This is a genomic window from Peptacetobacter sp., assembly GCF_029264495.1.
Classification (GTDB): Bacteria; Bacillota; Clostridia; order Peptostreptococcales; family Peptostreptococcaceae; genus Peptacetobacter.
This window is the reverse complement of the sequence record NZ_JARIBH010000022.1, coordinates 1-49,532: the sequence shown is the minus strand read 5'-3', so window position 1 is coordinate 49,532 and position 49,532 is coordinate 1. Positions and strand designations below refer to the sequence as shown.

40 protein-coding genes and 1 riboswitch are annotated in these 49,532 nt (G+C 27.9%); of the genes, 4 read left to right on the top strand and 36 right to left on the bottom strand.

Annotation, left to right across the window (positions count from 1 at the left end; all coding sequences use genetic code 11):
* Nucleotides 1-129 precede the first annotated feature (129 nt).
* The 4 genes from Q1J78_RS02300 to Q1J78_RS02285 all read right to left on the bottom strand — a co-directional run bounded on the left by Q1J78_RS02300 (nucleotide 130) and on the right by Q1J78_RS02285 (nucleotide 6,796).
* A complete protein-coding gene (locus Q1J78_RS02300) occupies nucleotides 130-1,371 on the bottom strand; it encodes a restriction endonuclease subunit S (RefSeq protein ID WP_300279586.1) in 1,242 nt (413 codons plus the stop codon).
* A 15-nt stretch (nucleotides 1,372-1,386) separates the two neighbouring features.
* The gene (locus Q1J78_RS02295) at nucleotides 1,387-2,931 is read right to left on the bottom strand and encodes a type I restriction-modification system subunit M (protein WP_300279583.1); all 1,545 of its coding nucleotides are present in this window, start codon (nucleotides 2,929-2,931) and stop codon (nucleotides 1,387-1,389) included.
* Nucleotides 2,932-3,020: 89 nt separating this feature from the next.
* Nucleotides 3,021-5,840 carry a type I restriction endonuclease subunit R gene (locus tag Q1J78_RS02290; RefSeq protein ID WP_300279580.1) on the bottom strand — a complete coding sequence of 940 codons (2,820 nt, stop codon included), beginning with the start codon at nucleotides 5,838-5,840 and terminating at the stop codon, nucleotides 3,021-3,023.
* Between the two features lie 374 nt (nucleotides 5,841-6,214).
* Nucleotides 6,215-6,796, bottom strand: coding sequence for a xanthine phosphoribosyltransferase (locus tag Q1J78_RS02285; RefSeq protein WP_300279577.1), 582 nt, complete (start codon nucleotides 6,794-6,796; stop codon nucleotides 6,215-6,217).
* Nucleotides 6,797-7,216: 420 nt separating this feature from the next.
* Here Q1J78_RS02285 and Q1J78_RS02280 point away from each other — a divergent pair, with 420 nt between their 5' ends.
* Nucleotides 7,217-8,719 carry an IMP dehydrogenase gene (locus tag Q1J78_RS02280; protein WP_300279574.1) on the top strand — a complete coding sequence of 501 codons (1,503 nt, stop codon included), beginning with the start codon at nucleotides 7,217-7,219 and terminating at the stop codon, nucleotides 8,717-8,719.
* 218 nt (nucleotides 8,720-8,937) lie between these two features.
* Here Q1J78_RS02280 and grdD read toward each other — a convergent pair whose 3' ends face one another.
* The 12 genes from grdD to nadA all read right to left on the bottom strand — a co-directional run bounded on the left by grdD (nucleotide 8,938) and on the right by nadA (nucleotide 22,520).
* A complete protein-coding gene (gene grdD / locus Q1J78_RS02275) occupies nucleotides 8,938-10,086 on the bottom strand; it encodes a glycine/sarcosine/betaine reductase complex component C subunit alpha (RefSeq protein WP_300279571.1) in 1,149 nt (382 codons plus the stop codon).
* Nucleotides 10,087-10,096: 10 nt separating this feature from the next.
* Complete coding sequence (gene grdC, locus Q1J78_RS02270) at nucleotides 10,097-11,629, bottom strand: glycine/sarcosine/betaine reductase complex component C subunit beta (protein ID WP_300279568.1); 1,533 nt, start codon at nucleotides 11,627-11,629, stop codon at nucleotides 10,097-10,099.
* 308 nt (nucleotides 11,630-11,937) lie between these two features.
* A complete protein-coding gene (gene grdB, locus Q1J78_RS02265) occupies nucleotides 11,938-13,245 on the bottom strand; it encodes a glycine reductase complex selenoprotein B (RefSeq protein WP_300279566.1) in 1,308 nt (435 codons plus the stop codon).
* An 18-nt stretch (nucleotides 13,246-13,263) separates the two neighbouring features.
* The gene (grdA, locus tag Q1J78_RS02260; RefSeq protein WP_300279563.1) at nucleotides 13,264-13,740 is read right to left on the bottom strand and encodes a glycine/sarcosine/betaine reductase complex selenoprotein A; all 477 of its coding nucleotides are present in this window, start codon (nucleotides 13,738-13,740) and stop codon (nucleotides 13,264-13,266) included.
* A gap of 109 nt (nucleotides 13,741-13,849) precedes the next feature.
* Nucleotides 13,850-15,136 (bottom strand): glycine/sarcosine/betaine reductase component B subunit, encoded by a 1,287-nt coding sequence (locus tag Q1J78_RS02255; RefSeq protein WP_300279560.1) that lies wholly within the window; start codon nucleotides 15,134-15,136, stop codon nucleotides 13,850-13,852.
* A 66-nt stretch (nucleotides 15,137-15,202) separates the two neighbouring features.
* Nucleotides 15,203-15,520 (bottom strand): thioredoxin TrxA, encoded by a 318-nt coding sequence (trxA, locus tag Q1J78_RS02250; protein ID WP_300279558.1) that lies wholly within the window; start codon nucleotides 15,518-15,520, stop codon nucleotides 15,203-15,205.
* Between the two features lie 81 nt (nucleotides 15,521-15,601).
* Complete coding sequence (gene trxB, locus Q1J78_RS02245) at nucleotides 15,602-16,555, bottom strand: thioredoxin-disulfide reductase (protein ID WP_300279555.1); 954 nt, start codon at nucleotides 16,553-16,555, stop codon at nucleotides 15,602-15,604.
* 192 nt (nucleotides 16,556-16,747) lie between these two features.
* Nucleotides 16,748-17,122 (bottom strand): GrdX family protein, encoded by a 375-nt coding sequence (locus Q1J78_RS02240; RefSeq protein WP_300279553.1) that lies wholly within the window; start codon nucleotides 17,120-17,122, stop codon nucleotides 16,748-16,750.
* Between the two features lie 97 nt (nucleotides 17,123-17,219).
* A riboswitch (glycine riboswitch) is annotated at nucleotides 17,220-17,324 on the bottom strand.
* A 366-nt stretch (nucleotides 17,325-17,690) separates the two neighbouring features.
* A complete protein-coding gene (locus Q1J78_RS02235; protein ID WP_300279550.1) occupies nucleotides 17,691-19,367 on the bottom strand; it encodes a M3 family oligoendopeptidase in 1,677 nt (558 codons plus the stop codon).
* A gap of 81 nt (nucleotides 19,368-19,448) precedes the next feature.
* Entirely contained in the window at nucleotides 19,449-20,285 is an 837-nt protein-coding gene (nadC, locus tag Q1J78_RS02230) for a carboxylating nicotinate-nucleotide diphosphorylase (protein WP_300279547.1), read from the bottom strand.
* Nucleotides 20,263-21,570 (bottom strand): L-aspartate oxidase, encoded by a 1,308-nt coding sequence (locus Q1J78_RS02225; protein WP_300279542.1) that lies wholly within the window; start codon nucleotides 21,568-21,570, stop codon nucleotides 20,263-20,265. Before Q1J78_RS02225 ends, nadC begins: the two co-directional genes overlap by 23 nt.
* 29 nt (nucleotides 21,571-21,599) lie before the next feature.
* Nucleotides 21,600-22,520, bottom strand: coding sequence for a quinolinate synthase NadA (gene nadA, locus Q1J78_RS02220; RefSeq protein WP_300279539.1), 921 nt, complete (start codon nucleotides 22,518-22,520; stop codon nucleotides 21,600-21,602).
* A 646-nt stretch (nucleotides 22,521-23,166) separates the two neighbouring features.
* Between nadA and Q1J78_RS02215 the strand changes: the two genes are divergently transcribed.
* Nucleotides 23,167-24,621 carry a carbon starvation CstA family protein gene (locus Q1J78_RS02215; RefSeq protein ID WP_300279536.1) on the top strand — a complete coding sequence of 485 codons (1,455 nt, stop codon included), beginning with the start codon at nucleotides 23,167-23,169 and terminating at the stop codon, nucleotides 24,619-24,621.
* 69 nt (nucleotides 24,622-24,690) lie between these two features.
* On the opposite strand, the gene buk is transcribed toward Q1J78_RS02215, so the two are convergent.
* The 20 genes from buk to Q1J78_RS02115 form a co-directional block, all read right to left on the bottom strand.
* Entirely contained in the window at nucleotides 24,691-25,755 is a 1,065-nt protein-coding gene (gene buk / locus Q1J78_RS02210; RefSeq protein WP_300279533.1) for a butyrate kinase, read from the bottom strand.
* A gap of 51 nt (nucleotides 25,756-25,806) precedes the next feature.
* The gene (locus tag Q1J78_RS02205) at nucleotides 25,807-26,223 is read right to left on the bottom strand and encodes a DUF3785 family protein (RefSeq protein WP_300279530.1); all 417 of its coding nucleotides are present in this window, start codon (nucleotides 26,221-26,223) and stop codon (nucleotides 25,807-25,809) included.
* 17 nt (nucleotides 26,224-26,240) lie between these two features.
* Nucleotides 26,241-27,377, bottom strand: coding sequence for a biosynthetic peptidoglycan transglycosylase (locus Q1J78_RS02200; RefSeq protein ID WP_300279527.1), 1,137 nt, complete (start codon nucleotides 27,375-27,377; stop codon nucleotides 26,241-26,243).
* A 41-nt stretch (nucleotides 27,378-27,418) separates the two neighbouring features.
* Nucleotides 27,419-27,952 (bottom strand): 3'-5' exonuclease, encoded by a 534-nt coding sequence (locus Q1J78_RS02195; RefSeq protein ID WP_300279522.1) that lies wholly within the window; start codon nucleotides 27,950-27,952, stop codon nucleotides 27,419-27,421.
* A gap of 85 nt (nucleotides 27,953-28,037) precedes the next feature.
* Nucleotides 28,038-28,880 carry a tRNA 2-thiocytidine biosynthesis TtcA family protein gene (locus tag Q1J78_RS02190; RefSeq protein WP_300279519.1) on the bottom strand — a complete coding sequence of 281 codons (843 nt, stop codon included), beginning with the start codon at nucleotides 28,878-28,880 and terminating at the stop codon, nucleotides 28,038-28,040.
* Nucleotides 28,881-29,117: 237 nt separating this feature from the next.
* Nucleotides 29,118-30,296, bottom strand: coding sequence for an NAD(P)-dependent malic enzyme (locus tag Q1J78_RS02185; RefSeq protein WP_300279516.1), 1,179 nt, complete (start codon nucleotides 30,294-30,296; stop codon nucleotides 29,118-29,120).
* 88 nt (nucleotides 30,297-30,384) lie between these two features.
* Nucleotides 30,385-30,936, bottom strand: a complete 552-nt coding sequence (locus tag Q1J78_RS02180) for a Fe-S-containing hydro-lyase (protein ID WP_300279513.1) — start codon at nucleotides 30,934-30,936, stop codon at nucleotides 30,385-30,387.
* 13 nt (nucleotides 30,937-30,949) lie between these two features.
* Complete coding sequence (locus tag Q1J78_RS02175) at nucleotides 30,950-31,789, bottom strand: fumarate hydratase (protein ID WP_300279510.1); 840 nt, start codon at nucleotides 31,787-31,789, stop codon at nucleotides 30,950-30,952.
* A 45-nt stretch (nucleotides 31,790-31,834) separates the two neighbouring features.
* Nucleotides 31,835-33,826 carry a YgiQ family radical SAM protein gene (locus tag Q1J78_RS02170; RefSeq protein ID WP_300279507.1) on the bottom strand — a complete coding sequence of 664 codons (1,992 nt, stop codon included), beginning with the start codon at nucleotides 33,824-33,826 and terminating at the stop codon, nucleotides 31,835-31,837.
* An 11-nt stretch (nucleotides 33,827-33,837) separates the two neighbouring features.
* Nucleotides 33,838-34,383, bottom strand: a complete 546-nt coding sequence (locus Q1J78_RS02165; RefSeq protein ID WP_300279504.1) for a PaaI family thioesterase — start codon at nucleotides 34,381-34,383, stop codon at nucleotides 33,838-33,840.
* Nucleotides 34,384-34,407: 24 nt separating this feature from the next.
* Nucleotides 34,408-35,148, bottom strand: a complete 741-nt coding sequence (locus Q1J78_RS02160; protein WP_300279501.1) for a hypothetical protein — start codon at nucleotides 35,146-35,148, stop codon at nucleotides 34,408-34,410.
* Nucleotides 35,149-35,192: 44 nt separating this feature from the next.
* On the bottom strand, nucleotides 35,193-35,912 hold the full coding sequence (locus Q1J78_RS02155; protein WP_300279498.1) for a phosphatase: 720 nt from the start codon (nucleotides 35,910-35,912) through the stop codon (nucleotides 35,193-35,195).
* A gap of 131 nt (nucleotides 35,913-36,043) precedes the next feature.
* The gene (locus Q1J78_RS02150) at nucleotides 36,044-37,315 is read right to left on the bottom strand and encodes a 30S ribosomal protein S1 (RefSeq protein WP_300279495.1); all 1,272 of its coding nucleotides are present in this window, start codon (nucleotides 37,313-37,315) and stop codon (nucleotides 36,044-36,046) included.
* Nucleotides 37,316-37,434: 119 nt separating this feature from the next.
* Complete coding sequence (locus Q1J78_RS02145; protein ID WP_300279492.1) at nucleotides 37,435-38,802, bottom strand: MATE family efflux transporter; 1,368 nt, start codon at nucleotides 38,800-38,802, stop codon at nucleotides 37,435-37,437.
* 103 nt (nucleotides 38,803-38,905) lie between these two features.
* Nucleotides 38,906-40,006 (bottom strand): DNA polymerase IV, encoded by a 1,101-nt coding sequence (gene dinB / locus Q1J78_RS02140; protein WP_330683183.1) that lies wholly within the window; start codon nucleotides 40,004-40,006, stop codon nucleotides 38,906-38,908.
* Between the two features lie 201 nt (nucleotides 40,007-40,207).
* Nucleotides 40,208-41,716, bottom strand: a complete 1,509-nt coding sequence (locus Q1J78_RS02135) for a DUF1846 domain-containing protein (protein WP_300279489.1) — start codon at nucleotides 41,714-41,716, stop codon at nucleotides 40,208-40,210.
* Between the two features lie 337 nt (nucleotides 41,717-42,053).
* Complete coding sequence (locus Q1J78_RS02130; RefSeq protein ID WP_300279486.1) at nucleotides 42,054-43,559, bottom strand: 4Fe-4S dicluster domain-containing protein; 1,506 nt, start codon at nucleotides 43,557-43,559, stop codon at nucleotides 42,054-42,056.
* 293 nt (nucleotides 43,560-43,852) lie between these two features.
* Nucleotides 43,853-44,857 carry an SPFH domain-containing protein gene (locus Q1J78_RS02125; protein WP_300279483.1) on the bottom strand — a complete coding sequence of 335 codons (1,005 nt, stop codon included), beginning with the start codon at nucleotides 44,855-44,857 and terminating at the stop codon, nucleotides 43,853-43,855.
* A gap of 93 nt (nucleotides 44,858-44,950) precedes the next feature.
* A complete protein-coding gene (locus tag Q1J78_RS02120) occupies nucleotides 44,951-45,394 on the bottom strand; it encodes an NfeD family protein (protein ID WP_300279480.1) in 444 nt (147 codons plus the stop codon).
* Nucleotides 45,395-45,557: 163 nt separating this feature from the next.
* Nucleotides 45,558-47,063, bottom strand: coding sequence for an NAD(P)H-hydrate dehydratase (locus Q1J78_RS02115; RefSeq protein ID WP_300279477.1), 1,506 nt, complete (start codon nucleotides 47,061-47,063; stop codon nucleotides 45,558-45,560).
* Nucleotides 47,064-47,915: 852 nt separating this feature from the next.
* On the opposite strand from Q1J78_RS02115, the gene Q1J78_RS02110 reads away from it, so the two are divergent.
* A complete protein-coding gene (locus tag Q1J78_RS02110; RefSeq protein WP_300279474.1) occupies nucleotides 47,916-48,746 on the top strand; it encodes an ABC transporter permease in 831 nt (276 codons plus the stop codon).
* A gap of 43 nt (nucleotides 48,747-48,789) precedes the next feature.
* The coding region (locus tag Q1J78_RS02105; RefSeq protein WP_300279471.1) for an ABC transporter ATP-binding protein at nucleotides 48,790-49,532 on the top strand (743 nt) is incomplete at its 3' end.

The window sequence follows — 49,532 nt, the reverse complement described above, 5'->3', positions numbered from 1 at the left end:
ATAATAAATTCTCCTACTAATATTTTAGTTATCATTATTAATTATAGAAATTTTTTAGTATATATGCAAGATTTAAAGAGAAAATTGATTTTAAAATTTAAAAGGACTGTATAACACAGTCCTTTTTTGTTAAACAAACATCTGTTGTAGTAGTCCTTTTTTGTATTCGTTTAAAGAGTCTAACTTCTCTTGTTCTTTTTCTATCTTAGAATCTAGCATCTTTAATAACTTACCTATTTTTATTTGTTCTTCTATATTAGGTAAATCAACCTTAAATCTCTTAAAGTCAGCAGTTGTAAAACTTGCTTGATTAACAGCAGGTTTTGTTATTGATCGAATGTAATCATTATATTTTTTTAATTGGAAATAATTGAATATATAATTTACATCTATATCATGTTCAAAGTTTAATCTCATTATATTTGTTGTAAATATAGTATTTCTTTTTAGCTCATCAGTATATATAGAGCACTTTCCAATCTGAGCTAAACTGTTTATAAAATTCACTAATAAATCATTCTCTCTTAAAAAATAATTTTCTAATTTTACACCTTGATCATCTATACTATGCCAGTATTTTATATCCGAAACATCTATTTTTCCATCTATAAGATTATTTGATCTTATTACTGGAATACCAATATCCTTGTTACTTAGTTTTCTTGACAACCCACTTTGCATTAATTTTGTAAAATCTCCAAGTTTCTTTTCTTCCCACTCAGGATAGTCTTTTCCATTATCATCTTTAAATCTTAATTCCTTGCTAAAAATCTTTTGCATTATACCCTTTTTATAATCTTTAAGAGCCTCAACCTTTTCACCTTGCAGAGAAATCTTATCATCAATTAAAGAAAAGAAAGAGGCTATTTTTTCTTGTTCTTCTTTTGAAGGAGTATTAAATGAATAACTAGCATATTCTTGAGAGTTTATACCTGGTTGTCCAGAACGCATAGACATTACCTTAACCCATTTATCATATACCTTAGTTTTAGTTTGTAAGAATATAAATTTAGCATTATTATCATTATTTACATTTGCTCTTATTAAGAATCCTGCAAAATACAATTTTCCATCTTTTTTATCATATAAATAAGTTTTTCCTGTGCTTGCTCCAGTTCTTGCAAATAATATATCATTTTCTTTTACTAAATATTTATCTTCTAATTCTCCTAATGGTGAAACTACATTTGTATTTATATACTTACTCGTAGTTTCATCTATATCTGTTATTCTTATATATTTATTTTCTCCATCAAATTCTGCTGATGCTGAGTTCATACCATACTCAAAGCTATCTGTAACATGTTTTAACGTAGTTTTTTCCCAATCTCCACTAAATTCTTTAAATCTAAGTTTCGGTGTATTACTCATTATATCCACCTCCCCTTAAAGTCCTAACTCTCTTAAATAAACTGCTAACTGTTCATCAATACTAGCAATCTCTTTATCAATATTAGATATTCTTTCACTAACCGCTTGTAAATCTATTGGCTCTTCTTCTTCAAAAGTATCTACATATCTTGGAATGTTTAAGTTATAATCATTTTCTTTTATCTCATCTATGCTTGCCACATAAGAGTATTTATCAATAGTTTCTCTTTTCATATATGTATCAACTATTTTATCTACATTTTCATCTGTTAAATTATTTTGGTTCTTTCCTTTTTCAAATTCATTTGATGCATCTATAAATAGTACATTATCTTTATTATCTCTATTCTTTTTAAACACTAGTATTACTGTTGGAATACTTGTTCCATAGAATATATTTACAGGAAGTCCTATAACAGTATCTAATAGGTTTCTTTTTTCTATTATATATTTTCTTATAATTCCCTCTGCTGCACCTCTAAATAGTACACCATGAGGTAATACTACTGCCATTGTTCCATTATCTTCTAATTGGTATATCATATGTTGTACAAAAGCAAAATCTGCTTTTGATTTTGGAGCAAGTTTTCCATATTCGCTAAATCTTTCATCATCTAAGAATTTATTATCTGCACTCCACTTTGATGAGTATGGTGGATTTGCAACAATGGCTTCAAATTTTTCATCTATATGTTCTGGATGCTCTAGTGTATCATTATTTTTTATATCGAATCTATCATAACTTACATCATGAAGTAGCATATTCATTCTCGCTAGGTTGTATGTTGTAGATGTAAGTTCTTGTCCATAGAATTTTCTAACATTTGCTTCTTTTGATACACGAAGAAGTAGTGAACCTGAACCACAAGTTGGATCGTATACATTTTTTAAATCTTTTTTATTTGCAGTTACAATTTTTGCAAGTATTTTACTTACTTGTTGTGGAGTATAAAATTCTCCTGCTTTTTTACCTGCATTTGCTGCAAATTGTGATATTAGATATTCATATGCATCTCCAAGTACGTCTATTTCTGAATCATCGTGTGAAAAGTCTATATTTGATATATTTCCCATTACTTTTGCTATTAGTTTTGAGCGACTTTTTACATCTTTTCCTAGTTTTGTAGATGTTAAGTCCATATCATCAAATAAATGGTCAAAATCGTCTTGACTATCTGTTCCTAATGTCGATTCTGTTATATTGTTTACTGCACTTTGAAGCATTTCTATATCAAATTTTCCTTCTTCTATTGCTTGAAGTAATGTTGAAAATAGATATTTAGGTTCTACAAAATATCCTATATCTTCAAGTAATTCCTCTTTTAATGCTTCTTTCATTTCTTCATCGTTCCAAGCCTCAATATAATTTATACCATCTTCTGATAATAAATCATTTGCTTTGTTTTCTACTTTTTCGCTAAGATATCTGTAAAATATTAGACCAAGAATATAGTTTTTAAATTCTCCAGCCTCCATATTTCCTCTTAAATCATTAGCTATTGCCCAAAGTTTAGTTTGTAGTTCTCTTTGTTGTTCTTGTTGTTTTTCATTTGTTGACATTTTTTTACTTCCTTTAATTTTTTATTAATTTATATATTAATTTTATTAGTTTATTATATAATTTTTCTGTTATTTTAAAAATAATATTATTAAGCAAATTTTCTTATATGCTCATATATGAAATTTTGAACCTGTTTTGTTGCTTCTTTTGCTTTTAATAATTTAAGTTTTAAATCATTTTTTATATCTGAACGTATTTTTGTTTTATCTATCATTCCAGAATATTCATATTCAGAAATATATTCACATACTTTGTATTTGTTTAATCCTATTTTTTCAGAGAAGTTATATATATCTTCTTCTCTTTTTTCATTTTCAAATTTTTCGTATTCATAGTCTATATCTGCATCTGACTCAAGTTTTGGAACAACTTTATTTAAAAATTCTTTTATTAAATCAATCTTTAGTCTTAAATCTTCATTATCAGCTCTATTAAGTTCAGTTATTATATTTTTTATATCATTATTTCTTTTGTTTTTATCGGTTAAGTCGATATCCCTTATTAAATTCATAATGTAGCCTACATTTATTTTATCGCTGCTCATAAGTTCTATTCCAAAATCTATATCTGATAATATAGAAGTTTTTTCATTTTCTTTTTTTGATTCTTCATATATTCTATAGTATTTACTTCTATAATCTTGATAGCTTTGTTCACTCAATCCTAGTTTTTCTTCATCAAATTCAAATTCAATAAAGGTATTTAGTTTTGTTAAAACTCTTGTAAGTTCTCTAAAAGCTATTATAAATTTCTTTTTATCTTCTTCTGTTTCAAGTTTATCAACATTGTTTGGTGTAGATGCTATTTCTTTTAAATTTTTTAATTTTTTATACCATTGTCTTATGTATTCTTCATAGTCTCCCATAAGAACAGTATCTGTACTATCGGTTTGAGAGAACAATTTTATAGCTTCATCTGTTCTTTTCTTTAAATTTCTATAACAAACTATATTTCCATATGGTTTTGTACTTTCTTCAACTCTATTAGTTCTTGAATATGCTTGTAGTAAATCATGATATTTTAAGTTTTTATCAACATAAAGTGTATTTAATTTTTTACTATCAAATCCTGTTAAGAACATATTTACAACTATTAGTATGTCTATTTTCCCACTTTTTACTTTTTTTGATACATCTGCAAAGTAACTTGAGAATGTATCTGTTGAATAGTTTGTATCAAAGATTGTATTATAATCATTTATAATTTTTTCTAAAGAATCTCTAGAATGTTCATCTTTCCCTTCACTATCTTCATTAGCACCAAATGTATATATTCCTGCTATTTTTAAATCGTGATTTATATTTTTAAATGCTTTGTAGTATTTTATGAGCATTTCTATACTTTGAACAGTAAGTATTGCTGTATATTTTTTATTTCTAGTTTTTGAATTATGTATTTTTATTATATTTTCTGAAACTAATTTTATTCTTTCATCAGCCATAAATACTTCTTCTTTATCTATTGATTTTACTTTTTCATCATCATTTTCATCAAATCCACCATCAAAAGTTTTTATATATTCAACTGAAAATCCAAGTACATTTCCATCTTTTATGGCGTCTTTTATTAAATATGTATGTAAGCATTTTTCAAATAAATCTGCTGTTACTCTATCTTCTTTACTTCTATTTTCGTAAAATCTTGGAGTTCCTGTGAATCCAAAATATTGTGCATTTGTAAAATGTTTGTTTATTTCTTTGTGCATTTTACCAAATTGTGACCTATGACATTCATCTATTATAAATATTACTTTTTCATTTTTATATTGGTCTATTACATCTGCATATTTGATACTTTTTTCAAATGATGATTTTGATATATTTTCAGAGTCTTTTTTATTGGATATTTTTGATTTTTTTATAGCATTTGCCATTTTTTGTATTGTAGTAACTATTAGAGGTTTGTTGATATCATTTATCTGATCTATAAGTTTATCCGTTTTATCTGTAGTATCTACACTATCTGGTTCAAATTTATTAAATTCCGATATTGTTTGAGAATCTAAGTCTTTTCTATCCACCAAGAAAAATACTTTCTTTATATCTTTTTCTTTTGAGAGTATTTGACTTGCTTTGAAAGATGTTAGTGTCTTTCCTGAACCTGTTGTATGCCATATATATCCATTGTTATTTGTTTCTAAAGCTCTTTTTAGAAGTTCTTCTACTGCATATATTTGATATGGTCGCATAACCATAAGTAATTTATCTGTTTCATTTGTTACCATATATCTAGATATGACTTTTGCTAAAAAGGTCGTGTCTAAAAATGTTTCTGTAAATTCTTTTAAATTACTTATTCTGTTATTTTCTTTATCACTCCAGAAAAATGTATAGCTATATAATATTTCTTTATCACTATTTGCAAAGTATTTTGTATCTACTCCATTGCTTATTACAAATATCTGTATGTATCTATACAATCCATGGTATGAGTGTTTTCTGTATCTATTTATTTGATTAAACGCTTCTTTTAAATCAATACCTCTTCTTTTCAATTCTATTTGTACAAGAGGTAATCCATTTATTAGTATTGTTACATCATATCTATTTTTATATTTTCCATTTACTGTTGTTTGGTTTGTAACTTGAAATCTATTTTTATCCCAATTTTTAGTATCTAAAAATTCTATATATACTTCGCTACCATCTTCTCTTTCAAGTATAAATTTATCTCTAAGAATCATAGCACTTTGAAAAATACTCTTTCCTTTTATATGTACCATTATTCTTTCAAATTCTTTATCTGTAAATGGTTCATTGTTTAATTTTTCTTTATTATATTCAAATAGCTCTTTTCTAAAATTATTTTCTAATTCTTCTTCATTAGGTATTTCAACTCTATCAAAATTTTGTGCTTCAAGTTGTTTTATTAGATTTTCCTCTAATTGAGCTTCACTTTGATATCCCATATATCCACCTATTTTTCCCTCTCTATTTTAATTGTATTTAAAAATCTAATTTTATTTACTTTATTTCATAATATTTTTTGTATTTATCTATTTTTGTATCTGTTTATTTTTGTATCTATTTATAATTATATTTTGTCTTTAATTATATTTTGTCTTTATGTATAATTTTAATAATTATAATATATTCCCAATTATCAAATTTTTATACTTTGATTATATTTATATTATAACATTATTTTTTTATATTTTTTACTTATCTTTTGTTTTACAACATATTTAAATATAACAGTTTTACAATATATTTAGATATAAAAAAAGAACCCATAAATTTAAATATTTAAATTCATAGGTTCTTATTAATCTTTTTTTAATTATTATCTAAATGTTATTTCTCCATTTTTTATAGATTCTATAGAAGCAAGAGATTCAACTCTTATTTTATTAGCTTCAAGTATAGGTCTACCTTCTTGATATCCTTTTTCTATTACTATTCCAACTCCTAAAAGTTCTGCACCTGCTTGATCTATAAGGTCTTTTAATCCCATAACAGCTCCACCTTTTGCAAGGAAGTCATCTATCACTATTACTCTTTCACCTTCGTGTAAAAATTCTTTATTTATTCTTACTGTATATTCTTTTCCTTTTGTGTAAGAATATACTACAGTTTCATATACATCATCTTCCATGTTACTTGATGCTGTTTTTTTAGCGAATAATACTGGAACATTTCCAAAGTACTGAGATGCTATAGAAGCTATTGCTATTCCTGATGTTTCTATAGTTATTAGTTTATCTATTGGACCAACATCTTCAAATCTTTTAGCAAATTCTTTACCTATTTCATTAAGAAGATTTACATCTAGCTGATGATTTAAAAATGAACCAACTTGTATTATATCATCTCTTCCTTTTTTAGGTTTTCCATCTGTAAGTATTCTCTGTTTTAATAATTCCATTTTTTTCCTCCTAAATCAAAGTTATTAATTATTTTATTCTATTTATTTAATTGCTTATCTTATATATAATATTTTTTCTTTATTTCAAATATTATATAATGATTATATATTATAGATATATTTTGTTCAATAAATATATTATTATTTATTAAACATTATTCAATATTTATTAAACATTATTCAATATTTATTAAACATTATTCAAATAAATCTATTTCTTTATATTTCTGAAAATTATTATTTATTTTATATTTAAAATATTGACTATATTTCGATTTAATGATAAACTTTAAAATAATATTTAATTTTCACGATTTTATTAAAAGATGCAAGTTTGGCGTATTTCCATACGAGTATCTTTTTTTGACTTATAACAAAATATTTTACATTTATAAATTTATATAAGGAGTGACTTAAGAAATGGCATATTATTTTGAAACACCATCTCATACTTTTAGTGAATATCTATTAGTTCCTGGATATTCTTCATCTAATTGTATCCCAGCTAATGTTAGTTTAAAAACACCATTAGTTAAATTTAGAAAAGGTGAAGAAGAATCACCTATATCAATGAACATACCTATGACTTCTGCTATAATGCAGGCAGTTTCTGATGACAACATGGCAATAGCACTTGCTAAAGAAGGAGGTATCTCTTTCATATATGGTTCTCAGACAATAGAAAATCAGGCTGCTATGGTAGCTAGAGTTAAATCTTATAAAGCAGGATTTGTAGTAAGTGATTCTAACCTTACTCCTGACAGTACATTAGAAGATATACTTGCATTAAAAGAAAAAACTGGACATTCAACTGTTGCTATAACAGATGATGGTTCTGCAAATGGAAAACTTTTAGGTATAGTTGCTAGTCGTGACTATAGAGTAAGTAGAATGTCTTTAGATACAAAAGTATCTGAATTTATGACTCCTCTTGATCAGATAGTTTCTGCTCCAAAAGATGTTACTTTAAAAGAAGCTAACAATATAATATGGGATCATAAATTAAATTCTCTTCCAGTTCTTGATGATAATGGAAACTTATTATACATGGTATTTAGAAAAGATTACTCTTCTCATAAAGAAAATCCTCTTGAATTACTTGATGATTCTAAGAGATATGTTGTTGGTGCTGGTATAAATACTAGAGACTACGCAGAAAGAGTTCCTGCACTTGTTGAAGCTGGTGTAGACGTATTATGTATAGATTCATCTGAAGGTTTCTCTGAATGGCAGAAACTTACTATAGAATGGATAAGAGAACATTACGGTGATACTGTTAAAGTTGGTGCTGGTAATGTTGTTGATGAAGAAGGTTTCAGATTCCTTGCTGAAGCTGGTGCAGACTTTATAAAAATAGGTATCGGTGGTGGTTCTATTTGTATAACAAGAGAACAGAAAGGTATCGGTAGAGGACAGGCTACTTCAGTTATAGAAGTTGCTGCTGCTAGAGATAAATACTTTAAAGAAACTGGTATTTATATACCTATATGCTCTGATGGTGGTATAGTTTATGACCATCACATAACTTTAGCACTTGCTATGGGTTCTGATTTTGTTATGCTTGGTAGATACTTCTCAAGATTTGATGAATCTCCAACAAATAAAGTTAATATAAACGGAAGTTATATGAAAGAATACTGGGGTGAAGGTTCTGCAAGAGCTAGAAACTGGCAGAGATATGACCTTGGTGGAGATAAAAAACTTTCATTTGAAGAAGGTGTAGACTCTTATGTTCCATATGCTGGTTCATTAAAAGATAATGTAAATGCTTCTTTAGCTAAAGTTAGATCTACTATGTGTAACTGTGGTGCTTTAAGCATACCAGAATTACAGCAAAACGCTAAATTAACTCTAGTTTCTGCTACAAGTATAGTAGAAGGTGGAGCACACGACGTTTTACTAAAAGATAATAGAAATTTATAATAAGTAATTGATATATAAAACCCTCAGTTTTCTGAGGGTTTATTTTTTATTTATTTTTATCTATCTATTTTATTCGTTTTTATTTTCGTTATTTTTATTTATTCTATTTACTTATTATTCGTTTTTATTTTTTTTTCACAAAATAAAAAAGCTGTTAGATTAAAATTATTTAATCCAACAGCCTTTATAATTCAGTTTTTATTAAGTGTCTTTATTTATTATGCTATGAATCCAGCTTCTTTAAGATGAGCTGCTGCTTCTTCACCTTTAGCTTCATTAACTAAAACTATTGGTCCAGTACATCCCATTCCACTTTCAGCATATATGCCTTTTTTCCATAATGCTTCAACAGCATCATCAAGTTCCATTATATCTACACCAGCTATCTGATGAGTTACAACTTCTTTGTCTGGCATTTTTACTTCTTCTGCATCACCTTTATCTTCTTTTTTAGCATTTAAAGAAGTTAGTATTGCATCTAATCCAGCATTTTTAGCTGCTTTATATTCATTTCTTGCAACATCACTTACGTTACCAAGAACAGCTTCATATGCATATTTTAATGCATTAGCAACAACAGGAGATCCTGATGCTCTAGAAACTATGAATATTTTTCTATCATAGTCTTCACCAACACCTGGTCCATATCCAAATCCTTGAGATTCGAAATCTCCACCAGTTGTGAATGAAGAGAATACTTTCATTAATAAGTTTCCTGTTAATGTGTCAGTAACCATTACATCTGGAGTACCTGCAAGAAGGTCATTACCTCTCATTACACATCCTCCATCTGCTCTCATTGATTCAGCAAATTCTATTCCGTATCCGTTAGACTGTAATTCTTTTAAGAATTTTTCTACCTGTCTAGCACCATCAACGTTTAATATACCTACTTTAGGATTTTCTATACCTATTGATTTAGCAGTAGATATTCCGTAAACAGCATTTCTTATCATTGCTTCTATTCTGTTTGTTGCACTTGTTCCTGTAGTAGTAGCAAGTATCATTTCTTTACCTCTACCTGGAGTAAGTACTCTACCTACAGTAGAAACACCTATTGGGAAGTTATAGTGCATAGTTACACATGCATCTATGTATTTGCTGTCTAGAAGTTCTTCCATTTTTTTGTGCATTTCAGATTCTTCATTTACTTCAACTACTTCAAGGTCAGTGTCAACTTTTGGTCCTATAAGAACTATATCAAATAATTTTGATTTTGCAAGTTCAGCACCTTTAACTAAGTTTTCTACACCATGTTCACTTCCAAGAGTTGTAAGACCTATTCTAACTTTAGGACCGAAGTCTCCGCTTTCTATTGCATTAGCTACTTCTAGGAATACATCTGCTATTATATTTTTTGATGACATAATCTCACCCCTATTCCTGCACCATATCTAATGCCATTTTTTTCATTGTTTCAGCTATTATTTTTTTGATTTCATCTTTAGAAACACCAGCTGTTTCTTCTTCTACACCGTTATTTCTTTCAACAACTACAGATACACCGTCGAATAAGTTAGTCATTCTTCCTAAGAATAAACTTCCTTTACCAACTATCATAGCTCTGTTTTTGTCACCTTTAGTTAAGTCATCTATCATGAATCCAACATATGGAACTCCTGATGGTATATGACCCTGAGTTGGAGCCCAACCTGGTAAACCATGTTTTGCTATAAAGTTTTTAAGTTCTTTCTTTTCAAGATCTCCACGTTTAACAGCTAAAGCACCTATCATTTTGTAGTTTGCTTCTGGAACATTACCTGCACCAGCTGGTTTAGTTATGTCTGGGTTCTGCATTTCTACTGAGAATACATCAACATCAGTTATTTTTAAGTTACCTTTGTCTAGTCCATCAGCTATTAATGCACCCATAACAGCCTGAGGAGCTGATCCTGTTGCAACTGTGTGGTTTCCAACTAAGTCAGTTCTTATTATTGGGCTTTCTCCATCGTTTTCAGATACTAATACAGCGAATCCTCCAACAACGTCTTCTAATACTGGAAGACCTTTTTTAACGTGGTCTTTAGCATTCATACCTAATTTAGCAGTTGCTCCACCAGCTACTACCATTACGTGTTTATATATACCAGCTTTAACAAGAGCTGCTGCATGTATTAATGCATGAGTAGGTCCAGCACAGAATCCTCTAGTATCTGATCCTGTTGCATTTTCTATTCCAGCCATTTCAGCTATAGATTTTGCGAAGTTTCCTCCACCTCTCTGGTTTATATCTCCACAAGCTTCTTCAGAGCATTCTATAACATATCCGATTTCTTTTCTATCTACTGAAGAATGTCTTAACATATGTAAAGCTGCTAAAACACCTGATGCTTTAACAACTAAGTTTTCAAACATAGTATGAGCATTAAGGTTAACGTCTACATCATGAGCTGCTTTTACGTAACCAACTAATTTACCATCCTGATATAATGCTTCTGCAGCATGAGATGATATTAATGCTTCTGCTTCTGATAAATCGCAAGCTTTTAATTTATCCATGAAAGGAGCTAGTTCTGGGTAGTTAGCTTCTATTTTAGGTTTTACCATTGAAACGAATTCTTCTGATAATTCAACTAGGTCGAATACGTCACATATCTGCATTAAACCTATGAATTCGTCCTGAGGCATTATTTCACCCATTTTACCTTCTCTTGTTCCTTCAACTTTTTGTTCACACCAAGGTAAAGGCATTTCTTCTAATTCTTCTGGTCTATTGTTTCCTATATATACCTGGTTTGGCATATAGTTTACTACATCTTCGTAGCTTCTTATATGGTTTCCTACTTCTTTTAGGAACTCAGAATCTGGATTTGTAGCTCTTTCTACAACACATGTACTACCATTTTGTACTATCATATCTGGTGTATGAACTAGCACATATCCTGCACTTTTAAATACTGGAAAAGTCATTTTTCGGCACCCCCGCGATTTTATTGTTTGTTTATGATAAAAATTTTATTTATAATTAATAAAATTAATTATTTTCAAATTCATTAAAACAGAAATCTCTGTTTATACTTTTGATACAAGTTATATTAACTTGTCTTAATACGTAAATTTTTTGTTTCAATCTATAAATACTTTATTAATCGATCGTAAAAATATATTTTTTATATTTTAATATTATTTAATTGCTTGAATATTATTATAGATTCCGCAGATACTCAAAAGTATCCGCGAAATCTATTATTTTAAAATTTATTATTAGCTTTTATAGACTAGTCTTCAAATACAGTCTGTCCATCAACTTCTACAGTTAATGCTTTTAATGCTTTTTCTACTAATCCTCTTCTTAATGCTTTTTCTTCTTCATGAGTTAAAGCAGGGTTTCCTAAAGGATGAGGTATAGCTATTGTAGGAACTATTCTGTTAGCTCCAACTGTTAAAGATATTGGAACTACTGTACACATGTGTACTACTGGTAGTCCAGCTCTTTCTATTTCTTTTACCATAGTTGCACCGCAACGAGTACAAGTACCTCAAGTAGATGTTAATATAACTGCATCTACACCAGCTTCAACTAATTTTTTAGCGTATTCAGCTGCGAATTTTTTAGAACTTGCAACTGCAGTACCATTACCAACTGTTGTATAGAAGTAGTTGTGTAATTTTCCTATTACGCCTTCTTTTTCAAGATCTCTTAATACGTCTACTGGTAAAACTCTATCAGAGTCTTCATTACAATAAACTGGGTCGAATCCACCATGAGCAGTTTCGTATGTTTCTTCAGTAAGATCCATTACACCGTCTAAGCAGTATTCACCGTATTTAGAAGCTGAAGAAGATTCTATTCTGTCTGGGTTTCCTTTTGGAACTATACCACCAGATGTAACTAATGCTATTGTAGCTTTAGATAAATCTTTTACAGCTGGGTTAGGATCAACTCTATCGAAGTCTGGCATTGGATATTCAGTTACGAATTCTTCGCCTTTTATTTTTTTGATAAGCATGTCAACTGCTCTTTTAGAACCTCTGTCTTCGTGGAAGTAGTTAACTCTTATTCCTCTAGCCATGTAGCCTTCTTCAGCTGGAGAACCTATTTCTTCTCCTTTAGCTAATTTCTGAGCTAATTTAGCCATTTTTGGAAGTGCTTTTCTCATACCTGCTGCAGAATCAGAAGTTTCAACTACATAAACTTCTTTTTTGAACATATCTGCACCTGGGTTTTCTATATACATACCTGTTAAGCATGGTATACCTAAAGCGTCTTTAACAACTTTAGTTATTGTACCTGCTGCAACACCGTATCTACCAGCATTGAATGCAGGACCAGCTATGAATAGATCTGGTTCAAAACCTTTTACCATTTCAAGTACTTCAGCACTTGCTTCATCCATATTTTCACCGAAATAACTATCACCACAAACTACTGTAGCAACTATTTCTATATCTTCACCTAATTTACTATTAAGCTGTTCGCTTATAGGAGGTAAAGTTTCTGCCACATGTGGCTTAGTATCAGCTTTTTCTTCTCCACCGATTCCAGCGAAGAACTGGTTTACATAATGAACTGCTTTTATTGCCATTTCATTGTCCTCCTAGAATTAATTGAATTTACAATATTCGTCTCTTATTTCTTTCATTTCGTCAGCGATTTCATCTACGTCAAGAACCATTTCCATCATTCCAACCTGTTCTTCGTAAACTTCTTCGTCAAATAATTCTTTAACTTCTTCTTCAACAACGTGGTATACTGCTAATCCAAGTTCTACACCTGCTAAAGGTCCAGCAAAAGTTGGGTCTCCTGCTGTTACTGTTTCTGCTGCAAGACCTGCAGCTTCGGCTTCAGCGGCACCTAGTAATATCACAAGATTTTCAGCTCCGAAATTATCAGCAGCTTCTTTTACTCTCTTCTGATTTTCTAAGTCCATAGCCCCAGCAGCTGTTCAGACGAAACATTCTGTTGATGAGAATATAACTTCTGCGCTGTCTACAGTTTTTACACATTCTTCTATTGCAGGTCCTGGTATACCGTCACGGTCACCGATTATTATGACCTTTTTATTTTCAAGTACGCTCATAATAGTCCTCCTAATTATTTTTATATCTTTATTATTTGTATAATTTCTATTTTAGTTTTTAGTATATTTGCATTTTTGTTATGCAATTATTAATTCTATTGGGATATGATTAATATCCTTTTGCAGTTAAATATCCGAAACCAGTTTCGTTTGTAGCACCAGTTATAGCCTGTACTTCAACTTCTATAGTTCCATCTTCTCTTAATGCTCCAGCAGCTCCACCTGCTATAACATCAACAACTTCTATATGTCCTATTACTTTATCTAATTTAGGTAATACAACAACCTGGTTAGCATTTCCTCCAGTTACAACAGCATTTGCTCTAACATCAGCATCTGCTAATGACTGAGATGCACCATCACGTCCAGCGTATTCATCTGTTACTATAACAGTTTTAACTCCCTGCATTTCTATTTTTTTGCAGTTCATTATTAAGTCTGTATCAGGGTTACCGAAACCTTCCTGAGATACTATAACAGCATCTAATCCTAAATATTTACATAATTTAGAAGACCAGTTTGAAGATCTTTCTTTATCAGCTAAGTAAACATTTTCGTTAGTTATTATAACACCCATGAAGTTTATTTCTTTACCATGCTGAGCATATAACTCTTCTATTACACCATTGTTCATATGAACATAACTTGGGTTTTTGTCACATGCAGAAACACAGTTACCACTTACTATAGCAGTATCAAGTACTTCTGTTGGGTAAAGTATTGTTGGAACTATCTGTTTAGCATCTACACCGTATACATATGTATCGTGTAATAGTCCCTGAGTCTGAAGCATGTAAACATATCCAACTTTTGGTAATTCTGGATATTCTGCAGCTTGTTCGAATAAAGGTTTAGTTTCATATACTGATACTTCATCTGGAGTAAGCTCTTTAGCAGCTTTTCCTAAGTAAGCAGCAGCTTTGAATCCTATCATTCTAACAGCTTTTTCATGGTCATGCTGTTTTAATCCATCAACTGGTTCAGCTATAACAACAACGTTGTTTAGTTTAGAGAATGGAGTATATTTAGCTCCTTCACCAGTCATGTCAACTATACCTTCCTGGAAACCAACTATTTTACCAGTTGTAACTACAGCTACACCTTTTAATGCATGAGTTCTACCTTCACCAACAGTATCAACTTTAGATATAATACCTGGGAATACTCCTCCGTTACCTTCTACCTTAACTCTTGGTTCGATAACATCTTTAACTGGTGTTATTCTTATGCTTTCTCCTGGGTGAGCTAATTCTATATCTATTGATTTGATATGTTCATCTCCACCTATTTCTTTTAGCATCTCTTCTTTGTTTACAAATAAAACACCATCTTTAACTTCAGTTTTTTCACCAAACTGAACATCTTTTATAAAGATTTTTCCTAATTCAAGACGCATAATGCACCTCCCATAAATTTTTGTATAAAATTAAACTTTTAAAAATTAAAAGCTAATAATAGGCTCTTAAACGTATTTTTTTATCATAGCTTCTATGTTAGCTATAGTTGCATCATCTTTAGTTACTTCATCTATTTTTTCACCGTCTTTGTAAACAGCTAATGTTGGAAGTCCTAAAACTTTCTGTTTTATAGCAAGTCTTCTTGCTTTTGTTATATCCATTTCACAGAATTTCATTCCTTCTGCGTATTTTTCTGCTAATTCATGTACTTCTGGCATTAAAGCTTTACAAGGTTCGCATCCCTGACTCCAGTAATCTACGAATACATATCCTTCTGCTTCTAATACTTCTGCTTCAAATGTATCTTTTCCTAATGCTATCATTATATTTACCTCCATAATTTATTAATTATATTATCCATAAACTAAATAGCTCTTGGATTATTCTCTTTTTTAATTTTAAATTTATGCTTCTTCAAAATGTTCTTCTATATATTTTTCAGCCTGAGTTGCTGCTATAGCACCATCAGCTGCAGCTGTTACAACCTGTCTTAATTCTTTTCTTCTACAGTCTCCAGCAGCGAATACACCTGGTATGTTAGTTCTCATGCATTCATCTGTTATTAAGTAGTTCTGTTCATCCATATCTAATATACCTTTGTATAGATCTGTCTGAGCTATAACACCTATGAATACGAATAGACCCATTGTTCCATCTTCTTCATCAGCGAAATATTCATGAGTTTCACCAGTAACTTTATTTTTGAATACTATTGATTCTAATATTCCATCACCTTTTATTTCTTCAACTACTGTATCTAGTAAGAATTCTATTTTAGGGTTTCTTCTAGCTTTTTCTTCTATACTTTTTGCACATCTGAAACCTTGTCTTCTGTGAACTACAGTAACTTTTCTAGCGAATTTAGTTAAGTACATAGCTTCTTCTAAAGCACTGTCTCCTCCACCAACTACGAATACTTCGAAATCTTCAAAGAAGTCAGCATCGCAAGTTGCACAGTAAGAAACACCTTTACCTGTGAATTCTGCTTCTCCTGGGCATCCTATTTTTCTTGGGCTAGCACCAGCAGCAACTATAACAGATTTAGCTCTGTATTCTTCTCCACTTTCACCTTTTAATACTTTTATATCTCCTTCAAGTTGAATTTCAACTATAGCGTCTCTTTTTATTTCAGCTCCGAATTCATCACACTGCTGAACCATTCTTGCTGTAAGAGATGGACCACTTGCATTTTCAACTGAACCTGGGTAGTTAGCAACTTCATGAGTTATAACTATCTGTCCACCATTTTTAGTTTTTTCTAATATTAAAGTTTTCATTTTAGCTCTAGCACCATATATTCCAGCTGCTAGACCTGCTGGTCCTCCACCTATTATGACTATGTCATATACATTTTCCATTTTGTCATCCTCCTGATTGAAATATAAATCTTTTATTTTAATTTAAAATTCAAAACTTCTATTGTAAATTATTATTTTGAATAGTAATTACTAGCTTAAATATTTAAAAAATGTTTTCCTAATACTTAAATTTTATAGAAAAGATTTTCCCAAAACTCATATTTTAGTATGAGAAGTTCTTTAGCTATTCTTTTAATATTCATACTGGATTCTAGAAATAGTGTTTGTCATTATATCTAAGTCTATTACTCTGAAATCATCCATTACACTTTCTATCCAGTTCGGAGTTTTTTTATCATTTTGGAATTTTGAAGCTGTATTTATCGCATCTTCTATTAATTCCACTGATTGAAAATCTAAACCTTCACCTTCAGACATTATAACTGTTCTATAAGGAGTTTCATTAGGTTTTACACTCCCATAAAGCGGATGAGAAAGTAATCTACATCCTTTATGAATATGTTTTCTACATTCTTCAAGAACTCCTATATATGATGTTTCTATAAATCTAACATCTTTTTCAGGAAAATTCTCTTTTATTTTAGAATTATTTGTTACTATAAACATATTTACTCTCTCTTTCCTATTAGAAATTTTAAACAAAAAAACAGAGAAAACAAATTCCCGATTTGTTTCCTCTGTCAAAATTCTTCTTCAGAGATCTGTCCACAATATAGTATATTCACCTGAGAATTTCACAGCTATTATTGGGAATAATAACTGCTTGTACCTTCGGTCTCCATTTAAGGAAGTCTCCTATATGCTTCATCCAGAAATATTTATTTTTGCTTGTCTCTATATTTGATAAATTAAGTATATAAATTTTCTATACAAATAGCAAGCCTTTTTTTAAAATTTTTCTATTATTTTTTTAAATATTTTTTCGCTTTTTTTTACTCTTTTTATAAAAGTTAGTTATATACTTAACTTTAGATACTTACATCTTATATTTTTTCTTAAGGTTGTTAGTTATATTTTTTTATTTTTTTATCTTATTTTTATATTTTGTTTAATTAATTATATATATTTGATTTTTGATTTTATAAGCATAGGTTTTCTTTCATTTTCATTTGATATTTTATAGATTTTTTTAATTTCTTGTTTTTTTGTAAGAATTTGTAAGAATATGTATAGTCTATTTTAAACTCCAAGTATAGATTTTTTCTATAATGCTATCTAGACAACCTTTATCAAACGGAGATACTAATTCTCCATCTTTGACAGTTTCTAAAAATGATCTTTTACCTGCATTGGTACAAATTTTTATATAATTTTCCAAAACATTTTCATAATCATCTTCCATTTTATCCCATATTTGTAATGCACATACTTCTGCTAGTGCATAATCTATATAATAAAATGGATTTTTAAATATATGACCTTGTTTAAACCACCATCCTCCATTTTCTAGGAATTTCATTCCATCGTAATTTTTCCAAGGAGTATAAATTTTTTCTAATCTTCTCCATTCTTTTCTTCTTTCGTTGCATGTCATATTAGGGTTTTTATATATAATGTGTTGGAACTCATCCACTATCATACAATAAGGTATTAGCTTTACAATTATTGCCATATGTGTTCTTTTAAATTTATACTCATCTTCTTTAAAAAATAGCTTCATCCATGGCCAAGTTAAAAGTTCCATAGACATCGAATGTATTTCACAACAGTCTAATGTCGGAAAGTTTATTTCTGGCATATCTATATCTCTAGACATATATAATTGGAATCCATGACCTACTTCATGGGTTAGTGTATCAATATCATCAAATGTTTTATTAAAATTGGAAAATACAAAGGGTGCTTTTATTTCTGGTATGTATGTACAATATCCTCCAAAACCTTTAGATTCTTTTGTTTCAAGGTCCATAAATTCATTTTCAACCATAAAATCAAAAAATTCTCCTGTTTCTTTTGATAATTCATGGTACATTTTAGATGCTGCTTTAATAGTTTCATCGTAGTTAGCAACTGGTTCCATATTCCAACCTGGATATTCAATATCATCATCATAGTATTTTAATTCTTGTATTCCAAGTCTATCTTTCTTTTGTTTATTGAATATATTTACCAACGGAATCCATTTTTCTTTTACTTCATTTCTGAATTTTTGTACATCATTTTCATCATATTCTGTTCTTTTCATTCTTAAATATCCAAGTTCAATAAAATTTTCAAATCCCAATTTTTTTGCTATTTTATGTCTAACTTTTACTAATTTATCAAAAACTTCATCAAATTCATCTTCAATCAATTCAAAATATTTATAGAACCGTTCTGAAGATTTTCTTCTTTCTTCTCTATCTTCTGATATCATATACTTATTCATCTGAGATAAGTTGTTATACTTTCCATTATAAAATATTTTTGCCGATGCTAATAATTTTGTGTATTCAGAACAAAGTCTATTTTCTATCTTTAATTCTTCAATTATATCTTCTGAAAATTCCTTTAAACTACATTGTATTAGTTTAAAAAAATGATTCCCATATTTATTTTTTATATCCTCATCAAACCCTGAATTTACAAGAGTTTCATAAAATATTTTATCTGTTTTCTTATACTCTGGTCCATACTCATCCCAATATTTATTTTCATTAACTATATATTCATCACTAGTATTTATACTGTATTTTATAGAAATCAATGTTTTCATACTTTCAACATGATTTCTTATTTTATTTATTTCATTTATATAATTATCAAATTCTTTAAAAGTTTTACAAGCTTTCATTTCTTTTATTATTGATAATATTTTTGTATTGATTTCATTTAAATTTGGTCTTTCATATTTATACTCTGAAAATTTCATTTCAAACCTCCATCAAAATTTTGTAGCTATTAAAAAAGCTACATAGAGATTTACTATGTAGCCTTTATATATTTTATATCATTATATGTTTCTTAGGTTTTTCATGCTTATATCAAGTGCTTTTACAGAGTGTGTAAGTGCTCCTGAAGATACAACATCTACCCCAATCTTTCCTATTTCTTCTATATTATCTAATGTAACATTACCAGAAAATTCTACTATAGCTCTTCCATTTATTATTTCTAAAGCCTTTTTAGCAGTTTCAAGGTCCATATTATCTAACATTATAATATCTGCACCAGCCTCTACAGCTTCTTTAACCATATCTAAAGTTTCTACTTCAACTTCTATTTTAGTTACAAAAGATGCATAATTTTTAGCTGCAGTTATAGCTTCTTTAACACCACCAGCAGCTCCTATGTGGTTATCTTTAAGCATTACAGCATCAGATAAATTCATTCTATGATTGTTTCCTCCACCCATTTTAACTGAATATTTATCTAATATTCTTAGGTTAGGTATAGTTTTTCTACTATCTAAAAGTTTTGTTTTACTTCCTTCTAATTTTTCAACAAATTGGTTTGTCATAGTAGCTATACCACTCATTCTTTGTAAATAGTTTAAAGCTACTCTTTCTCCCATAAGAAGATTTCTAGTGCTTCCTGTTAATTTAGCTAATAGCTGTTTATTTTTTACTTTTTCTCCATCTTTTGCAAAAAATTCTATTTCTACATCTCCAAGTATATCAAAAACTCTTTTATATACTCCAAGTCCCGCTATTACTCCATCTGCTTTACATATAAGATCTACTGTAGATTTTGAATCTTCTTTAACTACAGAATTAGTACTTATATCTTCACTTGGTATATCTTCTATAAGAGCTTCTTTTATCATCTTATCTACAATTAAATAATTCATAATCGAAATCCTCACTAGTTTTTACTATTTCATCAATAACTTTCATTTTATTTTCTTTCATTAATTCTTCTACAGATATTTCTAAATTAGGTATATCTTTAGTTATAAGTTCTGTTTCTTTTATATGTTTATTTATATCTTTAGCTGCTCTTTTTGAGAATACTAAACCTTCTAATAGCGAATTACTTGCCAATCTATTTGCACCATGAACACCTGTGCAGCTTACTTCTCCTACTGCATAAAGATGTTCCATAGTAGTTTTTGAGTTAAGGTCTACATGTATTCCACCCATAAAATAATGTTGAGCAGGAGAAACTTTTATTAATTCTTGTCCTATATTAGTTCCTCTTTCTAAACATCCATTATATATAAATGTAAATCTATTTTTTAGATATTCTTCTCCAAGATGTCTTGCATCTAAATATACATATGGTGTATTATCTTTTTTCATCTGTTCAAAAATAGCATGAGAAACAACATCTCTTGGAAGTAATTCTTCTACAAATCTTTCTCCATCTTTATTTTTAAGTAAAGCACCTTCTCCTCTTAATGATTCTGATATAAGCATTCTTCTTCCATTAGAATTTTCTTCATAAAATGCTGTAGGATGTATCTGTATATAGTTTAAATTTTCTACTTCTACTCCATTTTTTAATGCAATTGCTATTCCATCTCCAGTTAAATGTCTTTGGTTGGTAGAGTTTTTGAATAGTCCTCCTATTCCTCCACTCGCTAAAACTACATCTTTTGCGAATACATGTATTTCTTCATTATCTTTGTATATTTTAGCTCCTATACATTTATTATTATCTGTTATTATATCTAATAGACAAGCATCTTCTATTAATTCTATATTTTTTCTAGTAAGCGCTTCTTTGTAAAGTGTTTTATATACTATTTCTCCTGTATTATCTTTACAGTGAACTATTCTATTTACTCTATGTGCACCTTCTCTTGTGTAATCTATTTTTCCATCTACCATATCAAGTGGCATTTTATACTCTTCAACTATTTGATTTATATTTTCTATAGATTCTTCTGCTAGTATTTGTACTGCTTCTTCTCTATTTTTATATCTACCAGCTTTCATAGTATCTTCAACAAATGGTTTTATATCATCTTCGTTAAGTGCTGTCGATATTCCACCTTGTGCTAGATAAGTATTATTATTATCCATAGTAGATTTTGATATTACTGTTACATTTATTTCTGGATCAAGATTTAAAGCACAGTAAAGACCTGCTACTCCACTACCTACTATTAAAACATCTTTTTGTAAATTCATTTTTTATCCCTCGATTTTTATTCTATTTTTTATTTTTCTGATAATTTATGCATATTTAGTAAAGCATTTAAGGCATTAACTCTAGTATTTTCTTCAACTATAACTTCATTTTCCATATTTAATAATGTATTATAAACACTTTCTAATGTAGTTTTTTTCATATCTTTACATTTTATTACACCTTTTCCACCTGGGAAGTAGAATTTTTTATTTGGGTTTTGTCTTTCTAATTCGTAAAGTATTCCTTCTTCTGTTGCAACTATAAATTCTTGTGCATCATCATTAGTCGCATATTTTATTATACCTGAAGTACTTCCTACAAAATCTCCCATGTCTCTTATTTCTTTTCTACATTCAGGATGCACTAAAATTTTAGCTTCAGGATGTTCTTCTTTTAATTCTAATATTTGTTTTTCATCAACTCTATCATGTATTACACAACATCCATCCCATAGTATAAATTCTTTTTCTGGGAAATGTTCTGCTATGTATCCACCAAGATTTCTATCTGGTAAGAATAATATTTGTTTATTTTCAACATTACCTAATATATTTAATGCACTTGATGATGTTACTGATACATCACAATGAGCTTTAACTTCTGCTGTTGAATTTATATAACATACAGTTAGTGCTTCTGGATATTTTTTCTTCATTTCTACAACAGCTTTTTCACTAGCCATAGCTGCCATTATACATCCAGGATTTTTTGAAGACATTAGAACTGTTTTTTGAGGAGACATTATTTTTGCACTTTCTCCCATAAATTGAACTCCACAGAATACTATAACATCTTCTTTACAATCTCTAGCTATTTCACTTAGATAATATGAGTCACCTACTGCATCTGCTATAGCTTGTATTTCTGCTGGCTGATAAAAATGTGCTAATATTATAGCATTCTTCTCCTTTTTAAGTTCTTCTATCTTAGATACTATATTTTCATTCATTTGATTTATACACCACTTTCTTGTTATTTTTTTATCTAACTTTTTTGATATTTTTATAAAATCTGTTTTAATACCACTTAACCATAATTCAAAAATATTATACCATTATACTCTATTTTCTTCAATGATAAAGAAATTTTTAACATATTGATAATATAGTATAATCTAGAATAAATGTTTTCATATATTCCATTTGTTATTTTTTTGTCATTAGTTTGTTATTAAATTTTCAACTTATTTAATTTATTACTTTTTATATATTTATGAAACTAAAAAATAATTTAAATAATTTTTTCACTAAATATTATTATACTTTTTTATTAATATATTTATACTATTTTTCAAATATACTCCTTGATTTTAAACTACTATCTTTTCTTTATTATAATTCTTTCCTATTTATTTAACTTTAATATTTAAAATCTTTTGTATACTTAACTTGATATTGTTTTTTTATCATTGTATACTATATGAAGAGGAATTTGGTATCTTGTTAAATTTTAATAATTTTATTTTATATTGAAATTATAAATCTTTGGTTGATTCATATATCAGCTTTATTTATTTTATATCAACTTTATTTTTAATTTAACATAAAATACTTTAACCCTCTATAAAACTTTATATTTACGAAGGGGTGTTTTTTATGACAGCATTTTTAATTGGATTAGTAATGCTATTAGTTGGCGGTAGTCTTTATGGCAAATATTGTGAAAACGTATTCGGTCCTGACGACAGACCTACTCCAGCTATAACTCTAGAAGATGGTGTAGATTTCGTTCCTATGAAAAAAATGAAAAATGCACTTATAGAGTTACTTAATATTGCAGGTACTGGCCCTATTCTTGGACCTATTCAAGGAATTTTATTTGGACCTATAGCTTTTATACTTATACCTATAGGTTGTGTTCTTGGTGGTGCTATGCATGACTATATGAGTGGTATGATTTCTCTTAGAGAAAACGGAGAACAGATGCCAGGTATAATAAGAAAGTATTTAGGAAAAGGTGTTTATAATATATACAATGTATTCCTTTGCTTCCTTATGATTTTAGTTGGTGCAGTTTTCATTTATACTCCAGGAGATTTAGTTGTTACTCAGATTTTAAAACAGCAATCAGGTATATCTAATCCTGTTGTTTGGATAGTTTATGGTGCTATATTTGCTTATTATTTAGCAGCAACTTTATTCCCTATTGATAAAATAATAGGTAAAGTTTATCCTATATTTGGTATAGTTCTTTTATTATCAGCTATAGGTGTTGGTATAGGTATATTCGTAAAAGGATACGAATTAACTCCTTTAACATCTGCTAATATGTTTGGTTCTCATCCACAAGGATTACCATTACTTCCAATATTCTTTGTAACAGTTGCTTGTGGTATAGTTTCTGGTTTCCACTCTACTCAGGCTACATTAATAGCTAGATCTGTTACAAGTGAAAAAGAAGGTAGATTTACTTTCTATGATATGATGATTCTTGAAGGTTTAATAGCTATGATATGGTCTGCTGCAGCTATGGGTGTTTATAATATACCAGGACTTGTTGCTCCAGAACAAATTGGTTCTCCAGATGTAATAGGTATAGTTGCTAATGATTTACTTGGTAAAGTTGGTGGACTTATAGCAATAATTGGTGTTATAGTTCTTCCTATAACTTCAGGTGATACAGCTTTAAGATCTGTTCGTCTTATGATTGGTGATGCTCTTCATATAGATCAAACTAAAAAGAAAAATAGATTTACTTTATCAGCTTGTATATTCGTTCCAGTTGCAGCTATATTAGTATTTGCTAAATCAAATGCAGAAGGTTTCAATGTATTATGGAGATATTTCGCATGGGCAAATCAAACTATAGCATGCTTTGCATTTGCTATGATAAGTGTTTACTTATTATCTAATAAGAGAAATTACATTATGTCACTTATTCCAGGTATGTTCTATGTATTTATTATAGTTTCTTATATTTTAAATGCACAGATTGGTTTCAGATTACCAATGAATATATCTTATGCAGGTGGTGTAATATTAGCAATAGTTTATGCTGCTTTAGTTATAAGAACTGGTAAAAATAGACTTAATAATACTAGATTATCTTAATTTAAATTAATAAATATTATAATAAAAAGGACATCTAAAATAAGATGTCCTTTTATTATACATTTAAATTTATTTAAACTCTCTAGCTTCTTCTTCACCTTTTAATACTCTTAGTGCTCCAAAAGCCAACGATTCCATTTCATTTTCACCAGGCATAATTTCCACTTTTGATATAAATTTAATTTTTTTAGTTAATTTTTCTGTAAATTTCTTAGAATGAGCTATTCCACCTGTAATTATAATAGCATCTACTTTACCATCTACTACAGTAGCCATTTCTCCTATAGCCTTTGCCATTTGATAAATCATTGCATCATATATAATTTGAGCATTTTTATCACCATTATCAATCATTTCTTCTACTTTTCTTAAATCATTTGTTTTTAAGTAAGAGTATATTCCACCTTTTCCTCTTATTTTCTTTTTCATATCATATTCAGTAAATTTACTAGAATAACATTCTTCTATCAAAGATATACATGGTACTCTTCCAGATCTATCTGGTGAAAACGGACCTTCATCATCAGAAATCATATCACTCATCTTGCCATGCTCATGAAGATAAACAGTTGCTCCACCACCAATATGTGCAACTATTAAATTTAATTTTTTATAATCAAGATTTTTATCTTTAGCATATTTTAAAGCCATCGCTCTTGTATTAAGTGCATGACCCATACTTTTTCTTTCTATATCTTTTAGACCTGAAATTCTTGCAACATCACTCATTTCGTCAACAGAAATAGAATCATAAATATATGAATCTACATTTATAGAGTCTGCTATTGATTTTGCTATTATCGCACCTAAATTAGATGCATGGTCTAATACAGCTCTATTTTTTAAAGTATCTATCATATAGTCATTTACTTTATAAGCTCCTGATTTTACTGGTGGAAGTGCTCCTCCTCTTCCTACTACAGCATCTAAATTTTCTATTTTTATATTTTTTTCTAAAAGTAATTTTTTTATTGATTCTATTCTCATTTCTAATTGTTCCATATTACTTTTGTATTTTGAAAGTTCTTCTGATGAATATAATATAGATTCGTTCATAATCAATTTTTCATCATCGTAAACTGCAATTTTAGTTGATGTAGAACCTGGATTTATAGCTAAGATTTTAAAAGACATAATCAATTTCCTTTCAGTTAATAAGTTTTATATTTAAATAATAAATCAAGTCTATATTTCACAATTTTCAACTTGTATAATATATTCTCCACACTCAGAACAAACTATTATGCTAACTATGTAACTATCGTCTACTTTTTTAGCCCTACTCAATTTATTAAAAGAATTTCCTGGATAGTTTTTATCTATATCACTTATAATATATTCTCCATTTTTTGTGAAAATATAGAAATGGTATTCATAAAATCCAAAAAATTTCTGTTTTTCTTTTACTCCTGCCATACAATCTGGACAAGCTTCTTGATAATATTCTTTTATAAATTGAACATTTTCAGCTTCTGAGACTAACCTAATAGCTTCTTCAATAGAAAATCCTTTTACTTCTTTTTCCTCATCATTGAAAAATGCACTACATTTTTCTGTATCTAAAATAAATTCTTTTTCTTCACAATTAAATTTGTATTCCATTATTTTCCTCCATAATTTTATTCTATTTCACTTCTAAAATGTACCATCTCTACTAGAGCTTCTCTATATTGAGATTCTTTTATATATCCCAAATCATACATTTTTTTAAGAATAACCTTTTGTCTACTTTTTGCTGCACTGTAATTTCCATAAATTTTAGGATTATTTGTTATTCCAACTAACATTGCTGATTCAGCTAAATTCAAATCTTTTACATTCTTTCCAAAATATAATTCTGATCCTTTTGCTACTCCATAAGCATTTCTTCCAAGATATATATTATTTAAATATGCTTCTAAAATTTCTTCTTTTTTCATAACTTTATTCATTCCAATTGCATTATACATATCTTTTATTTTTCTTTTCATGGATACTTCCGAATTTGTTAAAATATTTTTTGAAAGTTGCATTTCTATAGTACTTCCACCTTGCCTAGAATCTGACAATAAATTGTGTATTGCAGACCTAATTAAAGCTTTTTTATCTACTCCATTGTGTGTATAAAATCTTTCGTCTTCAATCGATACTATTGCATTTCTTAAGTCCTTTGGCATATCTTTAATAGGAACTTCTTTTGATGTTACATATTTTTCATGAATCATTTTTTTAGTTACTTCTGGCATATCTTTTGTAACATATTTAGCATATCCAAATCCAGATATACCAACTATTGTACAAAGTATCAATATAATAGCTATAATATTTTTAGTATATGAAAAAGCTCTATCTTTCCATTCTTTTCTTCTTTTTTTATTCCTATCTCTAGATTTTTTTATTATTTCTTTATCTCTACTCTTTCTTATATCTGATTCAAATTTTATATTTTTATTAGAAGTTGATAGTGAATTTCTATTTCTATTATTAGAAATAGATTGTCTTTGTTGTTTTTTTCTTTCAGATGGGAGTATACTATAATCCTCGTCTTTTATCGAATTTTTATGTTTATTAGTATATTTTTTATTTATTAATTTTGAGTTTTCTTTATTATTAAACTTTCTTTTAAAATCATTATTTGATTTTTTTTCAAAAATAGGTTTTGATTTTGTATTTTCTCGTAACCTTTCTTCATCTCTTGAATTATTAGGTCTTTTTATCCTATTATCAGATGAGACCTTCTTTTTTCTTATCTTGTTACCATCAATATTGTTGACCATTAATCGTCCTCCTAATATCAACTAGATAGTATTCTTAGTATTTACTTATCTATCTTATCTTTTATTTCTAAAAATAATTTAGCTGTAGCCAATGTGTCACTACTTGCTCTATGAGCATCTTTATTTTCTATTCCATAATATTCGCATGCTGTAGCTAATTTTTTATTTTTTGCTTTATATGAACTAACTTTTTTTAATAATTCCATAGTACAAATATAATCATTTATTTCTTCAAGTCCCAATTTTTTTAGGTAGAAATTTAAAAATTTAATGTCAAATTTCGCATTATGTGCAATTATTTTGTTATTTCCTATATATTTTCTAAATCTAGGTAAAACATCTTCTATAGAATCTTCTTTTTTTACCATATCATTTGAGATTCCTGTTAACTCCGTTATAAATGGTGGTATATCTTCTTTAGGTTTTACAAATCTACTATAACTTCTTCCTATTTTCCCATTTTTTATTTCTGTAACACCTATTTCTATAATCTCATTTCCTTCAAATGGATTTAAACCTGTTGTTTCAAGGTCTACAACTATAAAAACTTCATCTAAAAGACTTATCTGTTCCACAATATCACCTCTTTAATAATTATAATTACATATATATAAATTTAACATATTTTTATTTTTTACTTTTTTTATATTCTATTCTTGACTAAATTTTTTGACTAAATTTTTCCATAAAATTATGTCTTACTCCATCTTCTTCCCAACCTAGTATAGAGTCAATATTTACATTTTGTGCTGATTTAAATATAGATTTTTCTACATTTTCAAAGTTATCTGAAAGAGTTGATATTAACTCTTTTATCTCATATCTTTTGTTTCCAGATTTTTTTGCTGTAACAGTACAAGCACAGTCAAGTGGCTCTAAACCAGTATATTTAATAAATCTTTTTATATATTCTTCTCTTATATAATATAGTGGTCTTATTATTTGCATATCTGTATTTTTTGAAGATTGTACTTTTGGAAGCATGGTTTTAAAATTTCCAGAACATAAAATATTCATCATTGTTGTTTCTATTACATCATCGTAATGATGCCCTAAAGCAAGTTTATTACATCCAAGTTCTTCCGCTTTATTATAAAGAGCTCCTCTTCTCATTCTTGCACACATATAACAAGGATTATCTCTAGCTATTTCATCTGTTATTTTAAAAATATTTGATTCAAAAATTTTAATATCTATATTTAGATATTCGCAAATTTCTTCAAGTTTAACTCTTATATCTGGTCTATATCCGGGATCCATTGCTAAAAAAACTATTTCAAAATCTATATTTGAATATTTTTTCAACTCTTGAAACATTTTTGCCATCAATAAACTATCTTTTCCTCCAGATATTGCAATAGCTATTTTATCACCATCGCTAATTAATTTATAATCATTCAACGCTTTTAAAAATTTAGACCATATATGTTTTTTATATCTTTTTACTATGCATCGTTCTATTTCTTCAATCGACTTTTTTTCAATAATTTTGTCATTAGACATGTAATTTCTTTTTCTCCTCTATTTCTATTTTAATAATTTTATTTATACTTTAGACTCATTTTTCTAAAGTTATATTTGAATAATCATCTAATATTGTGAGTTTCCCTTATTAGTTAGAATTCTTTATTATAATATAATACCATAAATTCAATTCTTACGTTATTACTTATAACAAATTTTAATTATTTATAAAAAGGTAGTTAAGCTTACTTAACTACCTTTTTCAACAATTAAAATTTATCTTATTACATTTGTTTCAATTGCAGCTTGTTTTACTGCTTTTGCAACATTTTTCACAACATTTTTATCAAAAGCCATAGGAAGAATATACTCTGTATTTAAATCATTTTCTGATACTGTATTTGCAATTGCATAGGCTGCTGCAACTTTCATTTCTTCATTTATATCTTTAGCTTTTGAATCTAACGCACCTCTAAATATACCTGGAAATGCTAATACATTATTTATTTGATTGGCAAAATCTGATCTTCCTGTTCCTACTATAAAAGCTCCTCCATCTTTTGCTTCATCAGGCATTATTTCTGGTGTAGGATTTGCCATAGCCATTATAATAGGTTCTTTTCCCATAGTTTTTACCATTTCTTTAGTAAGCATTCCTGGTCTTGAAACTCCTATAAAGACATCTTTCCCTTTTATAACATCTTGTAACAATCCTTTTTCTTTGTTTTTATTTGTAAGTTTTGCCATTTTTAATTGTTCTTCGTTTATTCCATCATAATCTTCTGTTATCGCACCAAATTTATCGCAAAGTATTATATTTTTTACATTCATATTTAAAAGCATTTTTGCAATTGCTATCCCAGCAGAACCAGCACCATTTATAACAACTTCGAGATCTTCTATATTTTTATATTTCATTAATTTTGCTGAATTTATAATAGCTGCTGATACAACTATAGCTGTTCCATGCTGATCATCATGAAATACGGGTATATCAAGTTCTTCTTTTAGTCTTCTTTCTATTTCAAAGCATCTAGGTGCAGATATATCTTCTAAATTTATACCACCAAATACAGGAGATATATTTTTGATTGTTTTTACTATATCATCTACATCATTAGTATCTAGACATATTGGAAATGCTTCTACTCCTGCAAATTCTTTGAACAATATTGCCTTTCCTTCCATAACAGGTATACCAGCACTTGCTCCTATATCTCCTAATCCCAAAACTGCACTTCCATCACTTACAATTGCAACCATATTTCCCTTTAATGTATATTTATATACATCTTCAGGATTTTCGTATATTTTCATACATGGTGCAGCAACCCCCGGTGTATAAGCTATAGACAAATCATCTCTATCTTTTACATCTATTTTGCTCGCCATTTGTACTTTTCCTTTATTTTTTTCATGTAACTCTAGTGCTAATGTAGAATAATCTTTTTTCATATTTTTTCTCTCTTTCATAGGTTTTATAATTTTATTTATCGATAAATATTTTTGTTTATTTTAATTCTTTATTGAATTTTTTTAAAAATTATTTTTCTTCAAACTGTTTTCTTCCACTTTCATATATATTATTCCCTTTAGAATCAATAGCAACAGTTAGCTTTAAATTTTCAACTCTTAATCTTCTTACCGCTTCTGCTCCTAAATCTTCATAAGCTATTATATCACATTCTTTTATAGCATCTGATATATATGCTCCTGCTCCACCTATTGCAGCTAAGTATACTGCTCCAAATTCTTTCATTCCTGCTATTACTTTTTCTGATCTTTTTCCTTTTCCTATCATTACTTTAAGTCCTTTTTCAAGTAATGGTATTGTTAGATCATCCATTCTATAACTTGTTGTTGGTCCTGCAGAACCTATTATTTCTCCAGGTTTAGATGGTGTTGGTCCAACATAATAAATTCCTTGACCATCTATATTAAATGGTAAGTCAATACCTTTTTCTATTGAATCTATAAATCTTTTATGTGCTGCATCTCTACCTGTATAAATAATACCGCTTAATTGTACTATTTCTCCTGCTTTCAGATTCAAAATGTCTTCTATTTCTACTATTGGTAATATTAATTTTTTCATAAATATCTTCCCCTTATATTATTACCTTTTTATGTCTAGACGCATGACAATTTATATTTACTGCAACTGGTAATCCTGCTATGTGTGTTGGAAATGTTTCTATATTTATGCCTAAAGATGTTGTACTTCCTCCAAACCCTTGAGGACCTATTCCGAGTTTATTTATTTCTGATAACAATTCTTTTTCTAATTGAGCTATTTTTTTATCTTTGTTATGTACTCCTAATTCCCTACATAGAGCATGCTTTGCTATTTCACAACATTTTTCCATAGTACCCCCTATACCAACTCCTATTATTGTTGGTGGACAAGGATTAGGTCCTGCATTTGAAACTGTTTCTATTATAAAGTTTTTTATTCCTTCTATACCATCTGATGGCTTTAACATCTTTAAAGCACTCATATTTTCACTACCAAAACCTTTTGCAGCAAATTCTATTTCTATTTTATCTCCTTTTATAAAATCATAATGTATTATAGCTGGAGTATTATCATTTGTATTTATTCTATCTATAGGTGAAACTACTGATTTTCTCAAGAAACCTTCTGTATATCCTTTAGATACTCCTTTATTTATAGCTTCTGTTAGTGTATCACCTTCTATTATTACATCTTGCCCTACATTCACAAAAAATACCGCCATTCCAGTATCTTGGCATATCGGAATATTTTTTTCTTCAGCTTTTTCAGTATTTTCTAGTAATATCTTTAAAATATCTTTTCCTATATTATTTTTTTCTATTTCTATATTTTCTTTAATACATTTTTTTATATCATCACCTAAAAATATATTAGCCTCAATACACATATTTTTTACTATATCTGTTATTAATTTTGAATCTATTTTTCTCATATTTATCCCCTTTAAGAAAACTAAAATCTTAACTAAATAAATTTTTTACTTTCTTTTTTTCTTTCTTTTTAAATTATTATTGGCTTTTCTGTTATTAGTATTGTTTTCTTTACTTTTAGACGATTTTCCTCTTTGTTTTTTCCCTCTTGTTTGGACTGATTTATTAGCATTCCTAGAACTATTTTTTCTGTTATTACTTCTTGATTTTGAAGTTTCTTTTTCTTCATAGCTCCAATCACCTTTTCTTGGTTTTATAAGACAATTTTTTCCATATCCAATTAAATCTTCTCTATTCGATTTTACAAGTGCTTCATGTACTAAATCATAATTTTTAGGATTTGAAAATTGTAGTAAAGCTCTTTGCATTGCTTTTTCATGTCTATCTTTTGGTATATATACTGGTTTCATATCTATTGGATTTAATCCTGTATAAAACATCGCTGTTGATAGTGTTCCCGGAGTTGGATAAAAATCTTGTACTTGCTCTGGTTGATAATGTGTATCTCTTAAAAATTCTGCTAATTCTATAGCATCATCTAATTCACATCCTGGATGACTAGACATTAAATATGGTATTAAATATTGCTTTAATCCCAGTTTTTCATTTATATCAAAGAATTTTTTTCTAAAATTATTATATGTTTTTCCTGCTGGTTTTTGCATATAATCTAGTACTCTTTCTGATACGTGTTCAGGTGCAACTTTTAATTGTCCACTTACATGATGTTTTATAAGTTCATTTAAAAATTTATCATTTTTTTCTGCCATTACAAAATCATATCTTATACCAGATCTTACAAATACTTTTTTTACTCCTTCTATACTCCTTACTTTTCTTAGTAAATCTATATAATCACTGTGGTCAGAATTAAGATTTTTACAAGGAGATGGATACAGACATTGTCTATTTTTACAAGTCCCGTGTTTTAATTGTTTCTTACAAGCTGGTTCTCTAAAATCAGCAGTAGGACCTCCAACATCATGTATATATCCTTTAAAATCAGGCATTTTTGTCATTTCTTTTGCTTCATTTATTATCGATTCTTTACTTCTACTTTGAATCATCCTTCCTTGATGGAATGTTATTGCACAGAAAGAACAGCTTCCAAAACAACCTCTGTTACTTACAATACTGAATTTAACTTCATTTATAGCTGGTATTCCTCCATCCTTTTTATATATAGGATGATAATCTTTTTGATATGGTAGTGCATATACTTTATCTAATTCTTCTCTAGTTAAAGGTCTTTCTGGTATATTTTGAACTAGATACTTATCTCCATGTTGTTGTACTATTATTTTACCTCTTATTGGATCTTGTTCTTCGTATTGGACTTTAAATGCTTCTGCATATTTTCTTTTATCTGAAACTGTCTCCTCATGTGAAGGAATTACTATATAATCTCCATATACCTCATCTATTGAATCTGCTAGATAACAAGTTCCGTTTATATGTCTTATGTATTTAGGGTCAAATCCATCATTTAAAGCATCAGCAACTTCAACTATTTGTTTTTCGCTCATTCCATATACTAATAAATCAGCACCACTATCTACTAATATAGAATTTCTCACTCTATCATTCCAATAATCATAATGTGAAAATCTTCTTAAACTAGCTTCTATACCACCGATTACAATTGGTATATCACCATATATTTCTCTTATTTTGTTGCAGTATACTATCACTGCTCTATCTGGTCTTTTGCCCATTTGACCTCCTGGAGAATATAAATCTTTATCTCTTCTCCTTTTACTTACTGAATAATGATTTACCATAGAATCCATATTTCCTGAATTTACTAAAAATCCTAATCTAGGTTTACCAAATTTCATAAAGTCCTCATTACTTTTCCAATTTGGTTGAGATATTATCCCAATTTTATATCCAGCATCCTCTAATACTCTAGATATTATTGCTGTACCAAAACTATGATGATCTACATATGCATCTCCTGTAACAAGTGCAAAATCTACCTCTTCCCAACCTCTTTCTACCATATCCTCTTTACATATCGGTAAAAATTTATTTTCCACTAAATCACCTCCTATTTTTTATCATTTTTTTTCTTTATTTTTACATCTGGAATTTCAATTTCTTCTACATCATCTGGATTTTCAAACCATTCTTTTTCGTTGAAAAAATCTCCTTCTGCTATTTTATTAATATCCATTTTCATATATTTTCCATGTGCTGTAGCGGCAATTTCTCCATTTTCTAATATTATTTCTCCACTACCTTCAAATAACCTTCTATTTTCACTATCTATTCTTCCTATAGCATATATTTTTGCATCTGTTGGAACTGGTTTTTTATATTTTATTTCTAAAGATACTGTTACTCCCCATACTTCTTCATTTCCTATACTAACTGCTCTACCTATAGTTTCATCTAGTATAGCTGCTGATATTCCACCATGTACTCTTCCAGGATAACTTTGATGATATTCTTTTGTATTACAAACACATAATAATTCACCTGTTTCTAATTCATAAAAATCAGATTTTAGCCCAAGATTATTTTCATTTCCACAAACTATACATTGTCTACCTATATTTTGTTTTTTCAATACTTTATATTTCAACAAACTCATCTCCAAATTCATTTTTATATTTATTTAAAATTTAATCATATGGATAGAAATACTCATAGCAATTAATATCACTCCTATTGCTCTTATAATAAATACTATAGTATATTCTAAAATTCCATCACTAAATCTCTTTTTCAGTTTAAAAATCTCTTCAGGATATACAAAAAGTAGTGCCCCTAAAATAGTCATAATAAATGGTATTATTATCATTTCTTTAAAATTCATTATACCCATTTCTCTAGAATGATACATTATAGCAGATTCAATAAATCTATATTCAAATGGAACTTTTTTATCATATTTAAAATTATATTCTAATTCTCCATTTTCTTTTGATATTGATACCGCAGATTTTAATATTTCACTATGTATTTTATCATTCATTACAAATTTTTTACCATTAAATAATTTCATAACTACTGTATTTTTATAGTCATTTGTACTTATGTATTTTGCAACTTGATTATCATTCTTTTTTAGTTGATAATCACTATTGTATCTTCCCGTTAAATATACTTCATCATCATTTAAATCATCTATAACTTTTCTTGTTTCTGTTAATTCATAAAATGTTCCATCTTCACATTTAAACCTAGATGTACTATCTTCAGTTCCTATATATCTATACATTTTATTATCTATAGAAAACGATTCATACATAATATATTCTTTACTAACAAAAAATATATTTAGCATTGTAGATATCACTACAATCATAGAAAAAACTTTTTCTTTTCCTATCCTATTCAAAATTTTTTCAAGCATTATTTCACTCTCGCTTTTATTATTATTTCTTTACAATAACAACTTTAAAATTCTATATTAAAAAATTTTACTATTTCTTCTTCCCAATAATTTATAACTAATCTTTCTGGAAAATCAGCTTTTTTTATTAGTTTTTCACAATTTTCAAAATTTCCTATTGAATAACATATGTGAGAATCTGATCCAAATATAACTCTTGCATTATATTTTTTACAGTATTCAAACATTTTTATGTAATTCTCTTCTGCACCTTTTCTAGAGCTATTTGGATTTAATGAAGAGTTGTTAACTTCTAGTAATATATTTTTCTCAGCTGCTTTTTTCACAACCATTTCATAATCTATCTCATATCTATTATCATCAGGATGACCTATTATTTTTACCTTTGGATTGTCCATTACTTTTAAAAGAGCTCTTGTATTTTCTTCTTTTGTTCCTGGTGCAATACAAGGATTATGAAGACTTGCTATTGCATAATCCAATTTTTTTGATGTGTCTTCATCTAAATCTGTTTTCCCATCAAAATTCAGAATGTTTGCTTCCATTCCTCTTAATATTTTTACATCTCCTACTATTCTAGGTATTACTTTTAGATTATGGAAGAAAAATTCATGAGGTCCACCTGGCATTTTTACTCCATGTTCTGATATTCCTAAATATTTTAAACCTACTAAATTTGCAGTATCAATATTTTCTTTAACTGTACTATATGCATGTCCTGCAAAATTAGTATGAACGTGTAAATCTATTAAAGCTTTTTTCATATCTATCCCCTCCTATTAAAGAAGGCTGCCTATTCCTACAGGAATGTAAAGCAGCCTTGTTTTTACTTCAAATGTAGTATTTCTACATATGATTTAATTTTAATTTGAAATATCTTGAGTTTATTTTAACCCTATTCAGCATCTATATTTTTGAATTTATCTTTGAATAATTCTCCAAGGCTACCTAATGAATCTTCAACTTCAAGATATTCACTTATATCTTCTTCTGGTTCTCTTTCAGCTTCAACTTTAGAAACTTTCATTCTTCTGTTTTTGTAGCTAAATTCAATTATTTTTACTTTTACTTCATCACCTTCATTAACTACATTTTGAACTTTAAGAACTCTATCTTCACTAAGTTCGCTTATTGGTAGATAAGCTTCAACAGCATCTCTTACTTTTACAAAAGCACCTTTATCAATTATTCTTAGAACTTTAACAGTTATTATATCTCCTACTGCTAATTCTTCAGAAGCTATTTTCCAAGGATCATTATTTATGTCTTTTAAAGCTAAAGCAAATTTTCTATTTTCTTCATCTATATTTAGAACATAAACTTCTACTTCTTGACCTTCTTTAACAAAATCCTCTACGTTTTCTACTCTTTCCCAAGAAAGATTGTTTTTATGAACTAATCCTTCTATTCCACCGATATCTACAAATGCTCCATACTGCATTATTTTTGTTACTTTTCCTTCTTTTTTCTGACCTACTTCTAAAGAATCAAACATAGCTTCTTTTTCTGCTTTTATTCTCGCTTTTTCTGCTTCTCTTTCTGCTTTTATTCTTGCATATCTTTCTTCTCTTTCCGCTTTTATTCTTGCGTTTCTTTCTGCTCTTTCTTTATCTAATCTTTCTTGAAGAACTTCTCTTCTAGACGCAACTGCTCTATTTCTTTTTTTATCAAGTTCTTTTATATAAACTTCTAATGTTTTTCCTACATATTCTTTAGTATCTTGAATAAATTTTGTATCAAGCTGTGATATTGGTATAAATAATTCTTGAGTTTTATATGCAGCAAATACACCTCTATCTATTGCTTTTACACCCACTAATGAAAGTATTTCATTATTTTCAAAAGCTCTTTTTAATTCAGCATAATCAGCTTCTTTATCAGCTTTTAATTTTGATATCTGAACAGTTGTATCTTTTATTCTTTTGCTTATTATTACACCTGTTATTTCATCACCTATTTTATAAACATCACTAGCATATTTACCTTTTTCTAAATTTAATTCTGATACTGGTATTATTCCTTCAAAACCTGCACAATCTTCTAATTCTAATTTTATTTCTTCTGTATCTATTGCTATTACTTTCCCAGTTATAGTACTTCCTTCTTTTATTTTTTCCATTTCTTTTGCTTGTAAATCAAGCAGCTCTTGCATATTTAATTCTTCCATCTTGAAACTTCCTTTCAATATTTTTTAATAATTGCTATTATATAATTATACCATTTTTTTATAGTATTCTCCTACTTTTAAATAGTATTTTTTATATTTATTTTTTTAGTAGTTGTCATTTATTTATCTTGCTCTATATTTAATGTTTTTTGATAGAATATATAGAAGCATATTGCTGTAGACATAATTGCCAATATATCTGCTACTGGTTCTGCTAATAATACTGCAAATAATTTATTTTCCATGAACATAGGAAGTATAAATATAAGAGGTATTAATAAAATTATTTTTCTAAGCATTGCAAGTATTAAAGATATTTTCGCTTTTCCAAGTGCTAAGAATGTCTGCTGACAAGCTATCTGCACACCAAAGAATAACATCCCTACAAAGTATATTCTCATAGCCCAACTTGTAAATTGAATCAATTCTGAATTATTATTAAATATTTTTACAAATATTGCTGGAAATGCTAGACAAGCAGATGTTGCTATTACCGTAAATGTCACACAGCTTATTAAACATAATTTAAATGATTTTTTTACTCTATCAAAATTTCTAGCACCATAATTATACGATGTTATCGGCTGTGCACCTTGTGTTATTCCTATAATTGGTAGTGTTATCATCTGCATAATACTACTCATAACAGTCATAGCAGTTACTGCTATATCTCCTCCATACATCCGCAATTTAGTATTTAACGAAATTAAAACTAAACTTTCTGTAGACTGCATTATAAATGGTGACACTCCTAATCCCATCATTTTTCCTAAAATATTTGAATTTATTCTTATATTTTTAAGTCTTATTTTTAATATTGTATTCTTACCTGAAAGGAATTTTAATACCCATATAGCAGAAACCCCTTGAGATATTATAGTGGCTAAAGCTGCACCTTTTACTCCCATGTTCAACCCAAATATAAATATAGGGTCAAGCACTATATTTAAAACAGCACCAATTGTTACAGTTATCATTCCTATTTTTGCAAATCCTTGAGTTGTTATAAATGGATTTAACCCTAATGCAATCATAACAAATATTGTTCCTGCTAAATATATTCTCATATAATCTACTGCATAAGTTATAGTATTATTACTTGCTCCAAATAACCATAAAATTTCTTCTTTATAAATTTGGAATCCAATAGTTATAACTATCGATAAAATAATTAAAGCTGCAACTGCATTACCTATTATCTTTTCAGCTCCATCATTATCTTTTTCTCCCATTTTTATTGCTGCTAATGGGCCTCCACCCATACCTATAAGTGCTGAAAATGCACTTATTAGTGTTATTATAGGAAATGAAAGTCCAACACCAGCCATTGCTACTGCTCCATTTTCCATTCTTCCTATAAACATTCTGTCAACTATATTGTATAAAACATTAACAAGTTGAGCTACTATTGCAGGTGTAGCTAGCTTGAATAATAACTTACCAACGCTACCTGTCTCCAATTCATTTTGACTACTTTTGTTTGTCATTCCATTTTCTCCTTACTACATAATATAAATTTAATTAATCAGAAAATATTTTATTATACACTAAAACAATGTACAGTATATGATAACATATTATAAAATAATATTAAAGTACGTAATCTTTTGAATTAACATAATCAAATAAAGTTATTTCTTTAATTATATTATCTTTATTTTCCAAATTAGATATTGATACTCCGAATAATCTTATCTGTTTATCTATTTTACCTATATGTTTTAATAGTTCATCTGTATAAAATCGTATTTCTTCATAATTTTTTATATATTCTTTAACACTAATACTTCTTGTTATAGTTTTAAAATCTTCAAACTTTATTTTTAAAGTTATTGTTTTTGCATATTTTTCTTCTTTCTGCATTCTATTGCACACTTCTTCACATAAATCATCTAAAATAATTACCGTTTCTGCATCATCTATAAATTTATTTTCCAATAATGTCATTTCAGCACCTATAGATTTTCTTATTCTACTAGGATTTACTTCTCTATTATCTATTCCTCTTGCAAAATTATACAGTTCAAGACCTCTATTTTTAAATATTTTTTCCAATTTATCCAAACTTGTATTTCTAAGATCATACCCATTTTTTATCCCATTATTTATTAAGTGTTTTTCTGTAACTTTCCCAACTCCAAAAAATTTTTTTACTGGCAAAGCATCTAAAAATTTTTGTGATTCTTTTTCTGTTATGACAGTTAACCCATTTGGCTTTCTATAATCTGAAGCTAATTTTGCAATAAACTTATTGTATGATACTCCCGCTGAAGCTGTTATATTTATTTCATTTTTTATATCTTCTTTAATCATTTTCGCTATAATGGTTGCACTTTTTATTCCTTTTTTATTAATTGTAACATCTAAATATGCTTCATCTAATGATAATGGTTCTACTAAATCAGTATATCTATAAAATATTTCTCTTATCTTTTCTGATTCTTTTTTATATATATAAAATCTAGGTTGCACAAATATAGCATATGGACATCTTATATATGCTTCCTTACAAGACATAGCAGAATGTATACCATATTTTCTAGCCTCATATGAACAGGTGGATACTACTCCTCTTCCTTTAGGGGAACCTCCTACTATTAAGGGTTTTCCTTTTAATTTTGGATTATCTCTTTGTTCAATAGATGCATAAAAAGCATCCATATCTATATGAATAATTTTCCTATTTTTCATAATTCTCACCTATATTATCTATAAATTTACATATTAAAATATATCATAATATTTATCTTATTAAAAGTACATCTGTTCGATATTTGATTTTTATGTTTTATTTCATTGAAATCGAATTATTTATAATTATAAAAGCAAACACAAATATAGACTTTAATATAAAAAAGAGCCTCTTAAAGAGACTCTTTTATTAATCTATTTTTATATATAATATAAATTCTGTGATGCAAATTCTGGATCACAAGTTACATCTATACCTATTTTTTTAAGCGTTTGCTCATCATCTTTAGTCATCATAACTGTTGAATGGGCCTGGCATCCTTTTAGTTCAGAAAGTTTTTCAAGAGCATATGATGCACTTGGATTTGTTACTGCACAAATACTTAATGCTTCTAAAACTTCTTGACAACTAAGAGCATTGTTTTTACTTGATAATATTTTTGATTTTAATTCTACTATTGGATCTAGTATTGTTCTTGATATTAAATGCATTTCATCAGGTATATTTCCTAATGATTTTATTGCATTAAGTATTAATGCTGCTGATGCATTCATAAGTTCTGACCCTTTTCCTGTAAGAATTGTACCATCTTCTAGTTCTATAGCCATAACTGGACACATATCATTTTTATCATCTGATTTTTCTTTTAATACTCTACTATATTCTCTAGCAGGATTTACAACTTTTCTATCTTCTGGTTTTAAATCTAATTCTTCCATTATAAATTTCATTCTCTGTAAAGCAGCTTTATCTACTTGTCCTTTTTTATAATCACAAGCAGTATTGAAATATCTTCTTATTATTTCTTCTATAGATGCTTCTCTTACTACTTCATCATCTACTATTCCGAATCCTACTCTATTAACACCCATGTCTGTTGGTGATTGGAACATAGATTCTTTTCCTGTTATTTTTTCTATTATTTTTTTTAATACTGGGAATAACTCTAAATCTCTGTTATAGTTTACAGACATTTCTCCATATTTTTCAAGATGGAATGAATCTATCATATTAACATCTTTTAAATCTACAGTTGCAGCTTCATATGCTATATTTAACGGGTGTTTTAGTGGAACATTCCAAACAGGGAAAGTTTCAAATTTTGAATATCCGACTTCATTTCCTCTTTTATTTTCATGATATAACTGACTTAAACAAGTACCTAGTTTTCCACTATTTGGACCTGGTGCTGTCATAACAACTATTGGCTTTGTAGTTTCTATATATGGATTAGCACCAAATCCTTCTTCGCTTACTATTGTATCAACATCTGAAGGATACCCTTTTGTAGGTGCATGTTTATAAACTTTAATTCCTCTTTTTTCTAATTTATTTATAAATACTGTTGTAGCTGGCTGTCCTTCGTATCTTGTTATTACAACGCTATTTACATCTAAATCATATGATCTTAAATCATCTATTAATCGAAGAACTTCCATATCATAAGTTGTACCAAAGTCTCCTCTTACTTTATTTCTTTCTATATCTCCAGCATAAACACATATAACTACTTCTACTGATTCTTTCATATAGCTTAAAACTTTTATTTTTGCATTTTCATCAAATCCTGGAAGAACTCTTTTTGCATGTAAATCTGCAATTAATTTTCCTCCAAATTCAAGATATAATTTGTCAAAATTATTAACTCTCTCTAATATATATTTAGATTGTTCTTTTAAATATTTCTCATGGTCAAATCCTATTTTCATTTAAAGCACCCCTATCTTTTCAGTTAGATTTTTAGTTCGTACATTTCTACTCAAGTTTATATTATACAATTTAAAAATTTACATTTCAATAATCATTTGTTATTTATAAATACTTTACATATATAATATAGCTTTTTCATAGTCTTCGGATATTGTTTTCTATCTTATTATTATAATATTTTTCTATAATATTTTTTTATCTAATAATTTTATTTTTATTTTTTTCAAATACTTTTAACTTAGTAAAATAACTTATTTATTTGTTTATTTTACTATTAATTTTATAAAAAAAGTATTCTACAATTAGTAAAATACTTTTTAAAATTTTAATTTAATTTTATAAATTTCTTTCTAAGTCAAGTTTTTCATATTCTGAAAGCATTTCATTTGAAAGAACAGTTTTTATTTTAGATTGCGAATTCTTTTTGTCAAATGGAGTTTTTGCTTTTGTCATAGATACAAATTTACCAGCTCCATTTATACAACCACCTTCGCACATCATTCCTTCTATAAAATTGCCACTATATTTATTTACTTTTGAAAGAGTTAACACTTTTTTTGCTTCTTTTCCACCTGAAACTTTTACTGGTTTAAAATCTACATTTACACCTTTATCTGCAATATAATTTTCAATAGCTTTTGTTAAACCACCTGAAGCACCAAATCCTCTTCCAAATATAGATGCTCCATCTTTTTCTTCATTTTGACATTTAGCTAACTCTATTCCAAATCCTTCAAATAATGCCATCATTTCTTCAAAAGTAAGAACATAATCTATTGCACCTTTAACATCTTTTCTTACAGCTTCCCGTTTTTTTGCTGTACAAGGTCCTATAAATACAACTACACTTTCTGGGTCAATATTTTTAATATATCTTCCAGTTGCAATCATAGGAGAAACGGTATGTGATATTTTATCAGACATTTCTGGGAACATAGTTTCAATATATGATAGAAATCCTGGACAACATGAATTTGTCATCATATTATCTCCATCTTCCATTCTTTCTATAAATTCATTCGCTTCATGTACTGTAACAGCATCTGCTCCACAAGCAGCTTCATACATTTCTTTAAAACCTAATGTTTTTATAGCATTTCTTATTTGCCCATATGTTATTATATTTGGCACTTGTCCTGTTATAGCAGGTGCAACTATTGCATAAATATTTTTTTCTTTTTTTTCTAATAATCTAGCTACTGGTGCTATTAAACTTCTATCTGATATAGCTCCAAATGGACAGGCAGACATACATGCACCACAACTTACACATTTTTCTTCATGTATAGTTGCTTTTGATGTTTCTTTATCTATATCTAAAGCTCCAGTTGGACAGACTGATTTACAAGGTCTAATCATTTCTGATATAGCATCATATTGACATGCTTTTTTACATGCTCCACACGCTCTACATTTATCTTGATCTATATATGCTCTTCCATTTATATAAGATATAGCATCAAATTTACAAGCTTCTTTACATCTATGTGCAAGACATCCTCTACAAAGATCTGTAACAGTAAAATCATTTATTGGACAACTGTCACATGCAGCTTCTAATACATATATTATTTGCTCATCATTTTTTATATTTATATTTTCTACATTTACTTTCTTATTCTCACCACTAGGGTTTAAATCTAAAGCAATTCTAGCTCTTTCTGCAATAACTTCTCTTTCCTTATATACACAACATCTATATCTTGCTTTATCACCTTTTATTATCTTGTGAGGTATTTTATCCAATTCCTTTTTTTTAACATTATTTTCTCTTGCTAATTTTACTACTTCTACTAATACTTCATGTTTAAGTTGTTTTAACTGAGTCTCAAATTGAAGCACTGTTATTCACCTCTTTTACTTAATCATAATAATAAATTTCAATATAATAATATATCTAAAATATTTTTTTGTCAAAATATTAAAAATTTTTAATAAAAAAGTATATTTTTTCTATATTTTTTTAAGTTAATTGACTATATTTTCCCCTATCATATAATAATAGATTAAGAAAATGGAATTAAATTTATAAATTATAAGTTTTAAATATAAATTCTTACAAATTTAAATCTCTTGTTAAATATTCATACAATAAAAAAGAATATCCTTTTGGATATCCTTTTTTATATTTTTTATTATTTTATTTCTTTTGCATCATCCATAACTTCTTTTATACCTTTAAATGTTCCAAGTAGACCAACTACATCAGATGGAAGAACTAATTTTGCAGAATCGCTTTGACCTAATTTTTCTAATGCTTCCATAGATTTTAATGCTAGCATATTTTCATCTATATTTGCTTCTTTCATAGCTTTAAATACAAGTGCTAAACCTTCTGCTGTTGCTTCTTGGCTTCTTCTTATCATTTCTGCTTCACCTGTAGCTTTTGCTATAGCTGTCTCTTTTATCGCTTCTGCTTCACCTTCTGCTACTAATATTGCTGATTGTTTTTTACCTTCTGCCTCTCTAATCATAGCTTCTTTTTTAGCTTCTGCTCTAAGTATTGCTGATTGTTTTTCTCCTTCTGCTTGAAGTATAGATGCAGATTTATTTCCTTCTGCTTGAAGTATTGCCTCTCTTCTTTCACGTTCAGCTCTCATCTGTTTTTCCATAGCAACTTGTATATCTTGAGGTGGCATTATGTTTTTAAGCTCTACTCTATTTACTTTTATTCCCCATTTATCAGTTGCTTCATCTAGAATTGTTCTCATTTTTGCATTTATTATATCTCTAGATGTAAGTGTTTCATCTAAATCTAATTCACCTATTATATTTCTTAATGTTGTGGCTGTTAAATTTTCTATTGCTGAAATAGGATTTGCTATTTCAAATACATATTTAACAGGATCTGTTACTTTATAATAAACTACTGTATCTATCTGCATAGTTACATTATCTTTTGTTATAACAGGCTGTGGTGGGAAATCTACAACTAGTTCTCTAAGATCTATAATATATGCCATTTTATCTATAAATGGTACTAAAAAATGTACTCCTGTCTTTGCTTCTTTTTTAAATTTACCAAGTCTCATAATTATACCGACTTTTGATTGTTTTATAACTTTTACACAAGATAATGCTATAAACACTACTACTAATATAAGTACTATGTTTAAAATTGTTTTTACTACTGTTAACATAATAAACCTCCTTGTATTTAAATAGTTTTTATTTTAAAACCAAATTTTTATTTAATATTTCAAATTTGATTTTTTTAATAAATTTAAATTTACTTATATATTACTTCTTTGTACTACTAATTTAACTCCGTCTATTTTTAAAACTTTAACTTTTTCTCCTTTTTTAATTACAATATCATCTTCTGATACAGCTGTCCATCTTTCTCCTTCTAAATTTACTATACCATATTTTATATTTGATACTTCTTCTTCTACTATCCCATATTTACCTATAAGGGCATCTATATTTGTATTAGATACATATTCTTCATCTTTTTTCACTAATTTTTTTGTTACTATGAATAACATTAAACTAGAACTCACTCCAAATATTAATAATTGTAATGGTATACTCTCTATGTATGTTGTTAAAAACATAGTCAATAATGCTCCAATACTAAACCATATCAGCGTTAACCCTGCTGTAAACAACTCTCCTATACCAAATATTACTGCTATTGCTAGCCATAATAACTTTATGTTTATTCCTAATATCATATATAACCCTCCTCTCTTATTTAATTCATTTTTTTTATTATATTACATAATTTATATTAAATGTTTACAAAAAAGTATCAAATTTTTCAAAATTTTTAAATATTATTATTTGAATTTATCTTTATTTTATATCTTATTATTTTATTTATTTTTATATTTATTTCTAGTATTCTTTATTTTCAAATTTTTTCATTATATACGGAATCTTATCTATAATATCTGTTGCATTTACTGTATATTTATCTTTAGCAATTATATCCCCTGTATATCCATGTAAATATGCTCCCACTACAGCTGAATCAAATAAAGATATTCCTTGTCCAACAAGTGAAGTTATAATTCCTGTAAGACAATCTCCCATTCCACCATTTGCCATAGCACTATTTCCAGTACTATTTATATATGTTGTATATCCATCAGTTATAACAGTTCTATTTCCTTTTAATAATATTATTGATTTTAAACTTCTAGCTGCTTCTTTTGCTGCATCTATTCTATTGTTATTTATATATTCAATAGAATACCCTGTTATTCTAGCTAATTCAACTGGATGTGGCGTTATAAGTTTTTCAATATTTTTGTTTTTTAAAATTTCTTTATTATTTTTTAAGCAATTTATTCCATCTGCATCTATAATAACAGGACAATTAGCATTATTTAATATATACTCTACTATATTTAATGTTTTACTATTATCGCCCATTCCAGGACCAATTCCTATTGCATTACTATTTTTTATTAATTTATCTATTCTTTCTTTTTCTGAATAATTAACTGTCATAGCTTCTGTTAAAACAGTACACAATTTTTCTTGCACATCAAAATCACTAATTAATGTAACAAGACCACTTCCTGTTTTAACAGCTGATTCTGTAGCTATTTTAGCCGCCCCATAAAATCCTTTACTTCCAGCGATTATACTAACTTTTCCAAAACTTCCTTTATGAGCATTTCTTTCTTTAGGTCTTATATATTTATAAATTTCATTTTTATCAACTATATATTCACCATTGTGAAATTTATTTTTAATAAACTCTGGTACACCAATTTCTTCAATAACAACCTCTCCTGTATAACTATCTGCTATATATTCTAAAAATCCTCTTTTAAAAAATTCAAAACTTATCGTTCTATCTGCTTTTACAGATATTCCTTTTACTTTTCCATTATCACTATCAAGTCCTGATGGTACATCTATAGAATATATTTTTTTTGCAAATTTATTCATACATTCTATTATACTGTAAAATACACCTACTATATCTCTTTTTAATCCTGTTCCAAAAATAGCATCTACACAAGAATCTGTTTTTTCTAGTGAATGTATAAGTAATTCTTTATTATCTTCATTCAAAAATACTGGTTTTAATCCCATATTTTCTAAAATTTTTAAATTAATTGAGGAACATTCTGTCAATTTTTCTTTTTTCCCAACTAAAAAAATATCTACTTTTTTCCCTAATATAGATAGTTTTCTAGCTATTCCTAAACCATCTCCTCCATTATTTCCAGTTCCACATACTATAGTATATGAATAATTTTTTTCTGTATCTAGATTTTTCATAGCTGCATTTACAGCATTTTCCATCATTACAATTAATGGAATTTCAAGTTCATTTACACAAGCTTCATCTATATTTTTAGTAAGATTAGAAGTTCCTACTAACATTATAAACACCTTCCTTTTAAAATTTTTAAGTTATTTTTAAAATAAATATTTTTTATAATAAATAATTATTTTTACAATACTTTAATTTTTTTATTTTATTAAAATTTTTATAAATATTAGTCTGTCATTTTAACGTGTTCAGTTCGACACTATTGTATATATATTCTAAGTCCATAATTTTACTTTTACTTATTATTTCGTATTCAAATACATTATAATCACCTGACTTTCTATAGATATATAATAACATATTTTATTAAAAAATTTATTTAAAATAAAAGTATATCCCTCACGATGAATAGTCACTAAAGTTTATACTCTTCAGAACTTACCTAATGATTATAGATCTGATTATAGATTTTTAGTACTTAAGATTTAAACTTATATGCTCTGCTATTTTAAAGTATTCTTTATTTTTTAATAATATCAAATTTAATTAATTTTTAGAAAATTTTATTTTTTTTATTGACATTTCAAAATTACTTAGTTAGAATAATAGACATAGCAAAAATAAATTTTTTAACGATTATAAATTTTAAGATAAGGAGAGTATATGTTATGAAAACTTTAGTAAATAAACAAAGACGATTTTATTATAGCCACTATTAGATCGGTTTGTATCGATTCAAAACGAATAGGTACAGGCCGTTAGGATTTTACGACTGTATCTATGATGGCTTAAGTTTTGAATTGTTTATTTTGTAAAGTTTTTATAAAATATCTCAGCCACATAGATAAATGCTATGTGGCTTTTTTATTATCAAAAATATAATGGCCACATAGGTAAATTCTATGTGGCTTTTATTTTACAAATTTATGAATTTATCTTAAAACAAAAGGAGTGTTTATTTTATGATTTCAGTAATTACACAAAGTTTAATTTTAGCTATTATGGCTATTGGGGTATACATTACCTTTAAAATATTAGATTTTCCAGATATGACAGCTGATGGAAGTTACACTATGGGAGCTGCTATTTCTGCATCATCTTTAGTTTGGGGATTAAATCCAATAGTAGGTATTTTATTATCTATAGTTGGTGGTGCTATTGCAGGTATGATAACAGGGCTGCTTCATATAAAATTTAAAATATCTAATTTACTTTCTGGTATTCTTACAATGGGTATGCTTTACTCTATAAATCTTAGAATAATGGGAAAATCAAATATACCTTTATTCACATATCCAAACTTATTTAAAGGAAACATACCACCAATATTAATTGCATTTATATTTGTAATTCTAGTAAAAATACTACTTGATTTATTTTTAAAAACAGGTATTGGATACACTTTAAAAGGCGTTGGAGATAATGAGCAAATGATCAAATCTCTTGGTATAAATATAGGAAATATAAAAATTTTAGGACTTATGATATCAAATTCTTTAATAGCACTATCAGGAGCTTTAATGGCTCAATTCCAAGGATTTGCAGATATAACAATGGGAATAGGTACTTTAGTTTTAGGAATAGCATCTATTATTATTGGACTTACTATATTTAAAAAAGTTCATATTATAAAAAATACTACTGCTATCCTTGTTGGAGCTTTTATATATCAATTTACTATCTACTTTGCTTTGAATTTAGGAATGCTATCTACAGATTTAAAACTTATAAGTTCTCTTGTAATAGTTGGTTTCTTAGCAGTTAGTAATTTAAAATTAAAGAAAAATTCGTAATTTTTATCTATATTTCAATATAATTTAAAAGGAGTGATTTAAAATGCTACAATTAAAAAAAATAACTAAAACTTTTACAAATCCATGCGGTGATGACAATACTGTCTTAAATAAATTTTCAATAGATATCCCAGATGGCGAATTTGTTTGTATTGTTGGAAGCAATGGTACAGGAAAGTCAACTTTATTAAATATAATTTCTGGTTTATTAAAAGAAACATCTGGACAAATTTTATTAGACGGAACAGATATAAGTAATTTACCTGAGCATAAAAAAACTCAAGTTATCAGTAGAGTTTTTCAAAATCCAAGTTTAGGTACTTGCCCATCTATGACTGTAAGAGAAAATCTTTCTCTAGCTTTAAATAAAGGTAAATTATTAAACTTAAAAAAATGTATAAGACATACTGATGAAGATTTAGAAAATTTATTAGATGGCATTTCTCTTGATTTAAAAAAATTTTTAAATACTCAAGTAGGATTTTTATCTGGTGGACAAAGACAATCTCTATCTCTTATAATGTCTTGTCTTGCTAATCCAAAAGTTTTATTATTGGATGAACATACTGCTGCTTTAGATCCTAAAACATCTAATGAAGTAATCGCTTTAACAGATAAAATAGTAAGAGAAAAAAATATAACTACTCTTATGGTTACTCATAATTTAAAACATGCTATAGAATACGGTGACCGCCTTGTAATGCTTCATAAAGGAGAAATTGTAATGGATATAAATGGCGAAAAGAAAAAAGAAATGACTGTAGAAGATATACTAGAAAAATTCGA

What these genes read in the sequence shown, in the direction of transcription:
- Q1J78_RS02300 (WP_300279586.1), bottom strand. Translation starts at nt 1,371, where the DNA reads ATGAGTAATACACCGAAACTTAGATTTAAAGAATTTAGTGGAGATTGG.
- Q1J78_RS02295 (WP_300279583.1), bottom strand. Translation starts at nt 2,931, where the DNA reads ATGTCAACAAATGAAAAACAACAAGAACAACAAAGAGAACTACAAACT.
- Q1J78_RS02290 (WP_300279580.1), bottom strand. Translation starts at nt 5,840, where the DNA reads ATGGGATATCAAAGTGAAGCTCAATTAGAGGAAAATCTAATAAAACAA.
- Q1J78_RS02285 (WP_300279577.1), bottom strand. Translation starts at nt 6,796, where the DNA reads ATGGAATTATTAAAACAGAGAATACTTACAGATGGAAAACCTAAAAAA.
- Q1J78_RS02280 (WP_300279574.1), top strand. Translation starts at nt 7,217, where the DNA reads ATGGCATATTATTTTGAAACACCATCTCATACTTTTAGTGAATATCTA.
- grdD (WP_300279571.1), bottom strand. Translation starts at nt 10,086, where the DNA reads ATGTCATCAAAAAATATAATAGCAGATGTATTCCTAGAAGTAGCTAAT.
- grdC (WP_300279568.1), bottom strand. Translation starts at nt 11,629, where the DNA reads ATGACTTTTCCAGTATTTAAAAGTGCAGGATATGTGCTAGTTCATACA.
- Q1J78_RS02255 (WP_300279560.1), bottom strand. Translation starts at nt 15,136, where the DNA reads ATGCGTCTTGAATTAGGAAAAATCTTTATAAAAGATGTTCAGTTTGGT.
- trxA (WP_300279558.1), bottom strand. Translation starts at nt 15,520, where the DNA reads ATGATAGCATTAGGAAAAGATACATTTGAAGCAGAAGTATTAGAAGCA.
- trxB (WP_300279555.1), bottom strand. Translation starts at nt 16,555, where the DNA reads ATGGAAAATGTATATGACATAGTCATAATAGGTGGAGGACCAGCAGGT.
- Q1J78_RS02240 (WP_300279553.1), bottom strand. Translation starts at nt 17,122, where the DNA reads ATGTTTATAGTAACAAATAATTCTAAAATAAAAGAGAATTTTCCTGAA.
- Q1J78_RS02235 (WP_300279550.1), bottom strand. Translation starts at nt 19,367, where the DNA reads ATGAAATTTTCAGAGTATAAATATGAAAGACCAAATTTAAATGAAATC.
- nadC (WP_300279547.1), bottom strand. Translation starts at nt 20,285, where the DNA reads ATGAATTATTTAATTGTAGATAAGATGATAAAAGAAGCTCTTATAGAA.
- Q1J78_RS02225 (WP_300279542.1), bottom strand. Translation starts at nt 21,570, where the DNA reads ATGAATTTACAAAAAGATGTTTTAATAGTAGGTAGTGGAGTAGCAGGT.
- nadA (WP_300279539.1), bottom strand. Translation starts at nt 22,520, where the DNA reads ATGAATGAAAATATAGTATCTAAGATAGAAGAACTTAAAAAGGAGAAG.
- Q1J78_RS02215 (WP_300279536.1), top strand. Translation starts at nt 23,167, where the DNA reads ATGACAGCATTTTTAATTGGATTAGTAATGCTATTAGTTGGCGGTAGT.
- buk (WP_300279533.1), bottom strand. Translation starts at nt 25,755, where the DNA reads ATGTCTTTTAAAATCTTAGCTATAAATCCAGGTTCTACATCAACTAAA.
- Q1J78_RS02205 (WP_300279530.1), bottom strand. Translation starts at nt 26,223, where the DNA reads ATGGAATACAAATTTAATTGTGAAGAAAAAGAATTTATTTTAGATACA.
- Q1J78_RS02200 (WP_300279527.1), bottom strand. Translation starts at nt 27,377, where the DNA reads ATGGTCAACAATATTGATGGTAACAAGATAAGAAAAAAGAAGGTCTCA.
- Q1J78_RS02190 (WP_300279519.1), bottom strand. Translation starts at nt 28,880, where the DNA reads ATGTCTAATGACAAAATTATTGAAAAAAAGTCGATTGAAGAAATAGAA.
- Q1J78_RS02185 (WP_300279516.1), bottom strand. Translation starts at nt 30,296, where the DNA reads ATGAAAAAAGATTATTCTACATTAGCACTAGAGTTACATGAAAAAAAT.
- Q1J78_RS02180 (WP_300279513.1), bottom strand. Translation starts at nt 30,936, where the DNA reads ATGAAAAAATTAATATTACCAATAGTAGAAATAGAAGACATTTTGAAT.
- Q1J78_RS02175 (WP_300279510.1), bottom strand. Translation starts at nt 31,789, where the DNA reads ATGAGAAAAATAGATTCAAAATTAATAACAGATATAGTAAAAAATATG.
- Q1J78_RS02165 (WP_300279504.1), bottom strand. Translation starts at nt 34,383, where the DNA reads ATGAGTTTGTTGAAATATAAAGTATTGAAAAAACAAAATATAGGTAGA.
- Q1J78_RS02160 (WP_300279501.1), bottom strand. Translation starts at nt 35,148, where the DNA reads ATGCTTGAAAAAATTTTGAATAGGATAGGAAAAGAAAAAGTTTTTTCT.
- Q1J78_RS02155 (WP_300279498.1), bottom strand. Translation starts at nt 35,912, where the DNA reads ATGAAAAAAGCTTTAATAGATTTACACGTTCATACTAATTTTGCAGGA.
- Q1J78_RS02150 (WP_300279495.1), bottom strand. Translation starts at nt 37,315, where the DNA reads ATGGAAGAATTAAATATGCAAGAGCTGCTTGATTTACAAGCAAAAGAA.
- Q1J78_RS02145 (WP_300279492.1), bottom strand. Translation starts at nt 38,802, where the DNA reads ATGACAAACAAAAGTAGTCAAAATGAATTGGAGACAGGTAGCGTTGGT.
- dinB (WP_330683183.1), bottom strand. Translation starts at nt 40,006, where the DNA reads ATGAAAAATAGGAAAATTATTCATATAGATATGGATGCTTTTTATGCA.
- Q1J78_RS02135 (WP_300279489.1), bottom strand. Translation starts at nt 41,716, where the DNA reads ATGAAAATAGGATTTGACCATGAGAAATATTTAAAAGAACAATCTAAA.
- Q1J78_RS02125 (WP_300279483.1), bottom strand. Translation starts at nt 44,857, where the DNA reads ATGTTAACAGTAGTAAAAACAATTTTAAACATAGTACTTATATTAGTA.
- Q1J78_RS02120 (WP_300279480.1), bottom strand. Translation starts at nt 45,394, where the DNA reads ATGATATTAGGAATAAACATAAAGTTATTATGGCTAGCAATAGCAGTA.
- Q1J78_RS02115 (WP_300279477.1), bottom strand. Translation starts at nt 47,063, where the DNA reads ATGTTAGTAGGAACTTCTAATCTTACTAAAAATATAGATGAAGCTTGT.
- Q1J78_RS02110 (WP_300279474.1), top strand. Translation starts at nt 47,916, where the DNA reads ATGATTTCAGTAATTACACAAAGTTTAATTTTAGCTATTATGGCTATT.